Here is a 55928-nt window from a genome sequence, read left to right on the forward strand (position 1 = left end):
CGGGGGAGCGGCTGGCCGTGTCGATCGTGCTGGAACGCGAAGGCCAGCGGCCCTTCGTGGCCACCATGGACGGACGGCGGCGTCCCGCCACCGCACGGAACATCGTTGCTGCCGCCATCCAGGTACCGGCCGCGCCGCTGCTGGTATCCGCCCTGATCAGGGTGCAGGGCATTAAACTCTGGGCAAGACGCCTGCCCGTCGTCACCAAGCCACACCACACCTCACAGGAGGCAGTTCAATGACAATGACGGACGACAACGGCACCGCCGCAGCCCACCCCAAGGCAAGCAGCCCGGCCGGGGGCAACGGCCCCGCCGCCTGGACGCCCACCGGAGTGCCGGCATCGCCCGCCACCATCAATCCGGAGATCTGGCCGGGAGTTGCCCAGCCGCCGTCGGGAGCCAAAGCTGCCGTGGCAGGCAAAGCCGCGGGCCTGCTCTTTAAAGGGGCCGCCAGGCGGCTGCCCCTCCGCGTGGCGTACCCGGACGGAACGGTCCTGGGCATGGGCGGTCCCGAGGCGCCGGTGATGACGATGGTCCGGCCGGAGGCTTTCGAGGTCCGGATCGGTGACAACGGCCTGATCGGACTCGGCGAATCCTTCATGGCCGGCGACTGGGAAGCCAGCGACCTCGCAGCCGTCCTGGAAGTCTTCGCGGCATCCGTGGACAGCCTTATCCCCATGCCGCTGCAGAAGCTCCGCTCCCTGTACCTGCCGCGTACACCCCGGCAGGAACGGAACGCCGAGCAGAACACGCGAAGCAACATCTCACGGCACTACGACCTGTCCAACGAGCTGTTCGCCAATTTCCTTGACACCACCATGAGCTACTCGTCAGCCCTGTTCCCATCGTCTGCGGGACCGCTGGACTCCGTGGACTTCGGCGTCCTGGCGGACGCGCAGCAGGCGAAGATCGACAGGTTGCTGGACAAGGCAGGCGTGGGCGAGGGAACCAGGCTCCTGGAAATCGGCACCGGCTGGGGCGAGCTTGCCCTGCGGGCCGCAGCCCGCGGCGCCAGCGTTTACAGCGTGACGCTCTCCAGCGAGCAGCAGGCGCTGGCCCAGGCGCGCATTGCCGAGGCCGGGTACGCGGACAAGGTGACGGTGGCACTGCAGGACTACCGGGCCGTGGAAGGCGAGTACGACGCCGTGGTGTCCGTGGAGATGATCGAGGCAGTGGGCTACGAGTACTGGCCCATCTACTTCCAGACCATCGACCGCGTCCTGGCTCCGGGCGGGAAGGTGGCCATCCAGGCGATCACCATGCCCCACGGCCGGATGCTGGCCACGCGCAACGCCTACACCTGGGTGCACAAGTACATCTTCCCGGGCGGGTTCCTGCCGTCCGTGCGGGCCATCGAAGGGGTCACGCAGCAGCACACCACCCTCCGCGTGCGGGAGCGCATGGGGATGGGGGACCACTACGCCGCCACCCTCCGCCTGTGGGAGGAGCGCTTCCTGGCCAGGTCCGCCGAGGTGGACGCGCTGGGCTTTGATGCGGTGTTCCAGCGGATGTGGCTGTTCTACCTCTGCTACTCACGTGCCGGGTTCCAGTCCGGTTACCTGGATGTCCAGCAGATCGTGCTGGACCGGCGGGAGGCGCAGCTCTAGCGCCACCCTCCCCGGATGAAAGCTGGGGGGCGCACGACGCCGGCCTGCCGCCGTCGTGCGTTTGCTCACCCAAGGGGGTTCCGAAGGTCACTTCGGGACCCCCTTTTGGTTGCCCGGGGCCGTCCCGCGGACGGCCGCGACACGCCGTCTTTTCCCCGACACGCTGGGCTTTAAATGTGGCTAAGTACTCCACAGGGTGTGGACGGTGTTCACGAAATTGCCGGGATTCCGGACATTTTGAGGGGGCCCGCCTGTGGATTAAAGGTGCATTAAATGACATACTTGTAATACATCATCTAGGGGTTCCTGAGCGGCGTCTGCACTACATGTAGTATCGACATACAGCTTGGACGGGGACACCGGACCAGCGAAGATTTCGACTAAGGGGACAGGGACAATGACCGTAACGGTTTACACGAAGCCTGCTTGTGTTCAGTGCAACGCCACCTACCGCGCTCTTGATAAAAAGGGCATCACCTACCAGAGCGTTGACATCTCCCAGGACGCCGAGGCACTCGACCGCCTGAAGGCGCTGGGCTACATGCAGGCTCCCGTTGTGGTCACTGACCAGGACCACTGGTCCGGCTTCCGCCCGGACAAGATCGAGGAACTCGCGCTCTCCGCAGTCTCCTCTGTGGCCTAGGGATTCCGCTTTTCCTTCAAACCAGCCAGCTGAGGTGACTTCCATCGCAGCACCAGCAGCACAGCAGGGACGCAGGGCCCTGCGCAACCACGCGGCTCAGCGCGTGGAGGTGTCCCCGCCCGTCCGGGCATCGGATGAAACCGAAGCAATCCTGACCGGCAGCCAGCTCATCTACTTTTCCTCGACTTCCGAGAACACCAGCCGCTTCGTTGTGAAGCTCGGCCGGGAAGTGGCCCGGATCCCGCTTTATGCGAAGGACGCACCCCTCCTCGCCACCCGGCCATTTGTGCTGGTAGTGCCCACTTATGGCGGCACCGGGGGAGAGGGGTCCGTCCCGAAGCAGGTCATCCGGTTCCTGAACAACCCGCAGAACAGGCAGCTGCTCCGCGGGGTGATCGGCGCCGGAAACACAAACTTCGGGGACAACTACTGCCTGGCGGCGGACATCATCGCCGCCAAATGCCAGGTACCCCACCTTTATCGATTCGAACTTATGGGAACGCCGGAAGACGTCACCCGGGTCAACCAAGGATTGGACACGTTTTGGACACGACTGTCGCAGACACAGAAGTAACCATGGCCCAGAAGCCTGAGATGCCTGCCGCCTACAAGGGTTTGGGCTATCACGAGCTGAACGCGATGCTGAACCTGTACGGCCCGAACGGAGAGATCCAGTTCGGCGCCGACCGTGAGGCTGCGCACCAGTACTTCCTGCAGCACGTTAACAACAACACCGTGTTCTTCCATGACCTGGAAGAGAAGCTCGAGTACCTGGTCAAGAACGATTACTACGAGCGCGAGACGCTCGACCAGTACACGATGAACTTCATCCGCGAGCTCTTCAACCGCGCGTACAAGAAGAAGTTCCGCTTCGAGACCTTCCTGGGCGCGTTCAAGTTCTACACGTCCTACACGCTAAAGACGTTCGACGGCAAGCGCTTCCTGGAGCGCTACGAGGACCGCGTGTGCATGGTGGCCCTGCACCTGGCCCGCGGCGACGAAAAGCTGGCCCTCCAGATGGTGGACGAAATCATCGACGGCCGCTTCCAGCCCGCAACCCCCACGTTCCTGAACGCCGGCAAGAAGCAGCGCGGCGAGCTGGTCTCCTGCTTCCTGCTGCGCATCGAAGACAATATGGAGTCGATCGGCCGCTCCATCAACTCCGCCCTGCAGCTGTCCAAGCGCGGCGGCGGCGTGGCGTTTGCGCTGACCAACATCCGCGAGGTGGGCGCGCCCATCAAGCAGATCGAGAACCAGTCCTCCGGCGTCATCCCCGTGATGAAGCTCCTCGAGGACAGCTTCTCCTACGCCAACCAGCTCGGAGCCCGCCAGGGCGCCGGTGCCGTGTACCTGCACGCCCACCACCCGGACATCTACCGGTTCCTGGACACCAAGCGCGAGAACGCGGATGAGAAGATCCGCATCAAGACCCTCTCACTCGGCGTCGTCATCCCGGACATCACGTTCGAGCTGGCCAAGAAGGACGAGGACATGTACCTGTTCTCGCCCTACGACGTCGAAAAGGTCTACGGCATGCCGTTCTCTGACGTCTCGGTCACCGAGAAGTACTACGAGATGGTGGACGACTCCCGGATCAAGAAGACCAAGATCAAGGCCCGCGAGTTCTTCCAGACCCTCGCCGAGATCCAGTTCGAGTCCGGCTACCCGTACATCATGTTCGAGGACACCGTGAACCGGGCCAACCCGATCGACGGCAAGATCATCATGTCCAACCTGTGCTCGGAGATCCTCCAGGTTTCCCAGCCCACCACGTACAACGATGACCTGTCCTACGATGACACCGGCAAGGACATCTCCTGCAACCTGGGCTCGCTGAACATCGCGAAGACCATGGATTCGCCGGACTTCGGCCTGACCATTGAAACGGCCATCCGGTCCCTCTCGGCCGTGTCCGACATGTCCAACATCACCTCGGTGCCCTCCATCGCCAAGGGCAACGACCAGAGCCACGCCATCGGCCTGGGCCAGATGAACCTGCACGGCTACCTGGCCCGCGAGCGGGTCCACTACGGCTCGGACGAGGGCCTGGACTTCACCAACATCTACTTCTACTCGGTGGTGTACCACGCGGTCCGCGCCTCCAACCTGCTGGCCATCGAAACCGGCCAGACGTTCGGCGGCTTCGAGAAGTCCAAGTACGCCTCGGGTGAGTTCTTCGACAAGTACACGGAGCAGGAATGGGTGCCGCAGACCGAAAAGGTCCGCGAACTCTTCAAGGACGTGCACATCCCCACGCAGGCTGACTGGCTGGCGCTGAAGGCTTCGGTCATGGAGCACGGCATCTACAACCAGAACCTGCAGGCTGTTCCGCCGACGGGCTCGATTTCCTACATCAACAACTCCACCTCCTCGATCCACCCGGTGGCGTCCAAGATCGAGATCCGCAAGGAAGGCAAGCTGGGCCGCGTGTACTACCCCGGCGCCGTACCTCACCAACGACAACCTGGAGTACTACCAGGACGCGTACGAGATCGGCTACGAGAAGGTTATTGACACCTACGCCGCCGCCACCCAGCACGTGGACCAGGGCCTGTCGCTGACGCTGTTCTTCAAGGACACCGCCACCACCCGCGACATCAACAAGGCCCAGATCTACGCCTGGAAGAAGGGCATCAAGACCATCTACTACATCCGTCTCCGCCAGCTCGCGCTGGAAGGGACTGAGGTAGAGGGCTGCGTCTCCTGCATGCTGTAGCCCCGCTGGTCGAGCCTGTCGAGACCAAAGGTTGAGTACGACGGCGGGTGCCCGCCCGCCGTCGTACGCTTTAACTTAGAGAAACCCACCCAACGCTTAGGGGATGACATGACCGAAAAGGTCAAGCTGCTTAGCCACGTCGAGGCCATCAACTGGAACCGCATCCAGGACGATAAGGACGTCGACGTCTGGAACCGCCTGGTGAACAACTTCTGGCTGCCGGAGAAGGTGCCGTTGTCCAACGACGTCCAGTCGTGGAACACGCTGACCCCCGTCGAGCAGCAGCTCACCATGCGAGTGTTCACCGGCCTCACCCTGCTGGACACCATCCAGGGCACCGTGGGCGCTGTCTCCCTGATCCCTGATGCGCTGACCCCGCACGAAGAAGCCGTGTACACGAACATCGCGTTCATGGAATCCGTGCACGCCAAGAGCTACTCCTCCATCTTCTCCACGCTGGCCTCCACCAAGGAGATCGACGAGGCATTCCGCTGGTCCACCGAGAACGAGAACCTTCAGAAGAAGGCCCAGATCGTCATGGACTACTACCAGGGTGACGACCCCCTGAAGCGCAAGGTGGCCTCCACCCTGCTGGAGAGCTTCCTGTTCTACTCGGGCTTCTACCTGCCCATGTACTGGTCCTCGCGTGCCAAGCTCACGAACACGGCCGACCTGATCCGCCTGATCATCCGCGACGAGGCCGTGCACGGCTACTACATCGGCTACAAGTTCCAGCGCGCGCTGGAGACCGTGTCCGAGGAACGCCGCCAGGAAATCAAGGACTACACGTTCGAGCTGCTCTTCGAGCTGTACGAGAACGAGGTCCAGTACACCCACGATCTCTACGACGGTGTTGGCCTGGCAGAGGACGTCAAGAAGTTCCTGCACTACAACGCCAACAAGGCCCTGATGAACCTGGGCTACGAGGCCATGTTCCCGGCGTCCGTCACCGACGTGAACCCGGCCATCCTCTCGGCACTGTCCCCGAACGCGGACGAAAACCACGACTTCTTCTCCGGGTCCGGTTCCTCCTACGTGATCGGCAAGGCCGTGAACACCGAAGACGAGGACTGGGACTTCTAAGTCGTTCCTGTTGCAGAGCAAATGGCCCCCAGCCACATCGGGGGCCATTTGTGTGTGCTGCAGGCTGGGCGCCGTCTGCAGCACTCGTGTCCGGTGGGGCCGGGGAACCAGGACGGTTCCCGCGGTCAGCGGTCAGCGGTCCGCCGTTGCCTTCCTGATGTGCGTTTCGAGGACATCCCGGACTGAGGTCCACGCGTGGGTGCCGTAGCGGTTGTTGTCCACGTGGCGGAGTTCGGCCTCGCCGCTGAACATGCTGACGAAGTACTGCATGCCCTGCCACGCGGGGAAGGCGTGGTCGTTGTCCCTCGAAAAGCGCCGGCCAACTTTGCTCATCATCGACAGGGTTCGGGTGGTACCGGCCCATTGCAGGGAGAAGGGTGTTCCCGTGAGCTCGGACATTGTCCGGGCGATGTCCCGGGCTGTGGCACGGTCGCCGGCGATCTCCACGACCCTGGGCGCGTCGTCATCGAGGGCGACGCGTGCGACGACGTGTGCGACGTCGTCCTTGGTGGTGAAGTCGAGAATCTGATCCGCTGAGGACCAAAACAGGACCCGGCGACGCTCAAAGAGGATCATGGGCGCCTGCCCGGTGAGCATGTCGGCGAAAGCGCCGTTCAGGACCGAAGTCACGCGAACGGGTGCGGCGTCGAGTTCGGCGGCGAACTCGCGGCGGAGCTCAAAGTTGCGGTTGCTGCCGGGAGTGATCCGACGGTAATCCGCAGAATAGTCCGACGGGATGAACCTTGCCACGCCGGCTTCGACAGCGGCCGCGAGGAGGGCCCGCTGCGCATCGACGATGACCGGACGGGCCCCGCTGACCGCCGAAATAACGGTGTCGACGCCGGACAGTGCTGACGCGAGGCCGGCCCGGTCTGCGTAGGAGGCCTCGTGGACCTCCACGCGATCCTCCCCGCCGTACATGGCCGGGGCTGTCCCGCTCCCGGGTCGTGTCAGGACCCGGACCAGGGTGTCGCCGCGGAGGAGGTCCCGAACGATGCGGTGGCCGAGGTCACCTGTAGCTCCGGCAACGAGGACGGTTTTTGCAGTGATGATGTTCTCTTCTCGGTAGGGCTTGTCAGTGCTGCGCCGGCGGGCAGGGGTGAAGGCTCAGAACAGCGGCCATGGGACGGCAGGCATCCCGCCGGCCGGAGCCGGGAACCGGGCCGCCGAGCGCAGCCGTGCACAGCGCACGGCAAGCGATGCGATCTCATCGACGCTGAGCAGGTCAGCGAGGTCCCGGCCCAACTTCCCGTCCAGGCCCTCGCTCACACGCTCAATGCCCTGCAGCTCGTCGCTGCCCAGGTCTTCGCCCAGCCACCCCCACAGCACCGTGCGCAATTTGTGGTCAGTGTGGAAGGTCAGCCCGTGGTCCACGCCGTGCCGGTGCCCGCCGGCCATGGCGAGGATGTGGCCGCCCTTGCGGTCGGCGTTATTCACCACGACGTCGAACACGGCCATGCGCCTCAGCGCCACAGAGTCCTCGTGAAGGAGGGCGACAGTCCGCCCGGTCTCGTCCTCGCCTTCGAGGACGTGGCGCCAACCGGACTCGGGCGCCTCTTCCGGCGAGAAAATGTCCACCGCCTTCTGGCCGGGGTCCGGCTCCTGCCACAGCTGCACCATGCCTTCGCCCAGTGGACCGTCCCGCAGCCAGGTCCGTGGCACGATGTTCCAGCCGAGTGCCTCCGAGACCAGGTAGGCGGCGACCTCCCGGTGGGCGAGGAAACCGTCGGGAAAATCCCATAACGGCTTCTCCCCGGCGATCGGCTTGTAGACAACGGTCGTCTCGCCGACGCTCCCCACGAAGGTGGCATTCGACGCCGTCGTGATTCGCCCGGTGAGGGTCAGGCCGCCGGTCGGCAGGTCGGCGGGCATCAGGCCTCGGGCAGGGTGCAGACGTGCCCCTCGGGATCTACGGGGTAGCCGCACAGCGGGCATGCCGGACGCCCGGCGCCCACGATCTCACGCGTGCGCTTGGCGAAGGCGCGCGCGGTACCCACCGGCATCCGTACCAGCAGCATTTCGGGGACCTCGGCATCGTCGACATCGGGTATTTCGCCGGTATCAGCATCGATTTCGATGATGGGGTAGGCCTCAATGACGATCTGCGCCGTTGCCGGGTCCCACCCCAGGCTCATGGCGCCCGTCCGGAACTGCTCCTCGACCGTCTCGAGCTGGTCATTGTCCACCAGTTCGACGGGTGTGCCTGCGGGAACGCTGAACGGATTTCCCTCGATGGTGCCGAGCTGATCGAGGATGTCGTCGATCTTTTCAGCCAACTCGGCTGACTGCTGCTTCTCCAACGCGATACTGACAATCTGTTTACCCGTGCGGACCTGCAGGTAAAAAGTGCGTGCCCCCGGAACGCCTATGGTGCCGATGACGACCCGGTCAGGCCAGGCAAATTCGTGAACAAGTGTGGGCATATCTGTATTTTAGGCACATGGGCCTAGATGGCAGCCTGTCCCGCGCCGCCGCCCACCGGCGCATCGCCGGATGCGATGCCGTGTGCGAGCCACGAAAGATCCCCTGCGTCAGTGTTGGTGGCGTAGACGCTCGGCCGGGCCCGGCCGTAATGCACTATCGAGATGGAGGCTGGACCCACGTTGATGCGCTGGAAGAGGTCCAGATGCATGCCGAGCGCGTCGGCCAGGATTGACTTGATGACGTCGCCGTGGCTGACTGCCACCCACACTGCTCCCGGACCGTGGCCGGCTTCGAAGGCAGCGTCGTGGCGCCGGATTGCTGCCACTGACCGCGCCTGCATCCCAGCCATTGATTCACCGCCCGGGAAGACAACAGTGGACGGTTGTGACTGCACCGCACCCCACAGGTCTTCGGTGGCGAGGTCACTGAGTTTGCGGCCCTGCCACTGCCCGTAATCACATTCTGTGAGGTCGGCTTCGACGGGGGCGGCAGGACTTCCTGCCTGCCGGTCAATGATGAACCGGGCGGTTTCGCGGCAGCGTTCGAGGGGACTGGAGACCACGCCCGCCAGGGGCAGCACGGCAAGGCGGTCTCCGGCAAAAGCCGCCTGCTCAAGTCCGGTCTGGTCCAAGCCCACGCCGTCAGCCCTGCCAGCCAGGATCCCGGACGCATTGGCTGTGGTGCGGCCGTGCCGCACGAGGATTACTGTTGCCATCCACCCAGCCTAACCAGACCGGCGCGCCCAACCCGGCGGCGCGTGCCTCAGAACTTTTGGGGCAGACTGACGGACGGCGTCCGGGACGGGGCGACGTCGAACCTGCTGAGGACCCTGGTCATGATGTTGTTGAAGACCGGCGCGGTGGAAATTCCGTAGATGTTTCCGGCTGGCCGCTGGACGTTGACCATGACGACGTACTGCGGGTCATCCATCGGTGCCATGCCAACGAACGAAGCGGTGTAGCCGTCCAGGCCCTTGCCTGAATCGGCCACCGCTTCGGCGGTGCCGGTCTTGCCGCCTACCCGGTATCCGGGGACCTTGATGTCTTTGGCGCCGCCGGCGGTGACGACACTCTCAAGGATGTCGCGTGTTTGCCTTGCCGTGGACTCGCTGACGGCCCTGCTGCCGGGGTCCGCTTCTACCGGGTGTTCGGTGCCGTCCGGGTCGAGGTAGGACTCGATCAGCTGCGGTTTGAGCAGGACGCCGTCGTTGGCGAGCGCCTGGAACGCCATGGTGGTCTGCAGGGGAGTCTGCGATACGCCCTGGCCGAAGAGCACGGCGAATTCCTGCCTGCCGTCCCATTGGTCCGGCTTGGCCAGCAGCCCCGCGGATTCGCCCGGGAGGGGGATTCCGGTGCTGGAGCCGACGCCGAACTTTCGAAGGTAGTCATAACGCTGTTCCCGGCTCAGGTCCTGGCCCACCATGACGGTGCCCGTATTCATGGAGGAACCGATGACGCCCGCGAAAGTCCGCTGCTCGGTGCCGTGCTCGAACGAGTCCTTGAAGAACTGCCCGTTCACCGTGTACCCGGACGGGATGACCAGGCGCGAGCCGGGACTGACGAGCCCTTCCTCGATGGCTGCCGCTGCGGTGATGGCCTTCTCCGTTGACCCGGGCTCAATGGCAGCCTGCACGGAACGCGCCCCGCGGTCCTCCGGTGCCGTGGCGCCGGGGTCGTTCGGGTCCACGGAATTGGTTTCCGCCATGGCCCGTATCTTGCCGGTCTTGGCTTCGACGACGATCAGGTTCGCCCAGTCGGCGTTGAGTTTGCCGGCCTGGGCTTCCAGCGCTTCTTGCGCCGCGTACTGCAGATCGGTGTCGATGGTGAGCTTGACCGACTGGCCGTTCGTGGCCGGGACCACCTCCAGCGGAGCGGTGGGGATGATGATCCCGTCCGCACCGGTCTGGTAGGTCCGTTCCCCGTCACGGCCCGTCAGTTGTTCGTCCAGGGTCAGTTCGAGGCCCGCGGCGCCGCCTTGGTCATTGGTGAATCCAACAATGCTGCCGGCCACCGCCCCTTGCGGGTACGCGCGCTTTTTGACCGGTCTCGACTCCACTCCCGGAACGCCCAGGTCCACGACTGCACGCTCGACGCCGGGGTCCACGGCTTTGGCCAGGAAGGTGAACAGGGCGTCGCCGGTCATGAGCTCACGGACTTCGGGCTCAGGTATCTCCAAGAGGTTGGCGAGTTCCTGGAGGCCCTGGTCGCGGCTAACCGTCCGGACGGTTCCGGAATCGTCTACCTGGCGGAAAGTGTCCGTCGTGCTGTTCACCTTCGGTGTGCCCACGATGTCGTAGCGGACGGTGCTCTGGGCCAGGACGGTGCCGTTCATGTCCAGGATTGCGCCGCGTTCGGAGGCGAGCGCGGATACCTGGGTCCGCCGGTCTGCGGCCTTGGACGCATAACTCTCTGGATCAAATCCCTGGACCACGAACACCCGGCCGGCCACCACCAGGAGCAGCGCCACCATGAAGCAGAATCCCAGGCGGACGCGGGCGGTGGATCGCGGGCTGGACACGTCATGGATTCGCACCCGTCCACGTTAGCCGCGGCCCCCGTACGGGGGTGCCCGGCGGCCCGGCGTGGCCGTGAATGTGAGATTTGGCACGCCGGGCGTGTGCGGAACCGTCCCCTTAGGGGAGCGGTGCGACGTCGATGAGCACCTTTCCGGTGGTCCCTTGTTCGACGGCGTCGTGCGCCGCTGCGGTTTCCGTTAGCGGGAAACGGGTCAGCGGCAGCCCATGGTTCTCACCGACGCGAAGCGCGCCATCCGCGAGCGCCTCGGCTACCGACTCCACCGCGTGTTCCTTCTGCCCGTCAGTGACGGTATAGGTCAGGATGAACTGGTACCGGATGTTCTTGCCCATGCTTTCCCGGACGGGGACGGTTACCGATTCCCCTGGGTTCGCTGCATAGATGGCGATGGTTCCGCCGGGCTTGAGGATCTGGACGTCGGACTCCAGGTTGGCGGGTGCGTTGACGTCCACGATGGTGTCCACGCCCTCCGGGACTGCGGCTTTGACGGCGGCAACAACATCTTCGGTGCGGTAGTTGAGGACCTGGTGCGCCCCTGCGAGGCGGGCGAGGCCGGCCTTCCGGTCGTCGCTGACGGTGGTGATGACGGTGGCTCCGGCCCAACGGGCCAGCTGGATTGCGGCGTGGCTGACGGCTCCTGCGCCGCCAGTGACGAGGACGGTCTGCCCGGTCAACGAACCGGGGGAGAGCCGGTCAGGCCCGTGTTCACTGGAGGTCAAGGCCCTGTGTGCGGTCAGGGCGGGTATGCCCAGGGAGGCCCCGGTATCAAAGGACTCATCATCGGGAAGGGCAACCGCTTTCATCGACGGGACAACGGCATACTCCTGGGCCGTACCTTCGTCGCCGCCCCAGGCCACGTCCCACAGCCAGACGCGGTCGCCGGCGCTGAACCCCGAAACCCCGGGGCCGATGGCATCGACAATGCCCGCGCCGTCCTGGTTCGGCACCTTTGGCGCCTTGAGCTTCGTGCTGCCCTGCCCGCTGCCGGCGCGGGACTTCCAGTCCGTGGGATTGACCCCGGAAACAGCCAGCCGGACGCGGACCTCGCCGGGACCCGGATCGCTCGTTGCTTTGTCCTGCAGTTGCAATACCGACGACGCACCGGTCTCTTCGTACACGATCGCTTTCACTTGTTCTCCCATGCCTCGACGAAGACTGGCCCTGACGTACAGCACCAACCTACCGAACGGCGGCACCTGCTGGTCCTGGTACGTCCGCTGGTTCTCCTCCTTAGTCCCCCTCCGTTGCGTACCCAGCCAGCCGGCGTCGTACGTCCTGGCCGCCAACCGTGACGCGCAGGCTCAACCGGCCGCCACACCGGCAGGATTCCCGCCCCAGGCTTTGGCACGTAAAGTGACTGGAGAAATTCAACATGTAAATAAGGGGAGAAATGATTATTGGGGGAACCATGGTGATCGTTTTGATCGCCGGAGCAGCAGTGGTGCTGCTGCTCATCGCGGGATTCATTTTCTACACCAAGAGCATCCGGTTCGCGAAGCCCAACGAGGCGATGCTGATTACCGGCAAGAGCGATCCGAACACAACGAACGAAACTTCCGACGACCAGTCCAGGGTCATCATCAACAACAGGGCGTTCGTCAATCCCATCACCGAGCGGGTCAGCCACATCTCGCTGTCATCACGCCAGGTTGAGGTCACCATCGAGGCGATTTCCAACAACGGCATCCAGCTCAAGCTGACAGGTGTTGCGCAGGTCAAGGTCGGGGGCGATAAGGTCTCGGTCCGCAAGGCCGCCCAGCGGTTCCTGGACCAGCAGGACGCCATTGACCACTACACGCAGGAGACGCTGTCCGGCTCACTGCGCTCCATTGTGGGCACACTGAGCGTTGACGCGATCATCAAGGACCGCGCGCAGTTCGCGGCCTCGGTCAAGGAGGAGGCCGAGCACTCCATGACCAACCAGGGCCTGGTGATCGACACGTTCCAGATCAAGTCCGTGGACGATACCGGCGGTTACCTGAAGAACCTGGGGCGCCCCGAAGCTGCGCTGGTGGCCCGTAACGCGAGCATCGCCGAGGCCAATTCGCAGCGCGAGGCCGCCGAGGCGAAAGCCCTTGCGGACCAGAAGACGGCTGAGGCGGAGCAGAAGCTGGCGCTCCGCCGCGCTGAACTCAAGCAGGAAACCGATGCCCGCCAGGCTGAGGCCGATGCTGCCGGCCCGCTGGCCCAGGCTGACCAGCAGGAAGCGATCATCCTGAAGAACCAGCAGGTGGTGGCACGCCAGGCGGAACTCCGTGAGAAGGAACTCGACATCGAGGTCCGCAAGCCCGCCGACGCCGCCAAGTACAAGGTGGAAACCGAAGCTGCAGCGGATCTGTCCCGCCGTACCCGGATCTCCGAAGCCACCAAGGTAGAGGCAGCCGCCGAGCTGGAGACCCGGAAACTGCGGGCCGCCGGCAACGAGGTGGAAGCCCAGGCGCTGGCTGCCGCCAACACCGCCAAGGGCAACGCGGAAACGGAGATCAACAAGATCCGCGGCCTGGCCGAGGCGGAAGTCACCAAGTCACAGGGTATCGCCGAAGCAGATGTCATTGGGCTGCGGGGCAAGGCCGAGGCCGAGGCCATCGAAGCGCAGGCCAAGGCGTACAGCGAGTTCAACGAGGCAGCCATCCTGAACAAGCTGCTGGAAGTCCTGCCGTCCATCGCCAAGGAAATCGCGGCCCCGATGGGTGCCATCAGCAACATGACAGTCATTTCGAACGACGGCGCCGGGCAGGTGAGCAGGAACGTCTCCTCAGGTGTCCACGAAACGGCGCAGCTCCTCAAGGACACCACCGGATTTGACGTCATCCAGATGCTGAAGGGCTTTGGCCAGCCGGCGGCAACCGCCGGGACGCCCACTCCGGCCACAACACCCGTTGGTACAGCCGGCAACGGCAAGTCGCCGGGCCAGGCCACCCCGCAGGGACCCGGGCAGGATTAAGCACCGCCATCCAGGAAACGCCGCGGACCGGTCCCACGGTCCGCGGCGTTTCCTGCGTGTCCTATCCGGCGGCCTTCAACGCGTGATGACCACCTTCAGGGCCTGTGTCTCGGCCGCCCGGCTGAACGTGTCGTATGCGTCCATGAACTGGTCGAAGCCGAAGTGGTGGGTGGCGAATTTCTCCGCAGGCAGCTTCTTCTGGGCCACCAGGCGCAGGAGCATGGGGGTGGTGTTGGCATTGACGAGGCCCATGCTGACATTGATGTTCTGGATCCACAGCCGTTCCAGGTGCAGCTCCACCGGCTTGCCGTGCACGCCCACGTTGGCCACGTTGCCGCCCGGGCGGACAATCTCGGTGCACATGTCGAACGTGGCGGGAATGCCAACGGCCTCGATGGCCACGTCCACGCCCAGGCCGTCCGTGTGCGAGAGCACCTGGCTCTTCCAATCAGCGTCGGAGGACACCACCACCTGCGTTGCACCAAAGCCGCGGGATAGCTCCAGCCGGTTCCGGTCCAGGTCCACAGCGATGATGCCGGCGGCCCCGTAGAGCCCGGCGGTGGCAATCGCGGCCAAACCTACAGGCCCTGCCCCCACCACTGCCACAGTATCGCCAGGCTTCACCCGGCCGTACTGGACACCAATTTCGAAGCCCGTAGGAAAAATGTCCGAGAGCATGACCGCCTGCTCATCGCTGACGCCATCCGGCAGCAGGTGCAGCGAATTCTCCGCATACGGCACCCGGACGTACTCCGCCTGCGTCCCGTCAATCAGGTGGCCGAAAATCCAGCCGATGCCCGGGGCGCCCTCATCACCGAGGCAGTGCGAATACAGGCCGGTCTTGCAGTTGGCGCAGTGGCCGCAGGATTTGATGCAGGAGATGATCACCCGGTCCCCGGGCTTGAGGCTGGTGACGGATGATCCAACTTCCGTGATGGTGCCGACGCCTTCGTGCCCAAGGATCCGCCCCTCCTGCACGGCGGGCACGTCACCTTTGAGGATGTGGAGGTCCGTCCCGCAGATCGTGGTGGTGTCCACCCTGACAATCGCGTCGCCGGGGTTCCGGATGGCAGGATCCGGTACATCCGTCCAGGACTTCTTCCCGGGGCCGCCGTAAACAAGCGCTTTCATCTCTGGTCCTTGCTGTTGGGGTGCGTCCCCGGATCGGGTGTTGGTGCGCCGATACGCGACCGCTCCGCGCCGCGCCCTTCCTTGTCTGCGGAACGGGACGCGTCACCGGCCTTAAGCATGGAAGACCGGTTCTTCCGCGGAAAGGGTCTTAGGACCCGGGCTTCCGGACCGTATCCCGGCCCTGTGACGCTGCGGGACCAAGGACCCTGGACGCGGAGGATGGATCCGGGCGACGCTTGAACCCAGCGCCCGGAAGTTCTGTTCCCGCTGGTCAGGAGTGTTGCCCGCTGATACGAATGGACCAGGACAACTTCGATGGGGGTCACGGATGCCGCTGACAGTAAACGACACTTCCCGGCGCCGGGAAACGGTGCCCAGGTTGGCAGGGCTGCTGCTGTTCCTGGCCGCGCTGATGCTTGGCACTGGAGCCCCGGCGCTCGCGGTTCCGCCGTCATCCGTGGTGGTTGAGGACACCGCCGGAGTGCTTGACCGGAACACCCTGGTCCCGGCTGTTGAAGCGATGGACTTCCACGAGCCCACTACGGTTGCGGTCTACACCTACAACGGGCGGGCCGAAGACAACCTCAACGAGGAAGTGCTGCGGTTCGCCCGCGCCGAGCGTCCAGAATGGATCAGCGCAGACGGGCAGAAGTGGGCGGACGGGCTGTTAATTTTTGCCCTGGACCCCGTGGGCCGCCACGTGGGGACGTACATGGGTGAAGACCGCAAGGTCTCGCTCGAGCAGCGAAGCGACATCCAGGACGCCACCAAGGAACTGTTCCGTGATGCCCAGTGGACGGATGGCACCATCGCCGGGGTACGGCGTGCCGCGCAGCTGATCAACCAGCCGTGGTACCAGTCGGCTGCCTTCCTGGTCACGGCCTGGGTCAGCGGCGGGATCGCCGCCCTCGGCGCCGGCGCCTGGCTGATTGTCCGCACCGTGACCAGGTCCGCCAGCCGGAAGGAGATTGAGCGCGGCGACCGGAGCTACGCCAGCGTCAGCATGGACCTGGACGTCACGGAGCTCAACGCCGGCACCATCCCGGAATCCTCCCGCTACGGCAGCCAGGTCCTGGAAAAGCACCGCACCTTCCTGAACCGGTACACCGCCGCCACCGATCTTTCCAACAGGGTGCACGCGCTCAGCCAACGCTCGCTGGGCCGCCGCGGGAACCTGAAAATCACCCGCGAATACGCCGATGCGGCCACCGAACTCGATGCACTCGATGACGTCATCGCGGACACTAACGCCTTCCTCAACCGGGCCGCCACCTGGCCCGCCGCCTGGGACCGCCAGCTCGCGCCCTTCCGCGAAGACCTGTCCGGGCTGGAACGGCTGCTGACCAAACACCATGGCCAGGGGGACTCGGCCACCGCCGCGGCGCTGCGATCCTTCCGGGACCACAGCCTGCGCGACATAGAGCGGTGGACCGCGGAACTGGCCGAGGAACGGATCACCCCCGAAACTGCGCTGGACCGCCTCAACGAAGCACGCAGCAGGCTGGCCGGGCTCCTGGAGGATCATGCCGCAACGGTGATAGCCGGCTTCGCGAAGAACGAACGCGAAGCCAAACTCATGCGCCAACAGATGGAGACGGCCCAGGACGGCCTGGGGCGCAGCCGCCGCCGGACGTATGAGCCCAGCATCCTGGGGACCGTCTACCCGTCCTACCACTTCTTCAACGTCGCGGCCTTCAGTTCGGGGCTCAACACCGGCGTCAACAGTGTCAGCTCCGCGCGGGGCGGCGGCGGAAGCACCACCGGGTACGGAAGCAGCGGCGGCAGCTTCTCCGGTTCCGGAAGTTCTTCCAGTTTCTGAGGCCCGGCAGGCGCCGCCAGGGGAGATGCGTTCCGCACGCGATCTGCCGCGGCCCGGCGCAGTACGACGCCGGAGGGCGGGGGCCGCTCCTGGCCCTCCCGCGGGTGTGCGGTGCTGACGAACAATGCTCTCCACTCGCGGCCGGTGCCTGCGGCGCGCTTGTTCACGGAAGCTGACGTGATGCGGGCCATGGGAACTAGCCGGTGCGGGCGGCAACAGGCCAAATGACTCTGGTCTGCCACGTGGCCGGGTCCGGTTCCTTCTCCGGGTTGCTGAGGTAGTACTCCCACATGCTGTCTGCCGGTGTGAGCCCGTCTGCCCGCATCTGCTGCTGGATCGCCCCGTATGTTTGCTGGAGGGTGTCGTAGGGGCCGGTGTGGATCGCTTCCAGGGCATCGGCCTCCGGCAGCGTTCCGGCCTGGACGCCATCGGCGGTGGTGAACGTGCCGGTGATCGGGAAACCGGCCTCCACGTCCACAGTTTCGCCGGGCATGCCGTGGTATCGCGCGAAAGGCGGCCCGGCCGGGGTGGCCCCCTGCCGCTGCGCTGCCGCCATGACGCTGCCGAAGGCCCGGCCGAAGAAGTCCGGGAGCGCATCCATGCGGACGTGTTCACGGACGACGGCGACCGGCTGCTCTGCGAGGTGCACTTTCCGGGGCGGCAGGCCGGCGTCGCCGTTGGTGCTGGAGCTGTTCATGGCACCATGGTGCCGCGCGCCCTGCCGGGCCCGGCAGGGCCTTAGGCCCCTAAAGCGGGGCGCATGGGCCGGACAGGCGCAGGGACCTACGCCGCAAAGTCGTAGGCCTGGCGCATCCACCCGGCTACCGCGGCGTCCACCTGGCTGGCGTCCGTTATTTCAATGTGGTGCATCCAGATCGAGGGTGAGGGATGGGCTATTTCCTTGAACCGCGGGGACGCAGACTCAAAAGGGAGCGCCAGTGAAAGGACCACGGCAACCGCGGACCTCAGGTACATGCCGGGCAGCCACAGGTAGGCAAAACCGCGCCGCCGCCGGAACGCGACCTGGCTTTTGGAGGCACGTACCTCGACGTCGCCGAAGGATGAGGCGATGCGGCTGACTTCCCCGTACACCGCGAGGGCATCAGGCGAGCCGGCGAAGAACCGCTCCACAGTCCACGGACCGCATCCCGGCTCCGGGCGGTGCGCGGCTATTCGAACCCTGCCCGGGTGGCGTCGTCCAGCGTCGTCCGCCAGGTCCCTGTTGCGGACAGGGTGAACTTCCTGCCGGTCACCGACTGGGGAACGATGCGGATCAGGTGCTCCTGGCCCACACCCTGCCAGGGGAACAGCCCGCGGCGGGTGTCATTGAGCGCAGTTCCCGAGGCATCGTCCTGGACTGCTTTGCCCTTGACCACAACACTCCATGCCAGCCCGAACTCGCCGCTCACGCTGTCAGCTTCGAGGGCAACCAGCGAGTTCGCTTCCATGGCGTCGAGTTTGGTTCCGCTGCCGGTGCGGAACAGCAGGCCGCCGCCGTCGGGCCTGAAGCTCACCGGGAAGACGTCCGGCTGGCCATCAACCACCACGGCCAGGCGTCCAACACTCGTGTTTTCCAGCAACCGCCAGCACTCGTCGGTATCGAGGACTTCAGCTTCGGGCACCATGTTCTTATCGGTCATGTGCAGATCCTAGAAGCCCTGCCGGGGTACCAACAGGGCCCAAAGACCGTATGGTGCCGGTGCACCCCGGCAGCACACCGCGCCCGGGCCGTAATGCCCTAGTGCAGCTGCGCCGCGGCCACTACGTTCGGCTGTATGCACAACAGTTCAGCGGCTCCGGAGATGGAGGTGCTCAGCGCCGATGCCTGCTGGGACCTCCTGCGCGAAGTGTCAGTGGGACACCTGGCGGTCCTGGTGGACAGGCATCCTGAAATCTTCCCGGTCAACTACAAAGTGGACAACGGGGCCCTGGTGTTCCGCACCGGCGAAGGAACAAAACTGGCCGCCCTGGCCGGGGACGCCGCCGTCGCCCTCGAAGCTGACGGCACCGGAGGCGAACCGCGGCGGGCATGGAGCGTGGAGGTCAAGGGCCGCGCCGTGGTCCTGGAACCGTCCCCGGACCTGATGAAGGGCGTGGGGCTTGTTTTGTTTCCGTGGCAGGCGGGACCCAAAGACCACTTTGTACGGATCGTCCCCAGGTCCGTGACCGGCAGGCGGTTCGTGGTTACTTCCCCGCTGACGTGGTGGAACCACCTGGACGATGCCCCGCGGGCGGACCTTGCCTAAGGGACAGCCGTCCCCGCCGGGCGTGATCGCAGGGCCCGGGACGGCCGGCGACAGCCCGGCACCGCGCAATGCGCTGCTGACCAGGATGCTGGCCCAGGTCCGCCTGTACCCCTTGGTGTTCCTGACCTGCCTGGTGCTCGCCGCCACCCTGGGGCTGCTGCTCGCCGGGCGGGAAGAGCCGGCGCGGCTGGGTGCGTCCGCCTATGCAGCCCTCGTGGCCGTGTTCCGCGCGGTGGTGATGGTCCGGTCCCTCCGGGAGGGGCGCTGGGGGATCGACGTGCTGGCGCTCATGGCCGTCGCGAGCACGGTGGCCGTGGGCGAGTACCTGGCAGCCCTGGTGGTCATCCTCATGCTTGCCGGCGGCGAGGCGCTGGAAACCTTCGCCCAGGGCCGCGCCGTCCGCGAACTGAGGTCCCTGCTGGACAGGGCTCCCCGCTACGCCCACCGGGAAACCGACGGATCGGTACTGGAGGACACCCCCATCGATGACGTGCTGCCGGGCGACATCCTGGTGGTGCGGCCCTCCGAACTGGTCCCGGTGGACGGCGAGCTCCTGTCCGGGGAGGCCAGCATGGACGAATCGTCCCTGACCGGCGAGAGCCTGCCCGTGGAAAGGGTGCGCGGGGATCTCCTGCTCAGCGGCTCCGTCAACGGCGAGGCAGCTATCAGGGTGCGGGCGGCGGCCACGGCGGCCGACTCGCAGTACAGCCGCATCATCGCCCTGGTGGAGGAGGCTTCCTCCAGCCGGGCGCCGGTGGTGCGCCTCGCGGACCGGTACGCCGTTCCCTTCACCGCGCTCGCGGTGGCCATGGCCGCCACCGCCTGGTTCCTCTCGGCAGACCCCGTCCGGTTTGCCCAGGTCCTGGTGGTGGCCACGCCGTGCCCGCTCCTGATCGCCGCACCCGTGGCATTCCTCGCCGGCACCAGCCAGGCGGCGCACAAGGGCATCATCATCAAGAACACCGGCACCCTGGAACAGCTGGCCCGCGCCCGGACGGCGGTCTTCGACAAGACCGGAACACTGACATCGGGACGTCCCGTCCTGGATACGGTGCAGGCGGCACCTGCCGCGGGATCCGGCGCGGGGCCTCCCTTCGACCCGGCCCGTATCCTGCAGCTGGCTGCCTCCGCCGAACAGTATTCTTCCCACGTCCTGGCTGCCTCCGTCATCGAGGCAGCCGCCCAGCGCAACCTGGAGCTTCTGCCGGTGACGGAGGCCATCGAGCACGCCACCCACGGTGTGCAGGCCGTCTGCGGGGACGACACCGTGGTGGTGGGCAAGGCTGGCCTGGTGAAAGCCGCGGCCGGGTTCCGCGAAGCGTCGCTCCGCAGCGGCCAGCTGGCGGTGCACGTGGCCATCAACGGGACATATGCCGGAGCGCTGATCATGAAAGACCCACTGCGCGCCAACGCGGTGGGAACGCTTGACCAGCTGCAGCGGCTCGGGGTCCAACACACCGTGCTGCTGACCGGCGACGCCGGCGCCACCGCCGCATACATCGCCAGGGAAGCCGGCATCACCAGGGTGCAGGCGGACTGCCTGCCGGAGGACAAGGTCCAGGCCGTGGCGGCCGTCCGGGAGCGGCCCGTGCTCATGGTGGGCGACGGCGTCAACGACGCTCCGGTGCTCGCGGCAGCGGACGTGGGCATCGCCATGGGCGCCAGGGGCGCTACAGCTGCCAGCGAATCCGCGGACGTGGTGGTGATGCTTGATGACCTGTCAAAGGTTGCCCTGGCGGTGGCGATCGGGCAACGCACCATGTCGGTGGCACTTGTCAGCATCTGGACAGGCATCGGGCTAAGCGTGGGGCTGATGGCCGTGGCCATGACCGGCTACATTCCCGCCGTCACCGGTGCCCTCCTCCAGGAGCTCGTGGACCTGGCCACCATCCTGAACGGGCTGCGGGCCCTGCACGGAGCCACCGTACGGCCGGCAACGCCGGCATGACCTTTGGCACTTCCGGGCCGCCCGCCGTCGTGGCGAATGTAGTGGATATGAACGAAGAATCAGCTTCCCGGCCCGTCATCGTGGGTGTTGACGGGTCCGAATTCTCCTCGGCTGCCCTCCGGTACGCCGGAACCCTCGCCGCCCGGCTGGGCGCCCGGCTGGAGGTCATCACCTGCATCGGCATGCCCGACTACCTGGTGATATCCCACCTTGAGAGCAGCGAGCACCCGCTGACGGCCGGGCTGGAGGACACCGCCCGGCGCCTGGTGGAGGACGCCCTCGGCCGGGCGTTCACCGGCGGCCGGACCACGGCCATCGACGTGACGGTCAGGTTCGGAGCGCCCGGAAAAGTCCTCGTGGAAGAGAGCAAACGGGCGCAGCTGCTGGTGGTGGGCAGGCATGGTGAAGGAGGCTTCCCCGGCACGTCCATGGGCTCGGTCAGCAAGGCCTGCGCCGCCCGGTCAGTGTGCCCGGTGGTCCTGGTGGGGCAGGAGCCGGACAGCGTGTGATGGCCGCGGCAGGCCTCACAACTGAGCAGGCAGCGGAACTGCTCAAACGTGCCGGACCCAACGTCCTGCCGGGTGAGAAGCCCGTCCCGCAGTGGCGTAAGCTCTGGGCGGAGCTGACCCACTTCTTCGCCCTCATGCTGTGGGTGGCCGCTGCCCTGGCTTTCGTTGCCGACATGCCGCAACTGGGCGTGGCGATCATCGTCGTCGTCATCGTCAATGGCGTCTTCGCGCACATTCAGCAGGAACGCGCCCAGCACGCCGCCGCAAGGTTGCGGGGCCTGCTGCCCGCCGACGTCCGGGTACGGCGGGACGGACAGGTCCGGACTGTCCACGCCAGCGACCTGGTCACGGATGACGTGGTGCTCCTGACGGCCGGCGACCGGATCCCCGCCGACGTCATCCTGCTTGGGGCCGCGGCCTGTGCCGTTGATGAATCCATGCTGACCGGCGAGAGCGCGCCGGTCCCCAAAACCGGCGGCGACCCCGCCTGGGGCGGCACCTTCCTGGTCAACGGCGACGCCGAAGCCACCGTTACCGCTACCGGCGCCGCAACTCGCCTGGCCGGGATCGCCGCACTGACCAGCGCTGCCCTGCCACCACCCACGCCGTTGTCCCTCGAGCTGCGCAGGATCGTGCGGCTGGTGGTCCTGGTGGCCCTGGGCATCGCCTGCCTGTTTTTCCTGGTCTCCCTAGTGGCGGGAATCGCCTGGCGCGACTCGTTCCTGTTCGCCATCGGGGTGGCTGTCGCGCTCGTCCCGGAAGGCCTCCTGCCCACAGTCACCCTGTCGCTGGCGATGGGCGCCCAGCGGATGGCTGCCAGGAACGCACTGGTGCGCAACCTGGAGGCCGTTGAAACGCTGGGATCAACCACCTTCATCTGCACCGACAAGACGGGGACCCTCACCCAGAACCGGATGAACGCCGTCCAGGTCCACACGCCCGCCGGAACCATCCATGTGGCGGGGGAGGGATACGGACCGGCCGGGTCGGTACAGGGCGGCGGGCAGGAGGCGGCCGCGGAGGCGGCGCTCGCCGCCCGTGCAGCGTCGCAGGGCCGGGCGGTGCTCCGCAATGGCGAGTGGCAGGCTTCGGGCGACCCGATGGAGGCAGCAATCGACGCCTTGGCGCGGCGGCTCTCGGGCAGCCACGGGTCCGAGACACCGCCTGCGCGACGCATGGCGTTTGATCCGGTACGTCGCCGGGAGTCGGCCATCGTGGGCCAGGATCTCTTCTGCAAGGGGGCACCGGAGGCCGTGCTGCCGTTGTGCGCGGACGTCGGCACGCTGGTCGGGGAACAGGTTCTGTTGATGGCGTCCGGGGGCCTGCGGGTGATTGCGGTGGCACGGCGCAACCTTGCGGGGTTGGCGGGGGACAGCATGGCAACGCCTGCGGAGGACCTGGAGAGCGGCATGGAACTGCTGGGCCTGATCGGCCTGCACGATCCGCCCCGGCCCGGTGTGGGCGACGTCATCAGGACAGCCCGGCAGGCCGGGCTCAAGGTGGCCATGATCACGGGCGACCATCCTGCCACCGCGGCGGCGATCGCCCGCGAGATCGGCCTGGCCGGAACACCGGAGATGGTGGTGGAAGGCTCCGGCCTCCCGGAGGACTGGCAGCTGCTTGGAGCGTTGCTGGACCGGGACGGGATTGTGGTCAGCAGGGTGTCGCCTGAACAGAAGCTCCTGGTGGCCAAGGCCCTGCAGTCGCGTGGACATGTGGTGGCCATGACCGGCGACGGCGTGAACGACGGGCCGGCCCTGCAGGAAGCGGACATCGGCGTGGCCATGGGCCTCAGCGGAACCGATGTGGCCCGGGAGGCGGCAGACCTGGTGTTGCTCGATGACCACTTTGCCACCATTGTGGCGGCCATCGAACAGGGCCGGGCAACCTACGCAAACATCCACCGTTTCCTCACGTACCACCTGACCGACAATGTGGCAGAGCTGACGCCCTTCGTTGTCTGGGCGCTCTCGGGCGGCCAATTCCCGCTGGCCCTCGGCGTGCTGCAGATCCTCGCCCTGGACATCGGAACCGACCTGCTGCCGGCGCTCGCCCTGGGAGCTGAAGCTCCCGGCAAGCGCGTACTGTCACGGCCGCCGGAACGGAGGCACCTGATGGACCGGCGACTCATGGTGCGCGTGTTTTGCGTGTTGGGCCCCGTTGAGGCCGCCGTCGAAATGGCCGCCTTCTCCGCTGTGCTCTTCGCCGGCGGCTGGACCCGCGGCGGGCCTCCTGAAGCCGGCCTGCTCCTGGCGGCGTCGGGTACGGCCTTTACGGCGGTGGTCCTCGGACAGCTGGCCAACTCCTTTGCCTGCCGGAGCGCCACGGTACTGCCCTGGCAGCTGGGCTGGGGCACCAACAGGCTGCTGCTGTGGGCCGTGGCTGCCGAACTGGCGGTCTTGGCAGCATGCCTGTTCATTCCACCGGCCGCGGGCCTGCTGGGACAGGCCCCGCCCCCGCCGGCCGGCCTCCTTGCCGCGTCCCTGGCTATACCGGCCGTCCTGGCAGCGGACTGGGTATACAAGGCCGCCTGGCCCCGCCGGCCGCGGCCGTGACCCGTGGGGACCTAAGACCCTGCCCCGGCATGCCAGACCAGCCCAGAATCAAGGCATGACTGCTCCGTCCGTGACCTCCGGAACCCACCTGCACATCAAATGGTTCAGCGACACCGGAATCGGGGACGTCGCCTCGGTGGGCGGCAAGAACGCGTCTCTCGGTGAGCTGAGCAGATCGCTGCAATCGGCCGGGGTCAAGGTACCCGAAGGGTTCGCCACCACCGCTGACGCCTACCGGACCTTCCTTAAAGACAATGGCCTGGAGCCCCGCATCAGGGACTGCATCGCGGAGTACCAGGAGGGCCGGGCCACACTCCGGCAGGCCGGTGCCGCCATCAGGGAGCTGTTCCTGGCCGCCGACTTCCCGGGCGGTATTGCCGCGGAGATCCGTGGACACTACCGGGAGCTTTCACGACGGGCCGGCCATGCGCAGGTGCCGGTGGCGGTCCGCAGCAGTGCCACCGCCGAAGATCTGCCGGATGCCAGTTTCGCCGGCCAGCAGGAGACCTTCCTCAACGTCTCCGGGGAACGGGCCGTCCTCGACGCCTGCCGGCGCTGTTATGCCTCGCTGTTCACCGACCGCGCCATCAGCTACCGCGATATCAAAGGATACGGACACCTCGATGTTGCATTGTCGGTAGGGGTCCAACGCATGGTGCGCTCCGACGTCGGGGCATCAGGGGTCATGTTCTCCATCGATACCGAATCAGGCTTTCCACACGCGGTGCTCATCAGCGCCGCCTGGGGGCTGGGGGAAACAGTGGTGCAGGGAACCATCAACCCGGACAAGTACCAGGTGTTCAAGCCGCTGCTCGCTGACAGCCGCTTCACACCGGTGATCGCCCGGGAAACCGGTGCCAAGGAACGGAAGATGGTTTACAGCCATGGCGGCAGCGCGCTCACCCGGATGGTGGATACCACGGAACGCGAGCGCGCCTCCCTGGTGTTGACGGATGCCGAAGCCGTCCTGCTGGCGCGGTGGGCGTCCGCCGTGGAGGAGCACTACGGGCGCCCCATGGACATGGAATGGGCCAAAGACGGACTGACCGGCGAACTGTTCATGGTCCAGGCCCGGCCCGAAACGGTCCAGGCCCGCCGAAGCAGCTCAATGTTCCGCACCTACCACCTGCAGCAGCAGGGGCACGTCCTCGCTGCGGGGGCGGCCGTGGGGGACAGCATCGCCAAGGGCAATGTTTGCGTCATCCGGGACGCGAAGGACATCGAATCATTCACCGAAGGATCCGTCCTGGTCACCCGGATGACCGACCCGGACTGGGTACCTGTCATGAAGCGTGCCGCCGGCATCGTCACGGACCACGGCGGACCCACCAGCCACGCAGCCATTGTCAGCCGTGAACTGGGCGTTCCGGCCGTCGTCGGAACCGGCAACGCAACGGACACCCTGCCCCAGGACGCCCCCATCACCCTGTCCTGCGCGGAAGGGGAAGAGGGCCGCGTCTACGAGGGACTGCTGGACTACACGGTGGAGGACGTCGATATGGACCAGCTGCCCGCCACCCGGACGGACGTGATGGTCAATATCGGCAGCCCTGCCGCGGCTTTCAAATGGTGGCGGCTTCCCGCAGCCGGTGTTGGCCTTGCCCGGATGGAGTTCATCATCAGCAACCTCATCCGCATCCACCCCATGGCCCTGGTCCATCCCGAGCGGGTGGCCGACCAGGACGAGGCCGCACTCATCCGCCAACTCACCAGTGGGTACAGCGACCCCCAGGAATACTTCGTTGACGCGCTGGCCACCGGCATCGCCAAGATTGCCGCGCCGTTCCACCCCAAGCCCGTCATCGTCAGGCTCAGCGATTTCAAGTCCAACGAGTACAGCCACCTGATCGGCGGCAGCGCCTTCGAACGCTCCGAGGAAAACCCCATGCTCGGGTTCCGCGGTGCCTCCCGCTACTACAGCGAGGACTACCGCGAAGGGTTCGCCCTCGAATGCCGGGCCCTCAAAAGGGTGCGGGAACAGATCGGCTTCGCCAACGTCGTCGTGATGGTCCCCTTCTGCCGCACCGTCCACGAAGCCGACCAAGTGATCCAGGCCCTGGCCAGCCACGGTCTGGTCCGCGGGGAAGCGGGCCTGCAGCTGTACATGATGTGCGAAATCCCCTCGAACGTGGTGCTGGCCGGGCAGTTCGCCCAGCGGTTTGACGGTTTTTCCATTGGCTCAAACGACCTGACACAGCTGGTCCTGGGGGTGGACCGGGACTCGGAACAGCTGGCGGGACTTTTCGATGAACGTGATCCGGCCGTCTGCGCCATGATCGCCGAGGCAATTTCCAAGGCCCATGCTGCCGGTATCAAAATCGGCATCTGCGGACAGGGGCCCAGCAACCACCCGGAGCTCGCCGAATTCCTGGTCGGCCAGGGCATCGATTCATTGTCCCTCAACCCGGACACCTACCTTCGAACCCTGCCCGTCATTGCCGCAGCCGAGCAGCGCCTGCCCCCGCGGGCCTAACGGCACTGGCTGCCCCGGACACCCTGCTGATAGCACTGTGCTATGACCGGTTCTCCCACCGCAGCTGCCGCGAGGCCGCCGTTCGACGCGGTCATTTTCGACCTCGACGGAGTCATCACCAACACCGCACTGCTCCACCAGGCCGCCTGGAAGGAAGCATTCGACCGCATCTTCCAGGACCCGCGGATCCCGGCCGCGGCCAGCCGCACGCCGATGTCCAAAGCCGATTACCGGACGTTCATCGACGGATTGCCCCGGGAGGAGGGCGTCATGAAGTTCCTGGCCGCCAGGGGAGTGGCAGTGGACCGGGGAACGGACCACGATCAGCCCGGCGCCTGGACGGCATTTGGATTGGGTGCCCTGAAGAACCGGTTGTTCCTCGAACACCTGCGCAGGGACGGCGTCCAAAGCTATCCGGGCACCATGCAGCTGCTGCACCGGCTGGCCGACGCCGGGGTGCCCACGGGCGTGGTGACCTCCAGCCGCAACGCGTCCTTCGTCCTGGATGCAGCCGGCATCGCTGACCTCTTCAGCGTCATCCTCGACGGAGCGGCCGCGGCCAAGCTCGGGCTGCGGGGCAAACCCGCGCCCGATGTCTTCCTGGCCGCCGCGTTCCGGCTGGGTGTTCCACCATCCCATGCCGTGGTCATCGAGGACTCGGTGGCCGGCGTCCAGGCGGCGCGGCGGGGCGGCTTCGGCCTGGTGGTGGGTATTGACCGGAGCGGCACCCGGCGGGGCCTTGAAGCTGCAGGTGCCGGTGCGGTCCTGAACGACGTCGGGGAACTGGACCTGGGACTGGTGCTGGGCGATCCCTGGCACCTGGTTTTCGAAGGATTCGACGCCGACCACGAAGGGCACCGCGAAGCGCTCACCACCCTGGGCAACGGCTACCTGGCCGTCCGGGGAGCAGCTTCGGAAGGCGGCCCGGCCAGCTACGCCGGCATGTACCTCGCCGGAGTGTACAACAGGGCGGAAGCCGAAGCTGGTGGCGAGACGGTCATGGAGGAACACCTGGTCAACGCTCCGGACTGCCTTCCCCTTGACCTGAAGATGGACGGCGGGCGTTGGTGGTCCGCCGGCGGCATGACCCTCCTGCACGAGCGGCGCTCGCTGGATCTGCGCAGGGCCGTACTTGAGCGGCGAATGCTGCTCGAAGCCGCCGACGGTAAACGGTTGGAGGTGGTCCAGACCCGCTTCGCGTCCATGGCCGAGCCGCATCTGCTGGTGCTGGACATGCAGGTGACGCCGCTGGGCTGGAGCGGCACGGTGGAGGTGCGCAGCGGAGTGAACGCCGGGGTCCGGAATGCCAACATTCCCGGCCCGGAGGCCGGTCCCGGGATCCACCTGGCGGATCGCACCGGCGAGCGCACCGCCGTCGGGGACGCACCCGGTGACGTCCCGGATGACGGCATCTCCGTCGTCGAGGCCGAAACGACGCAAAGCCTGGTGCGGATCGCCGTGGCTTTCCGCACCCGGGGAGCCGGCATCCCAGCGGGGGCAGCAGAGGGCCGGGACGGGGCGCTCCACTACCGGTCCTTCCGGATGGCGCTCGCCGACGGGAATCCGTCAACAATCACGAAGGCTGTCGCCGTGGTGACCTCCCGGGACCGCGCCATCTCATCCCCGGCATCCGCAGCGCGGTTGGAGCTCCACCGCGCCGGCGATGACCCCGGCGTGCTCCTGGCTGCCCACCTCGACGCCTGGCACCGGGAGTTGGCGCCCTACCTGGTGGAGATGGACGCGCCAGGGCAGGTGCGGCTGGTCCTGAACCTCCATATCTTCCATGTCCTGCAAACCCTGACCCGCCATACGGCTGAACTGGATGCCGGTGTCACTGCCCGCGGGCTCCACGGTGAGGGGTATCGCGGCCACGTTTTCTGGGATGAGCTGTTCGTGCTGCCACTGGTGACGCTGCGCACGCCCGACGTGGCACGCGCCCTGATCGACTACCGGTGGCGCCGGCTGCCGGCCGCACGCCAGGCCGCTGCACTGGCGGGCTGCACGGGGGCGAAGTTTCCCTGGCAGAGCGGAAGCGACGGGACCGAGGAGACGCCCACCTGGCTCTACAACGACCGCTCTGGCCGGTGGGTCCGTGACTATTCGCACCTGCAGCTGCACGCCGGCCTGGCGGTGGCGTTCAACGCGTGGCAGTACTACCAGGCCACAAATGACAAACCCTGGCTGCTCAGGCGGGGCGCCGAACTGGTCATCGAGGTTGCCCGGTTCTTCGCCTCCCGTGCCGAGTTCAGCCAGGACACTTCGCGCTATCACCTCAAGGGCGTGGTGGGGCCGGATGAATACCACACCGGGTATCCGGGAAACCCTGAGCCGGGACTGGACGACAACGCTTACACCAATGTGATGGCTGCCTGGGCCTGCCTGCGGGCCGCGGACATCGTCGCCATGTTCCAGGGTGAAGAGCGGGCTGAGCTGGCGGCACGGCTGGGCATCAGCGCCGATGAGGCCGCCGGCTGGGAGCGCGTGGGCCGGGCGTTCTTCGTCCCCTTCCACCCCGACGGCGTCATCAGCCAGTTTGCCGGCTACGGGCAGCTCAACGAACTGGACTGGGACCGCTACCGGGAAACCTATGACAGCATCGAGCGGTTGGACCTGATCCTGGAAGCAGAGGGCGATGACACCAACCGGTACAAGCTCGCCAAGCAGGCCGATGTCCTGATGCTTCCCTATCTCCTGGGCCAGGAAGGACTGACCGGACTCCTGGCCGAACTGGGATACACGTTCACCGCGGAGCAGCTGAACCTGACCATTGAGTACTACCTCGGCCGCACGGCCCACGGCTCCACCCTGAGCCGCGTTGCGCATGCCTCAGTCCTCGCCGCCCTCGACGCCGACAGGGCCTGGGACAGCTTCCGTGAAGCGCTCGACGCCGACCTGGACGACACCCAGCACGGCACCACCCGGTCTGGAATCCATCTCGGCGCCATGGCCGGGACCGTGGATGTCATCCAGCGCAGCTTCGCCGGGCTGCGGCTAAGCGGGGAGACCATCATGTTCGCCCCTAACATGCCCACAGGACTGCGGAGCGTCGCCTTCCACATCCGGTACCGGGGGCACCATCTGAACGTCAGGCTCAAGGGCGGGCACCTTCATATCGTGTCTTCACCCGGGGACGCCGCGCCCATCAGTGTGCGGGTCAACGGCAGGGATACAACCCTGATGCCGGGCGAGTCCGGCAACTTCCGGCTCGCGGCCGCAGCGGATCCGGCCCTGCCGTGAGGCGCCTCGGCATCCTGACCAGTGGAGGCGACTGTCCCGGCGTGAATGCCGTGATCCGCGGCGCCGTCCTCGCCGGAGACATCGTCCACGGCTACGGGTTCGTCGGGTTCAGGGACGGCTGGCGCGGAGTCCTGGAACAGGAGGTTGTTCCCCTGCCGCGGCACAGCGTACGTGGCATCTCGCGGCTGGGCGGAACGGTCCTGGGCACGTCCCGGACCAATCCGCTGCGGAACGGCGGAGCCGGGGCCGTCCGCGAATGCTTCCGGCGCAACGGCCTGGACGGGCTCATTGCCATCGGCGGCGAGGGGACCCTGGCGGCGGCCAGCGAGCTGTGCCGGCAGGGCCTGCACATCATCGGAGTGCCCAAGACGATCGACAACGACCTGGGTGCAACGGATTACACGTTCGGTTTCGACTCGGCCGTCCAGACGGCAACCGAGGCCATGGACCGGCTGCGGACCACCGGTGAGTCCCACCACCGGTGCATGGTGGCGGAAGTCATGGGACGAAACGCAGGCTGGATTGCGCTGCACGCGGGCATGGCTGCCGGTGCGCACGCCATCCTGGTCCCGGAGCACCCGGTCTCCCTGGAGCAGGTTGCCGCCTGGGTGCTGTCGGCCCGTGACCGCGGCCGGGCGCCCCTCGTGGTGGTGGCCGAGGCATTTGCCCCCATGGGCCAGATTGCACCGTATGCGCCGCGCGGGCTGGATACGTTCGGCCGGCCCCGTCTCGGTGGCATCGGCCGCCTCCTGGAAGAGGAACTCCAGGCCAGGACAGGCATCGAAACCCGGGCCACCATTCTGGGCCACATCCAGCGGGGAGGTGAACCCACCGCCTTCGACCGTGTACTCGCCACCCGACTCGGCATCGCCGCCGTCCAGTTGGCAGCCGACGGGAGGTGGGGGACGATGGTTGCGTTGCGGGGCACAGACATCATCCCGGTTGACCTGGAACAGGCCCTCGGAGCCCTGAAAGTGGTACCCGAAGCGCGGTACCGGGAAGCGGCTGTCCTGTTTGGATGACTCCCGTGAGGCAAGGGCCGCTGCCCCGTAGCGGCCCTTGGTGCAGGGGCCTGGAGGAGTCAGGCCGGCTTTCTGAGCCTCGTGATGACTGTGGGACAAGGCGGCTGGGCCAGGACGGCGTGCGCAGTAGAGCCCAAAAGGAGCCTGCTGAAGCTGCCACGCCCGCGGCTTCCCAGCACCAGCAGCCGGGCCTGGGCGGCGGCACGGACAAGGGCGGCGGCGGGCTCCATGACGGTCTCAAGCACATCATGCACCACAAGGCCAGGGAAATCCTGCCGCAGGCCGGACACAGTTTCGGAAAGGACTATCCGCTCCTCCTCGAGAACGTGCCGGGAAAAGCTACTGGACGGAAGGCCGGCCCCGACCCACCTTTTGGGTCCGGTGAAGGCGTAAAGAACCGTGAGCTCGTCACCCAGCGCGTCAGCCTCCGACGCTGCGAAGGCTACTGCCTGCGTCGATTGGGAGGACCCGTCGACGCCGACGACGACGCCCCTGCCGTCGGATTGCCCGGGGCCAACCACGGCCACCGGTGATGCCGCCACGGCCGCGGCCTGCAGCGCCCGGTCTGTTAAGGCTCCCCGTGTCTGCCCGCTGCTGCCCAGAACCAGCATCGATGCCTTTTCGGAGTAGCGGCCCAGCGATGCCCCAATGCTTCCCTCCAGCTGTTCCTGCGAGACCTGAAGTCCGGGTTCCTCGGTGCGGAGCCGGTCTGCGGACATCTTCAGGAGGTCTTCCCCGGACGTTCGCAGCACATCGATGTAGGGCAGGGCTTCCAGTGCTTCGCCAGCCATCCAGTGGTCGTCCAGGACGTTCAGGAGCACCAGGGGCAGTTTGAGCCGGGCGGCCCGCGCAGCCGCCCATGCCAGGGCGGCCCGGGATGCTTCGGAGTCGGTGACGCCGACCGCGATGGGCCTGGTGGTGTCCATGGGTGACCTTCCTCTGGTACGGCTGCCCGGCCGTCATGCCGGACAGCATCAACCTTGGCCGGCAGGCTCCTGCGATGCCCAGCGGGTTGGGGGAGCAATAACAAAACGCCGGCCGGAAATCTCGCCGGGAGTGACCCGGACCAGCCGGTTCTTGGTTCCGGCCTGCCAGGGTGACAGGCCGGCGGACTCGGCTTCCCGGTAACCTTCCGGATCTTCCACGGTCACCGCGCGTCCCTTGACCACGACGCTCCACGCGATGGTGCCGTACTGGTTCAACCCGTCCGCCTCCAGGGAGACCTGTTGTGCGTTCGCCACGGTGTCCAGAGTCTTACCGGCGCCGGTGCGGATCAGCACCGTTCCGTTGCTGGCAGCGAAGTTGACGGGGAATATTTCGACGTCGGTGCCATGCGTGAATGCAATCCTGCAGACCGGCGTCGACTGCAGGTATTTCCAGCAGTCGTGAACGCCCAAAATTTCGGCTTCCACTTCCAACGCACCTGTATCCATGGCCGTAGCCTAGGGCCGGGAGACCCGGCGGACTAGGGAAGAAGGTCCCGGTATCCGGATATTCAATGCAACGGCGTTCCAAGGCCCGCCGTCGTCTCCTAGGATGGTGCCAAGCCATCACTGCGTGCTCAGGCGCGGGCGGGGGCCGCGGCGCGCACCGGGGCACTGCGTGCCGCCGGGTTCCTGAAATGGCACGGGCCGCTTCGGCAGGAGGTCAGTTGTGAGCACTGAGCCATGGCGTTCGCCCATGAGGGAGCGGGCCGAAGACCTCCTTCGCGACTTCGTCTCCAGGGCGGACGAGCTGCTGCAGACACAGGACAGGATGAACGGCCTCCTGTCCGCCGTGATGGCTATCGCCGAGGACCTCAGCCTCGAAACCGTGCTGGACAGGCTGGTGCGCTCGGCCTGTGACCTGGTGGGTGCACGCTACGGCGCGCTCGGCGTTATAGGCGAAGACCTCCGGCTCAGCCACTTCATCACAGTGGGGATCGACAAGGACGGCATCAAAGCCATTGGCCAGTTGCCCACCGGGCACGGTGTTCTCGGTCTGCTGATCCGCGAGCCCAGGCCCCTTCGGCTCCACGAACTTGGCCAACACCCGATCGCTTCGGGCTTTCCTCCAAACCATCCCCCCATGAAATCGTTCCTCGGTGTACCAGTACGGGTGCGCGACGAAGTGTTCGGGAACCTCTACCTGACGGAGAAGAACGGCGGGCTGGACTTCACTCCGGAGGATGAAGACCTCGCTGTGGCCCTGGCCGCCGCGGCAGGCGTGGCGATCCAGAACGCCCGCCATTTTGACGACAGCAAACGCCGCCAGAAGTGGCTTGAAGCAGGGATGGAACTGAGCAGCCGGCTCATCGTCACACCCCGGCCCAAGGATGCGGAAAACCTGGATCTGGTGGCGGAAACAGCGTTGCGGGTCTCGGAAGCCGTGCTTGCCGTTATCGCCGTGCCTGATGGTGACGGTACGCTCCGCTGCCGTTCGTCGCTTGGTGTGCAGGGACTCCAAGCCGGACAGGAGGTCAAGGCTTCCGACGCCGTCGATGTGGTCATTGAGACCGGGAAATCGGTGGTCGTCCGGGATCCGCAAGAGGTTTTTGGTGGTGGTATCGGCGAAAAGCTGGGGGCCGTGCTCGTGTGCCCCCTGGGCCACAGCGGCAGCGATAACGGGGTGCTGCTGCTGGCCCGGCCCTCCGGGGGCGGACCCTTCAGCCAAGCCGAGCTGGAATCCAGTGCGCTGTTCGGCAGCAGGGTGGGGCTGGCGCTGGGACTGGGACGGGTGCATGCACTGCGCGAACAGAACCTCCTGTTCACCGACAGGGAGCGGATCGCCCGGGATCTGCACGACCTGGTGATCCAGAGGCTGTTCGCTGCGGGCCTGAGCATCCAAAGCCTGCGGCGCTATACCCCGGACCCTGTGGCCCATGAACGGATCGCTGCGGTAACAGCTGAACTGGACGACACCATCCGGAAGCTCCGCGACACCATCTACTCGCTGCGGACCGGCGGGAACCATGAACCGCTGACCAGCCGAATCCTCAAGGTGTCCGAGGAAACGTCCCGGGGCTACTCAGTGGCGCCAGATGTAGTGTTCAGCGGCCCCGTTGACGAGGTCGTCGATGATGACGTCGCGGGACACCTGCTCTCCGTGCTGTCCGAGGGCCTGAGCAACGCCGCACGCCACTCGGGAGCTGCGGACGTGCACGTGGCGGTGACCGCCTCAGCTGACGGTGTGGAGCTTGTCATCAAGGATGATGGCTGCGGATTCGAGGAGCCCGGGCAGACCAGCGGCCTGGCCAACATGAGGCACAGGGCGGAGATGCTGGGCGGCAGCTGCAGCATCGACAGTGCACCAGGAGAGGGCACCCGGATCAGATGGTGTGCAGGCCTGCAGTGACAGGGGGCCAACACATCAGGAGGCCTCCGGGCTGTTCCGGGTGACGAACACGGCCGCCTGCGTCCGGCGCTCGAATCCCAGTTTTGCAAGGATGGATGATACGTAGTTCTTCACGGTCTTCTCGGCCAGGAAGAGTTCCTCGCCGATCTGGCGGTTCGTCAGTCCCTGCCCCACCAGCACGAGCACCTTTTTTTCCTGTGCGCTGAGTCCTTCCATCCTCGGGTCCGTCGGGGTCCGGGTCAGTCCCGAGACGATCCGTTCCCGCACCCCGGGCTCGAACAGGGACGCGCCGGTGGCCGCCTTGCGGATACCGGCCAGGAGGTCGTCGCTCCTGATCTGTTTGAGGATGTACCCCGCCGCTCCGGCCAGGACAGCTCCGCGGATCGCCTGTTCGTCGTCGTAGCTGGTCAGGATCAGGCAGTTCAACCGCGGATCGAGCGAACGGACATCGCGGCAGACCTCGATGCCGGTACCGTCCGGCAGGCGGCCGTCCAGTATGGAGATGTCCGGCCGAAGCGCCGGGATCCGGCGAGTGGCCTCGGCAGCCGATCCGCTTTCGCCCACCACCACGAACCCTTCACCTTCCAACAGGTCCTTCAAGCCCTGCCGGACAAGTTCGTGGTCGTCGAGGATGAAGACGCGGAGCGGTTCCTGCGGAATTGCAGCTTCCCCCGAGTCAGTCTCAAGCCTTTGCACGTTACGCTCCCATTTTCATAAGGACCACACCTGCACCCGCTGCGCTGTGCGGGCAGCCCCTGGGCGGGGCAAGTACCATTCTTGCGCCCGTTGTCCGTGGATGTAAGGGACCAAAGTACGCAAAGTACCTGATCCCGCTGCCGCCGCCCGGTGACCAACGGCCCTACCCGGCCGGCTGCTCCTTCAGCAGGGTTGGATCAGACGTCAATCAGCAAAGGGAAAGGAGCCCACCATGGAAGCCGGCGGAGGCCAGCCCAGGATCATTGTGGGCGTGGATGGGTCAGCCGCCTCGGTCCAGGCCCTGCGGACTGCCCGCGCCTTGGCAGGGCCGCTGGATGCCGCTGTGGAGGCATGGGCGTGCTGGGATGTTCCTGCCGGTTTCGGGATTTACCTGGCCGTGGGCATTGAGGGATTCGAAGTCGCGGCGAAGCAGGCACTCCGGCAGGCGCTCGCTGATGCCTTCGGGTCGCCGGTGCCGCCGGAAGTCCGCGGGCGGCTCCTGCGGGGCAGCGCTGCGCAACTCCTGATCGGCGGCAGCAGGGAAGCTGCGCTTCTGATTGTTGGCCGGCATGGGCACGCTGGCTTCGTGCCGGGCTCGGTGAGTTCCGCTTGCGTGAGCCATGCCCACTGTCCGGTTTTGGTGGTTCCGGCCCAGGCAGACGCGTCCGACGGCGGGCGCTGACCTGTCCTGTTCCGAACCTTCGTCACGGGGTTTCCGGGGGCGCCTCCGGCGTGTGCACTACCAGCACCGGGCAGTGGGCGTGGGCCACCAGGGCCGAGCTGACAGAGCCCAGGAGCAGGCCGCTGAAGCCGCCGTGCCCGCGCCGGCCCACTACCAGCAGGTCAGCGTCGCGGCTCGCTTCGATCAGTGAATCCCGGGGGTGTCCGCGGACGAGGCTGGCCATGACGTTCGACGGCGTTTCGTCACCGTAGGCGGTGCTGACCGCCTCATCGAGGATCTGGCCGGCACGCTCTTCGAACCCTTCGATGCCCATCAGCATGTAGCCGGAGTAGGCCTGCGGGTAATCCCAATAGGCGTGGGCCTCGACCTTGGCGCCGAGCGGCACCGCGAGGCGCTGGGCCTGCCGCAACGCCTCGATGGAGGCCTCCGAGCCGTCGACTCCTACGACGATCCGGCCGAACGGTGCTCCGGCTGAACCCATCTCAACTCCTTCTGGTGCGGTCATGACCGTTGTTGCCCAACCCCCGGCGGCTAGGGCTTGGGTGTTGGGCCCGTTCCGGGCATGTGTATTTCCTGCCGGACCGGTTGGCCTGCCGGCGGCGGTGCTTCACCGGGTCCCTGGTCGAGCCGGAAAGGCGGATATTCGTCCCGCATCAGCGCCGTGTAGGCCATGACGCGGTAGATCCAGCGGTTGATGCCCAGGATCAGGTCGAACAGCGGGCGCAGGTAGCGGCCGGTGAAAAGGAGTGCCACCACGGCCACCAGGACCAGGATCCCCAGCAGCGAAATCCCGGTGCTGCGCTCATACGTGGTTCCCAGATCCGTGGTTTCGGCCCGCCAGGTCCATGCCGTGCCGGCGAGGGCAGCCACGATCAGCAGGTGTGGAATGGCCAGCAGCCACCACTTGACCAGCACCAGTCCCCGGGAAAGCCGCTCCGGATAGTCCACATCGAAGTCGGCCGGGTAGTCGGCGTGCGCCAGGGTGAAAGGCGGATAGAGGTCCGTTCCGGCGGCGGCATAGGCGTAGAACGCTACCCTCCAGTTCCAGCGCATCACCCCAACATTGAAGTTGAAGAGTGCCCTCGGGTAGCGGCCGGTGAAGAGGATCGCGAACCCGGCCACGATGGTGGTCACTGCGAAGGCAAACCATAGGAAGACCAGCACAACGAAGTGGGGAATCGCCAGGAACCACTTGACCAGCCACAGGCCCCTGGACAGCCGGGGATCCAGCTCACCGGAAAGCCGCGCCGGGTAGGGGGCCCGGTCCGCCAGTTCTGCCATGTGCTGCGGGGGCTGCTGTGCCTGCACCGGAAGTCCCGGGGCGCCACCGGCAGCCGGGTATCCGGGGTACGGCGCTCCCGGTCCCCGGGCCGGCGGGCCGGTATGGCGGCCGAGGCCCATTGCCCCGAAAGCCAGCAGCGGAACACCGATCACCAGGGCAATGGCGCCGCCCACCAGCAGGCCCGAGGCGGCCGGCCGGATCAGTTCAGACCGCGCCCCGGCCTGCAGTGTTGCTGCCACGCCCTGGCTGGCATCGGCGTTCATCAGGACAATCGACCAGTTGCCGGCCGCCAGGTCCCACGTGAGTTCCTGTTCGCCGGGGCCGGTTGCGGAGGCAGCCCAGAACGTCTGCTGGGCGGGCGCTGCAGGGACGGCGGTTCCCGGTATGTCACGGTAGTCGGCCCGGAACGGCTGCATTTCGACGTCGAGCAGTTCCGAGTGGTAGACGCCGGACAGGTACTTCTCGACGTCGGCGCTGGACGCGATCCCGATGAAGATGTCCTTGGCCGGGTCCACCGGGGCCGCCCGCAGCCGCAGGGTCCCCAGATCGAAGGGGAGGCGGGGCGGAACACCTTCGCCGACGGCGTCGAGCCGGGGCGATGTCAGCGCGTGGGATGCGACGGACAGCCGCGCCGAGCCGGAGGTGAGGAAGCCATCACCCTGCGCGGACCCGACCGCCATGGCTACGGCGCCCCCGGCGAGCGCTGTGAGGCCCACCAGAGAAAGGAGGATCCCCAGGATGAGCATGATGATTGCTGCGGTTTTTCTCATGGTGTCGCCCCTGGAACGGATGGTGCGGACAATGTGGATGGCGGAATCCGGCGGCCTGCCTGGCCGGCTTCCGTTCTTGGTCAGGCCTTGTTCTTGCCGGCCTGGATCCGGGTGATGACAGTGGGGCAGGGAAGATGCTTAAGCACCCCGTGCGCAGTGGACCCCAGCAGCAGCCGCTTGATGCCGCCGCGGCCGCGGATTCCCACCACCAGCATCCTTGCTCCGCCTGCCGCGTGGACCAGCGCGTCAACGGGGTCCCGTTCTGTTTCCAGCACCCGGTGCACCTTCAGGTCGGGGTAGTCCTCCTCGAGGCCCGCCACGGTCTCAGAGAGGACCACCCGTTCTTCTTCGGAGACCATCTCGGCCAGGCTGGCCGGGGCCAGCCCTGCGTCCGTTACGGGGTCGGGCATCCTGACGGCATAGACAACTGTGAGTTCATCGCCCTCCCGGTCGGCCTCCGCAGCCGCAAAAGCGACAGCCTGCGTTGCCTCCCGGGAGCCGTCGACCCCCACCACCACGCCGGACCGTCCGGCAAGGTCCTGCGTCCCGACGACGGCCACCGGTACCTTGGCGGAGGCCGCGACCTGCAGGGCCCGGTCTGCCAGTGTCCCGCCCAGGTGCCCGGAGCCGGAACCTATCACGAGCATCGATGCCTTGCCCGAGTACTTGGCCAGCGAACCGCCCACGCTCCCGGTCAGGAGCCGTGTGGTGACAGTGGCCGGTGTTGCTCCCCGGACGCGCCCTGCCGCAGTTTTCAGCAGTTGGTCGCCAGCCTCCTCCAGTACGCCGAACCAGGGATAGGGTTCGGCCACCCAGCGGTCGTCCACCACGTGGAGGACGGCCAGCGGTACCCCGGATTTTTCGGCCCGGTGCGCGGCCCACAGCACCGCCGCCTGGCTCTGCGCCGAGTCGTTGGTGGCTACGGCAATCGGTTTACGTGATGTCATGGCCGGCTTCCTGGTCTTTCGTGCGGAGTTATGGGCGGACTTAGGAGGCGGTGGCCGCCCCCAGCGTTGCGCGCCGACAGCACGTCTCCTTGCCTACAAGAGTGGCCGCCGGACTGCCGCCATCTGTAGGGCCGAAAGTCACGGCTGTCGGGGGACGGTTCCCACCCGCAGGGGTGCTCAGTATGCTTACTATTGTCTGGCGGTACCGTTCTGCGCTGCACCAGACCGGGTGCAGCCCCAAGGAAAGGCGTGAACATGAGTGAACAGAACCTCCCGGAGGATGGCCTGGAAGTCGTTGACGAAAATGACGTGCTGCTTGATGAAACCCCGGGAAGCACAGCGTCGCAGGAGCTTGACCCCGTACACGGCGAACCGGACAGCTATCCGGGTGCAGCCGAGAACAATCCGGACCGCTGGCAGGAAGACCCGCTGCTCCAGGACGAAGCTGCCCCGGGCGGGGAACAGGACTTCCTGAGCGACCAGGCCCTGCGTGACGAATCCGCCGAGGCGCGCTACGAATCGGGCGATGAACAGGTGCCTCCGGATTCACCCACCCTCGGGCAGGCAGCAGCGGACGTTGACTTCGGCGAGGATCCCACTGGCTTGGAGGCCGATGCCAGTGACGACGCTGAGAACTTCGGTGGGTCGCCGCTGAGCGAATTCGACCCCAATGATCTTGAGCGTTAGGCACGGCCAACGGCGCTGGTGCTGAAAGGCGGGGATATGAAAACCAATGAACTCCTGCAGGATGCCTTCGTGCGCATCAGCGATGCCGTGACGGAGACGCTCGATGGCCTGGATGAAGAAGCCCTGCATCATCGCCCGGCCGGCACCGGCAACCCTATCGCCTGGCTTATCTGGCACCTGGCACGGGTGGAGGACGCACAGGTTGCCGCCGCTGCCGGCCTGGAGCAGGTCTGGACACACGCGGGCTTTGCTGACCGCTTCGGCCTTCCGCTGACGGACCGCGACACCGGCTACGGGCACACCAGCAAGCAGGTGGACTCGGTCCGCGCCACGGCAAGCCTGCTGGGGGACTACTACGGCGCCGTCCACCGGCAGACCATGCGGGTCCTCGGGGAACTGGCAGACCAGGACCTTGACCGGACCGTTGACACCAACTGGGACCCTCCGGTCACCCTCGGCGTCCGGCTGGTCAGTACCCTCGCCGACTGCCTGCAGCACGCGGGCCAGGCGGCCTATGCGAAAGGTCTGGCGGCCGCCGGCCATGGCAGCGGCCGTGCGTGAACTGGTGGTCCTGGGCACCGCATCGCAGGTGCCCACCCGTACCCGAAACCACAATGGGTACCTGCTTCGCTGGGACGGGGAGGGGCTGCTCTTCGATCCGGGTGAGGGGACGCAGCGCCAGATGATCCACGCCGGAGTTTCGGCAACGCAGATCACCAGGATCTGCCTCACCCACGTCCACGGCGACCACTGCTTCGGACTCCCCGGCGTGCTGTCGCGGATGGTGCTGGACGGCGTCAACCATCCGGTCCACCTGCACTACCCGGCCTCGGGGGAGGGTGTGGTGCGGGCGCTGGTATCCGTCAGCACTCCCGGCCTTGACCTGAGGCTCCATCCCCACGGCGCCGCCGGTGAGGTGGCGGACGGCCTCCACGTCCGGCCGCTCAAGCACCGGATCGAAACATACGGGTATCGCCTCACCGAGCCCGAGGGCCGCACGTTCCTGCCCGACCGCCTTGCGGCAGCGGGCATCGCCGGGCCGGACGTCGGCCGCCTCCGGCGCGAAGGTACCATTGCCGGCGTCGGCCTGGCCGACGTCAGCGTTCCGCGCCCCGGGCAGCGCTTCGCGTTCGTCATGGACACCGCCCCGTGCGACGGTGCCGAAGACCTTGCAGACGGCGCCGACCTCCTGGTCGCCGAGTCCACCTTCAGCGACGACGACGGCGGGCTGGCGGAGGAATACCGCCACCTCACCGCCGGGCAGGCGGGCGATTTGGCGGGGCATGGGAGCGCCCGGACGCTGGTCCTCACGCATTTCTCATCCCGGTACGGCAACGACGTCACCCTCATGGCCCGGCAGGCGTCCGCCCGCGCCAAGGGCGCCACCGTGACCGCCGCCGACGACCTCCAGCGCATCCGCCTTCCGAACCGCCGCGGGGAGCCTGTAACGGCCGCTGCGGAGATAGGGTTAAAACCATGACCGCTGCAGCACAATCAACTGTTGCCCTGGGTGGCCGCTTCGCCCGCGAACTCAACGAACTGGCGGTGCCCTGGGAGGCGGAGGAAGCTCCGGACCCCAAACTCCTGGTGCTCAACGAACCGCTTGCCGGAGAACTGGGGCTCGACCCTGGGTACCTGGGCTCGGAAGAGGGAGTGCGGTTCCTGCTGGGCAACCACGTGCCGGAAGGGGCCACGCCCGTGGCCCAGGCCTACGCCGGGCACCAGTTCGGCGGCTATTCGCCCCTCCTCGGTGACGGCCGTGCGCTGCTGCTGGGTGAGCTGCAGGATGCCCGCGGACGGTTGAGGGACCTGCACCTGAAAGGCTCCGGCCGCACGCCGTTCGCGCGCGCCGGTGACGGCCGTGCCGTCGTCGGGCCCATGCTGCGCGAATACGTGGTCAGCGAGGCCATGCACGCCCTCGGCATCCCCACCACCCGTTCCCTTGCCGTCGTGGCTACCGGACGGCATGTACGCCGGGATGACATGCTGCCCGGCGCCGTGCTGGCCCGGGTGGCCGGTAGCCACCTTCGGGTGGGTAGTTTCCAGTATGCGCGGGCCACCGAAAACACGGAGCTCCTGCGCCGGCTGGCGGACCACGCCATCAGCCGTCACTACCCGGATGCTGCTGCGGCGGACAACCCCTACCTCGCCCTCTATGGGGCGGTGGTGGCGGCACAGGCCTCGCTTGTGGCGCAGTGGATGCTGGTGGGGTTCGTCCACGGTGTGATGAATACAGACAACATGACCATCTCCGGGGAAACCATCGATTATGGCCCCTGTGCCTTCATCGACGCGTTCAACCCGGCCGCCGTGTACAGCTCCATCGACGTCGGCGGCCGGTATGCGTACGCCAACCAGCCGGTCATGGCCGAATGGAACCTTGCCCGCCTCGCCGAAGCCATGCTGCCGCTAATTGACGAAGACCAGGAGGCAGCGGTTCCGGTGGCCGTGGAGGCGCTGGGTGGATTCCGGCGGCAGTACAGTGCGGCGTGGTTCGGCGGCATGGCCACCAAGCTGGGCCTTGCGGCGGGGAAGCCGGGGACCGCAGCAGGCGAGGAGGTCTCGGACCTGGTGGACGGGGTCACCGGCATCCTCAAGGACGGCCCCGTGGACTACACGCTCTTCTTCAGGAACCTGGCCAAGGCAGCCCGGGGTGACAGCCGGCCTGTCCGCGGCATGGTCATGGACTTGGCCGCGTACGACGCATGGGCCGAACGCTGGCAGGAGCTGGGGCCGGACGCCGGGCTGATGGACCGCACCAATCCCGCGTACATTCCGCGGAACCACCTCGTCGAAGAGGCGCTGGCCGCGGCTACCGGCGGGGACCTGGAACCACTGCACCGGCTGCTGGAAGCGGTAGCGGCGCCGTACAGCGAACGCCCCGGCCTGGAGCGGTACGCCGAAGGCGCCCCGGAGGACTTCGGGACGTACATGACCTTCTGCGGCACCTGAACAAGGAAAGGCAGCAAAAAGGGCGGTAGCCGGGGTCTCCCGGCTACCGCCCTTTTGCAGCTCTATGCGCTGAAAGCTACGTGCTCAGCAGGCTATGCGACCCGTACGTACGAGGCTGCACCAACCCAGCTGACGGAGTGCACCTGGGTCTGGCTGCCGTTGACGCCGCCGCTGACCATCTGGCCGTCACCGGCGTACACGCCGACGTGGCCTGCCGAGATGACGAGGTCACCCGGGGCGGGTGCGCCCACTACGGTGCCGTACTGGTAGAACTGGCCGGGAGCCAGGTCACCAACGGACTTGCCGACGGCGCGCAGGGCCTTCTCCACCATGGCGGTGCAGTCCTGGGTGACGCCCACCTGGCCGTACGCGTTGGCCAGGATGGCGGCGCCGGTGCCCGAGCCGGTGGCCGCAGGCGTTGCAGAGGCGTAACCGAGGTTCATGCCGGTGTTGGCGGGAGCGGCGCTTGCGGTCTGGACAGGTGCCGCGGCCGGAGCAACGGCCGGAGCGGCCGGTGCTGCGTAGCCGGCGCCCGGGATCGCAATCTGGTCGCCCGGGTAGATGATCGAGGAAACGTCGAGGCCGTTGGCTGCCAGGACGTCGTTGAGGCCAACCCCGTAAGCGGACGCAATGGCGCCGAGGGTGTCGCCGGAAGCAACCGTGTGGACGTTGCCGGCAGCCGCGGCGGGTGCAGCCGCTACGGGTGCGGCAGGTGCCGAGTATGCCTGGACATTATTGGTTTCGGTGCTGTCCGGGCCGGTCACGCCTGCATGTGCCGGAGCTCCGACGCCGAACGCAATGCCCGATGCTGCGGCTACCGCCAGTGCCGGGCGTCCGAAGGTCCGGGCCTGGGCCTTGGCCGTCACGGCCAGGCCCTGCAGCGCGATGGAGCCGGCCGGAGTAGCGCGGTGACGGGCGGTGATGAAATTTTTTGACACGGTTGATCGCCTCTCCCATGCCTGCGGGGTGAGCTGTCGGGTTCGGGCTGGAGATGCCCGGCCGGTAGCGCACTTCGTCAGGGACGGAAGGCGATATCGACTTAACCCCAAGGCTTCGGTGAAGCCGCGGAAACTTGGTTCCCCCGTCCCTGCCAGCTGGAAAGCGATTGAATCCCGGTTCAGCGGCAGGGCTCGGCAAGCTGAGGGGAATGTCCCGCTTGGGAGGGACACGTGTATGACCATAACCCGACGTTCACCGGATTGTCACATTTGAATAACATGCGAGGCAGTCCTCTCGGATGAAGGCCTCCTCCGCAGGGCCTTCCGGAACGCCGCGGTGACCTCGGATGATGCGCGGGTCCTAGCCGTTTTGGCATGCCAACGTAACAAAGTCATAAAGTTGCGCACGCAACAGCCCGCCGGCTGCCACTTTCAGGACACCTTCCCGCGCTCCGGCGGTAACGGTGAGGGGCAGCAGGGTTCCCACTTTGTCGTCCGCGACGGCGTGCGGATCGCACCGGGCGGGACGCACCCGCAGGGCCAGGACCGTTTCGGGTTCCCCCGGCCGGACCGCCACGTCCCGCGGCCACGGCTCAACCCCGTCCTCCGCCAGCAGGGGCGTGCCGCCCACGCTGTGCAGCGTGAGGGACGGCGTCCCGGCGGGGGCCATCTGCCGTGGGCTGATGCGGAGGCGGACGACGGCGGTGCGGCCGTCCGCCGCCACCTCAAGGTGCTGGTCCAGGGCCAGCCCGGCCACCTTCGCGGCGTCCGCGGCCAGGCAGAGCTCGGAATTGTTGCGCGGCAGCACGCCGAAGGGATCCGGGGCCGGGAGGGTCAGTGCTGCCGGTTGCCGTCCGGCCGTAGCGACGGAAACCGTGGCGCTGGCCTGCGACGATGCCGTTGCCGGCTCGGCACAGGCCGGAGGTGGGAGCTGTGCGGGCACGCTCTTGGGTTGGTGCGGCGGAAGCTCCAGGCCGCCCGCCGGTGGCGTCCACTCGATGTCCCCGTCGAACAGCGGGGAACTGACGCGCGCCGCGTCCACAGTCACGGGACTGTCCGTGGTGTTGGTGAGCTGGAGCAGGATGGCGTGCTGCCCGTACTGGTCGCGGGACTGGTTTAGCTCGATGGTGACCGGTCCGGGCGCCGCGGAAGCGGGGGACGCCGCCGGGGCGGGCTGCTGTGGGGTGCGGGCCGAAACCGCCAGCACTGCTGCGGTCAGCAACGGCAGCAAGCAGCGCACGGTTACCGGTTTTGCTGTCCGTCCGGGGGCAGGGGGCCGGCGGGCTGGTGTGGCGCTTGGTGTGCTGGCGCCGGCCATGGGCACAGTCTAGGGCTGCGGCGTGCCTTCCGTCTCTGCTGGATAACGATCCGCAGCAGCAAGCCCTCAACCTGTGGTTGAGGCCGGTAGGCTACGGGACTATGCCCCTGTTCGTTACCAAACTGAAGTCGCCGGTGCTCGGGGGACTCCTGGTGTTTGCACTGCTGGGACCGGCAGCCCTTGCGCCGGCGTCGGCCTCGGGGCGCGCGCCGGAGGGGTACCCCTCCTGGGAGGACGTCCGGAAGGCCAGGAAATCTGAAGCGGGCGCAGCGGCGGAAATCACCCGGATCGGCAGCCTCCTCGCCGGTTTGCAGGCGGATTCAGAAGCGCTCGGTGGGGCGGCCGTTGCCGCTGCGGCGGATTACGCCGCTGCCGAGGCGGCACTCACTGCAGCCAACAGCCGGGTCGATGCGTTGGCTGCGCAGTCAGCAGCAGCCAACGGGGAACTCCGGCAGCACCGCAGGGAAATCGGCGCCCTTGCCGTGCAGTCGTACAAGACGGGTGCAACCACGGCCGGATTCTTCATCGCCCTGGACGCCCTTGAGTCCGGCAGCGTCCACGGACTCAACATGGTGGAGCTGGTGGGCGCGAAGACAGCCGGCCTGGTGGACCGGGCGGCATCCGCCGCAAGAGTGGCATCGTCCCTGGGTGAGCAGGAGAAAGCCGCGCGGTCCGAGCGGGAAAACCTGTCCAGGGAGGCCGGAGCCAGGCTTGCCGGGGCCAGGTCGGCGCAGGATGCGGTGGCCCGCCACATCGCTGAAGAGCAGCAGCACGGTGGCCAGCTCACGGCCCAGCTGGCCTCGCTCAAGGGAACAACCGCGGCCGTGGAGGGGGAGTTCCGGCAGGGACAGGCCGCCCTCGCCGCATATGAGGCCTCGCAGTCAGCAAAGCGGGCCGCTGCACAGGAACAGGCGCAACGGGAGTCGGACCGGGCAGCGAAGGCCGCAGCAGACGCCCGCGTGGAGGGACCACGGCCCGCGCCCGCGGGCCCGGTCGACCCCGCTCCGGCGGACCCGATCCCGGCGGGCCCAGTCCCGGTGAACCCCGCACCGGCGGCCCCGGCCCCGGCCCCCGGACCGCCGGTCCGGCCGGTGCCGCCGCCCGTCGTCGTACCTTCTGTTCCCGGTGGTGCTGTCAACGATCCTGCCGGAGCGAAGAGCTACGCCGCCGGACGCCTGGGCGCCTACGGCTGGGGCCAGGACCAGTTCCTGTGCCTGGCGCAGCTATGGACCAAGGAGTCGAACTGGCAGACCACGGCCACCAACCCCTACTCGGGCGCCTATGGGATCCCCCAGGCATTGCCGCCGGGGAAGTATGCAAGCGCCGGCAGTGACTGGCTGACCAGTTACCGGACCCAGGTTGAGTGGGGGCTGGGTTACATCCGCGACAGGTACGGCTCGCCCTGCGGCGCCTGGAGCCACTCAATGGCGAACAACTGGTACTGACGCAGGACTAGGCTTTTCCCATGGCTGACTACGAACGCTTCCGGCTGCTGCTCGAAGAGGAACGGCAGCTGAAACTGGCCCTGCTGCCGGCGTTGCGGGCGGACATCGCCGCAGCCAACTCCGCCCGCCAGGGAGCCAACGCGGACGACGAACACGATCCCGAGGGTGCCACCATCGCCTTCGAGCTGTCCCAGGCCTCGGCGCTGCTGAACCAGAGCTCAGCCGGCCTGGACCAGGTGGAAGCAGCCCTCGACCGGATCGCCGCCGGAACCTATGGCAGCTGCGCCGTATGCGGCCGGCCCATCGCCGAAGGCAGGCTCGAAGCCCGGCCCTGGACGCCATACTGCATCGACCACGCAGCCGCGGGGCACTTGTGACCACCGGTTCGGACGCCGTCGCCGAGGCGGCCGGTTTCATCGACCGCACGCTGCAGAACGAGGGCGCGTGGTACCGCGCGGACGACGTCGGCAGCAGGTTTGGCGGCGCCCTGGGCTCCTACGGTTCATCAGTGGGCGCGGTCCGCGGAACCATCCGCGACGCCCTCCGCAAGTTCAAGGACCTGGACCCACGATGCCGTGGTCCAGCTTGCCTCGGCACTGTGGGGCCAGCCGAAACCGGGCGCCCGTCCGGTCTTCGAACGCCGCCAGGCGGCGGTGGTGCTGCTACAGTCGCGGGTGGCCCTGCTGCGGCACTCGGATCTGACCCGCGTTGAGGGTTTCCTCCGGTCCGCGCACGCAACGGAACTGGCCGATCCGCTCGTCACCGACGTCCTGCGCCCGCTCCTGGACAGGCTGGAGCACCGCAACCGGCAGCGCGCAGAAACCGTCCTGGCCCGATGGGGTGCCGACCCGGACACCCACCTGCGGGCGGCAGCAGCAACACTGTCCCACCAAATAGGAGAATGACGATGGACGATCCCTTTAACCTCGAGCGTTTCGTTGCAGCCCAGGACGGCGGAACATACGACCAGGCGCTGGCCGAGCTCCAGCTCGGAAACAAGACAGGCCACTGGATGTGGTTCATCTTTCCCCAGATCGCAGGCCTGGGGCAGAGCGCAACATCCCGCAAATACGCCATTGACTCCCTGGCGGAGGCGCGTGCCTATCTGGAACATGACGTGCTGGGCCCGCGCCTGCTCGAGTCTGCGCAGGCACTGACCCACCACGCCGGGCGCTCCGCAGAGGACATCCTGGGTGGCATTGACGCCCGCAAGCTGCAGTCGTCCATGACCCTGTTCCTTCGCGCCGCGCCCGGCGAAACGGTGTTCAAAACGGTTCTCGCCCAGTTCTTCGACGGCCAGCCGGACGGGTCCACCGATTCACTGCTGGCCGACCGGGACGGGGAATAACCGCTATGGCGTGGGGCTGCCGCCGTTGACGTTCAGTGTCTCGCCCACCACGTAGCTGGATTCCGGCGACGCGAGGAACACGTACGCCGGTGCCAGTTCGGCCGGCTGCCCGGCACGGCCCAGGGGAGTGGACTGGCCGAACTCCGGCAGTTCCTCCTTGGGCTGTCCGCTGCTCACCTGCAGCGGCGTCCAGATGGGGCCCGGCGCCACGGCGTTGACCCTGATGCCCTTGGGCGCCAGCTGCTGGGCCAGGCCCTTGGTGAAGTTGTTGATGCTGGCCTTGGTGGTGGCGTAGTCCACCAGCGTGGGCGAGGGGTTGTACGCCTGGATGGACGTGGTGTTGATAATGGTTGAACCGGCCGGCATGTGCGGCAGGGCCGCTTTGGTCAGCCAGAACATGGCGTAAACGTTGGTTTTGACCGTGTGGTCGAACTGTTCGTCGGTGATGTCCGCCAGGTCTTCCTGGGCCACCTGCTTGCCGGCGTTGTTCACCAGGATGTCCACACTGCCCAGGACGGCCACGGCAGTATCCACCACTTCGCGGCAGACCTCAGGATCCTTGAGGTCGCCCGGCACCTTGATGGCCTTGCGCCCGGCTGCCTCGATGATGCCCGCGATCCTGGCCGCGTCCTCTTCCTCCTGCGGCAGGTAGGACAAAACAACATCGGCTCCCTCGCGGGCGAAGGCGATAGCTGTTGCCGCCCCGATACCGGAATCGGCGCCGGTCACAATCGCCTTGCGGCCTTCGAGCCGCCCCGTGCCGCGGTACGTTTCCTCGCCGAGGTCGGCCTTGGGAGTCAGTTCGGCGTCCAGCCCGGGCTCCGGCTGGTGCTGCTTGGGAGGGGAGATGTGCTCGTAGGCGGTGACCGGATCGCGGAATGTGTACTGGTCTGTCATGGTTTCCTCCTGCTGGTACGGCTGGATTCTTCGAAGCTAAGCATGCTTACGTTTCCAGCCTAGGCATGCGGAGGCCGGCTGCCAAGCCGGGCTACCCGCGCTGTACCTCCACCAGTTGCAACCCGGTGAGCCGGCTGCCGTCAACCACGGCCGTCATGTAGGTGCACGCGGGCTGCCGCCGGCGGTCCGTGGGCGAGCCCGGGTTCAGCAGCCGCAGGCCCCGTGGCGACGTGGTGTCCCACGGGATGTGGCTGTGCCCGAAGACCAGGACATCCGCGTCCGGATAGAGCGCCTCGCAGCGCAGTTCACGGCCCTTGGCCTGGCCTGTCTCGTGCACCATCGCAAAGCGGATGCCGTCCAGGGTGACGGCTGCCGTTTCGGGCAGCCGGGCGCGGAGGTCGGGGCCGTCGTTATTGCCGTAGACGCCCACCATCCGCCGCGAGCGCTGCTCAAATTCGTCAAGCAGGAAGGTGTCCACCCAGTCTCCGGCGTGGAAGACCACGTCAGCCCGTTCGACGGCGGACCACACCTGGGTGGGCAGTTCCCGGGCGCGTTTGGGGACGTGGGTATCGGCGATCAGGAGGATGTTCAGCGGCATGGGGAAATCCTGCCACGGGGACCTGTTCGGTCCCGCCCGGGAGTCGTAATCTGGGGGCTTGGAGGTGAGTGCCATGGAGGCTGCGCAGGGTGACCGCATCATTGTGCACGGAAGGACTGTGGGTGCCACGGACCGTCACGGAGTGATCCTGGAAGTCCGGGGCGAAGGCGGGGCGCCGCCTTATGTGGTCCGCTTCGATGACGGCCATGAAACCGTCATGTACCCCGGCGGCGATTTCGCCGTCGACCACGGACACGCCAACTGACCCGTCCGCCGGCCGCCCTCCGGCGCAGCGGACCTGTCAGACTGGGACGATGGACCACGCATCCGTCGCCGCATCGTCGATTCCGCCTGTCCGCACCGGCCCCCGCAACCCGGGCGACGCCTGGGTGGAAGGGGACCACGGCCGCTTCTGGGGCCGGTTCGGCGCTGCCGGCGTCCTGGCCTGGGACCCGGCCAAGGGTGTGCTGCTGCAGCACCGCGCCGTATGGAGCCACAACGGGGGAACCTGGGGGTTGCCTGGCGGCGCCCTGCACGAGGGCGAGGACGCGGTGTCCGGGGCGCTCCGCGAAGCCCATGAGGAGGCTGCCGTCCCGGCCGAACACGTGGACGTGCTGTTTACATCGGTCCTGGACCTCGGCTACTGGTCCTACACCACGGTGGTGGTCAAGGTCCTCGAGCCTTTCGAGCCTGTGATCAGCGACCCCGAAAGCATCGAACTGCTGTGGGTGCCGCTGCCCGGGGTGGCTGACAAGGAGCTGCATCCCGGCTTTGGCGCGGCCTGGCCCGGCCTCCGGGAGCGGCTGGCCTAGAAGTCCTTGCCGTATTCGGCGTGGACCAGGATGGGCAGATGGTCCGACTTGCCCCGGGGCAGCGTCTCGACGCTGGTGATGTCCAGTCCCAGGGACGTGGCGAAATCGAAGTGCCCCTTGAAGACCTTGTAGCGGGTGTATGTGCGCCGGTTGCTGAGGGACAGGGCGTAGCCGGAGTTCTTCATGTGCAGATGCAGGTTCTTGGTGAAGAACGGGTAGTTGAAGTCTCCCACCATCAGCGTCATCAGGCCCTTGCCCATGCTCAGCAATTCGGCGTGGGCGGCGTGGATCTGCTTGCGGCGCAACGAATTCGACGCGGTGAGCGGGGCGGCGTGGAAAGACCCGATGACCAGTTCGTGCTGCGTTTCGTTGTCCATCACACGCGTTCCGATCAGCCGTTCATGGGCCGGCGCCAGGACCCTGTCATGCATCGATTTCTGCAGCGCGAAGGACTGCGTATCCAGGGCCGTGAAGCGGCTGGTCCGGTAATAGATTGCCAGCCCCAGCCGGTTCCCCTTGGTGGCGTCCGCCAGATGGAGCGGGCCCAGGGTTTCCGGCAGGTCCGCCGCATCAACTTCCTGCAGGCACAGCGCATCGATGTCATGATTCCGGGCGAGGGCGAGCAGTTCGCCGCTCGCTGCGTGCTTGCGGAGGTTGTAGCTGATGACGCGCATGAAACACCTCTTCCGAGGGTTGCTGACAGGACCAGTTCCTGAGTCTAGTCCGCGGCCGGACCCTGCGCTCAAACATTTCGACGCGACCCGCTGGCCACGATGCTGCGGGGGCCGGATAGAGTTAGTGGCAATTCACTGGGATTTCCTGAAAGGCCACAGTTGACTGACGAGCTCCCCGAACTGGCCGAAGGCACCGCCTATTACCAGGCGCTTGGCGGCGGTCATTTCCGCTCCACCATCCACGCCCAAGGCGCCTGGAACACGCACGAGCAGCACATGGCCCCGGCCTCCGGCCTGCTGGCGGACGCCCTGGAGCGGCTCCAGCCGCGGCCCGGGATGAGGATGGCGCGGCTGAGCTACGAGATCCTGGGCCTGATTCCCGGCGGGGAATTCCACATCGAGGCCACGGTGCTGCGGCCCGGCAAGACCATCGAGCTGCTCCAGGCCGAACTCGTGGCCCAGGGCAGGACTGCCATCCGGGCCACTGCCTGGCGGATGATCACCAGCGACACCTCAGCGGTTGCCGCCGTTGAAGACGCCGCCATCCCCGGCCCGGATGACTGCAAGCCCTACGACGGGTCCGCCATCTGGCCCGGCGGCTACATCCGGTCCCTGGAGATGCGGGTGGCGGAAGGACACCGTCCCGGCGCGGGGAAGGTCTGGCTTCGCACAGCGCATCCGCTGACCGACCGCGAAGACAGCGGAGATCTTGCCCGCCTCATGGGACTGGTGGACACTGCCAACGGCATTGCCGCACGGGTCCCGCCGGGACCGGACAGCTACGCTTTCCCCAACCTGGACCTGCAGGTCCACATGTACCGCCGCCCCGAGGGGGAGTGGCTGGGCCTTGACAACGCCGTATCGTTCGGCCGGGACGGCATCGGCCTGACCTCAACGGTCCTGCATGACCTGCAGGGCCCGTTCGGCAGGGCTGAACAGATTCTCACCCTGCGCCAAACCTGAACGTCAGCCCCATGGCTGCCACGGACTTCCAGACGTATCGTTAACTGTGTCGTTGTATATCGTTCACGATCTCCAGAGGAGACCCCCATGCGTGGCTCATACCCGGGATATGGATTCGGCAGCAACAACATCGATGGCCTCTGGCAGGCCATCGAGGACTTCCGTTCCCGCTTCGAAAAGCCGGAAGGCACCAGGGCCGGCAAAGGCGAGGTGCGGGCGGCGGTGCTTGCCCTGCTGGCCGAGCGGCCCATGCACGGCTACCAGATCATCCGCGAGATTGAGGAGCGCAGCGGCGGCAGTTGGAAGCCCAGCGCCGGCTCTGTCTACCCCACCCTGCAGTTGCTCGCTGATGAGGGTGTGATCAGGGCCGAGGAATCCAACGGCCGGAAGATCTACTCCCTGACCGAATCCGGCCGGGACGAGGCGGCCGGCAGTGCCGCATCGAATCCCTGGGCAGGGGGCGGGGCCGCAATCCACAACCGGATTCGCTGCCCTTCCCAAGGCAGGCGTTGAACTGGCCCAGGCAGCGGCGCAAGTGGGACGGACCGGCACCCCGGAGCAGGTGAAGCAAGCCGTGTCAGTGCTGGACGAGGCACGCCGGCGGATGTACTCGATCCTCGCCCAGGACTGACGGGGGTGGCTTCCGGCCCTCGCCGGCAGGTGGGCCCGGCTGTACTCCCGGGCCATGTCCGTTCCCGCTACCGCCGCATCCTGCGCTTTGCCGCACGGCACCTGGCCGCCGTGTGGTGGTACGAGCTGCTGCTGCCCCGGATAGGGCTGGCCCGCGTTGCTGAGCGGACCCGTCCGGCCAGGATGCAGCGCTTCGCCCGCCGTTTCCATGCACTGGCTGTGGAGCTCGGCGGCCTCATGATCAAGGTGGGCCAGTTCCTGTCGTCCCGGCTTGATGTCCTCCCGCCGGAAATCACCGAGGAACTCCAAGGCCTGCAGGATGAGGTGCCACCTGTCGCGTTCCCGGCCATCCGGGCCCTTGCCTCCTCGGAGCTGGGCTTCCCCCTTGACGAGGTGTTCGCCATGTTCGAGGAGGAGCCCCTGGCCGCAGCCTCCCTCGGCCAGGCGCACCGGGCGCGGCTGCTGCCTGCCGACGCAGAGGTGGCCGGGGTCAAGGACGTGGTGGTCAAAGTGCAGCGTCCGGGCATTGAAGCGATCGTCGCCGGCGACCTCGCGGCCCTGCGGAAGGTGGGCGGCTGGCTCAGCCACTTCCGGATCGTGGCCGACCGCGCCGACATGCCGGCCCTGGTGGAGGAATTTGCGCAGACCAGCCTCGAGGAGATCGACTACCTTCACGAGGCTGCCAGTGCCGAGCGGTTCGCAGCGGACTTCGCAGGCGACGTTCGGGTCCACGTGCCACATCCCGCCTGGGAGCGGTGCACCCGCCGCGTGCTCACCCTGGAGGATGTCACAGCCATCAAGATCACGGACACGGACGCGCTCCGGGCGGCAGGCATCGATCCCGCAGAGGTGGCGCCGGTGTTCGCCTCGGTCATGTTTGACCAGCTGTTCACCAACGGCTTCTTCCACGCCGATCCGCACCCGGGCAACATTTTCGTCACGCCCGTCCAACCCGGTTCCGGCGGCCATCCCTGGAAACTGACTTTCATCGACTTCGGCATGATGGGCGAGGTAACCCCCTCCACGCGCAGCGGCCTGCGCAAGCTTTTGATCGCGGCCGCAGCCCGCGACGGCAAGGGACTGGTTGCTGCCATCCGCGGCGTCGGCGTGCTGGTGCCGTCGGCGGACACCGTGGAGCTGGAACGGGCCATGACGCACCTGTTTGCCCGGTTTGGCGGGATGGGCTTCGCAGAGCTCCGCGAGGTGGACCCCCGCGAATTCCGCGACTTCGCGGAGGAATTCGGCGAAGTTGTCCGCTCCCTGCCGTTCCAGCTTCCCGAGAACTTCCTGCTGATCATCCGGGCCATGTCCCTCACTTCGGGGGTGTGCAGCTCGCTGGATGAGCGCTTCAACCTGTGGGACTCGGTAGAGCCTTATGCTGCCCGCCTGCTGCGGGAAGAGGGCGGAAACATCGTTCAGGACGCCGCCCGGCAGGTGGCCGGGGCTGCGGGACTTGCGTTGCGGCTGCCGGAGAGGGTGGACGACCTGATCACCCGCATCGGTGAAGGGAACGTGTCTGTTGCCAACCCCCGGCTGGAGCGGCAGGTGGCAAGGCTGGACCGCACGGCCCGCCGGACGGCGTCGGCAGTGGTCTTCTCGGCGCTGCTCATCGCCGGGGCCGTGGTCCGGGCCGACGATTCCGTCCTCGGCACCGTCATGATGGCAGCGTCAGCGGTTCCGCTGCTCCACGGCGCCTGGGTGGGGCGGAGGGGGCGGTAGCCGGGCGCCTGGCCGGTGGGTCGGGCACCTGGCAGGGCGCACGACGGCGTACCCTAGGTTGGGCCCGTCCGGCACCGCCGCGGAAGGGTCAAGGAACAGCATCATGACGACCAAGGGAGCCCAGTGCCATGGCCCACCACCCTGACTCCGGAACCTTGACCGTGGTCCGGCAGGACGTCTCGCTCGGTGCCGCCCGTGACCTTGAGTTCGGCCTTGAGCTGCTCGCCAGGGCGCGCAACGGAAGTATTGGCCCCACCCTTCGGCTGTACCGCCCGGCGCCCACGGTGGCCTTCGGCCAGCGTGACACCCGGCTGCCCGGGTTTGGGGCCGCCGCCCGGGCATGCCGCGACAACGGCTTCGAACCCCTGGTCCGCCGGGCCGGCGGCCGCGCGGCCGCCTACCACCAGGGCACCCTGGTGGTAGACCACATCGAGCCCGATGGCGATGCCATCGCTGGTTCCAAAAGCCGCTTCGGCTACTTCGGAGAGCTCTTCGCAGACGCCCTGCGAATGGTGGGCGTGAACGCAGCCGTTGGGGAAATCCCGGGGGAATACTGCCCCGGCGAGTTCAGCGTGCACGGCACGGCCGCCACTGACGGGTCCCGCATCAAACTGGTAGGCACGGCGCAGCGGGTGGTGGCCGGCGGCTGGCTCTTCAGCTCGGTCATCGTGGTGGAGGACTCCGCACCAATCCGGAAGGTCCTGACCGACAGCTACGCTGCGCTCGGCCTCGACTGGGACCCCGCCACGGCCGGCGCGGCGGATGACCTTGTCCCCGGGCTGACGGTGAAAGCAGTCACCGATGCCCTGCTCGAAACGTACGCGGGCCATGCCACCCTGGCTTCGGCGCCGTTCGGCGGCCTGGGGGCATGACCCGCGTCTCCTGGATCGCCAGCCTTCAGGTGCGGCGGCGGGGGAGGAATGTCCCGGTTGGCTGCACCGTCCTGGACTAGGCCGCCAGGCGGTTCTTGACCTCTGCAGCGGACGGATTGGTGGCCGCCGTACCGTCCGGGAACAGGACAGTGGGCACGGTGCGGTTGCCGCCGTTGATCTGCTCCACGAGCTCGGCGGTACCTTCCACTTCCTCGATGTTGATTTCGGTGTAACCGATGCCTTGCGCGTCGAGCTGCTTCTTCAGCCGGTTGCAGTAGCCGCACCAGGTGGTGGAAAACATGGTGATGGTGCCGGTTTCGGGAGTGAAATCCACAGGGTTCTCCTCTGGGTTGGGTGAAGGTTTCGTTCGGGACAACGGTAGCGTGCCCACCGGTATTCCCCGGCGTCCGGCCGCGGAGCGGCTGCCCGGATGACAGTATGTGGCGCCGATGGCATGCTGGAGCCATGTGTGGACGCTACGTAATGGCACGCGCCGTGGGGGACCTCCTGGCAGAGTTCGACGCCGAACTGGAGGACGAGGTGAGCATTCCGCCGTCGTGGAATGTAGCCCCCACCGATGCCGTCCCCATCGTCCTGGAGCGGCTGATAGAGGACGGCACGGACGCCCGGCAGGTCCGCCAGCTGCACGTCGCCCGCTGGGGCCTGGTTCCCTCCTGGGCCAAGGACCCGGGCATCGGGTCCAAAATGATCAACGCCCGCAGTGAATCAGTGCTGGAAAAAGCCCGCATTCCGGAAGGCGGTCAGGGCACGGCGCTGCGCCGTACCCGCCGACGGCTACTACGAGTGGAAGCAGGGCCCTGGAAAGTCCAAGCAGCCGTATTATGTGCACCCCGGCGCAGGCAGGGGACTGGCCTTCGCCGGCCTTTACGAATGGTGGCGCGATCCGTCGGTACCGGCTGGCGAGCCCGGCCAGTGGGTGCTTTCCACGTCCATCCTTACGGCGGACACCCCGCCGCCGGGCTCCGAATCAACCGTGTTCGGGAAACTGACCGCCCTTCACGACCGGGTGCCGCTGCCCATGGACAGGGACACCATGCAGGCCTGGCTGGATCCCCAGGCTGACGACGCCGCCGCCCTGGTGGATATGGTGCGGTCCGCGGTCAAGGATGTGGCCGCCGACTGGCACGTGGAGTCCGTGGGCAAAGAGGTGGGCAACGTCCGCAACAACGGGCCGGAACTCATCCGGCCCGTGGAGGCCCTCTTTTAGCAGCCCTGACCGTCCTGGCGGAATTTAGACGGTGACCGTCCCGTCGTCGTCCACGGCCCAAGTGGGGTTGTACGCAACTTCCCAGCGGAACCCGTCCGGATCAGAGAAATACCCTGTGTAGCCGCCCCACGGCTGGGTGACCGGGTCGCCGGTGACTGTCGCGCCGGCGGCCTTCGCCTCGTCCAGGACCCGGTCCACCTCATCGGCGCCGTGCACATTATGGCTCAGGGTGATGCAGGGGACC

General features: G+C 66.8%; 51 protein-coding genes, 4 pseudogenes and 1 riboswitch (2 of these 56 only partly in view). Of the genes and pseudogenes, 32 read left to right on the plus strand and 23 right to left on the minus strand.

All coding sequences use genetic code 11. The features are described from left to right. The 6 genes and pseudogenes from OVA06_RS07605 to nrdF all read left to right on the plus strand — a co-directional run. Positions 1 to 242, plus strand: partial view of a DUF1365 domain-containing protein gene (locus OVA06_RS07605; RefSeq protein WP_268160683.1) — the 3' end only. Its footprint begins 523 nt before the window's first position; only the last 242 of its 765 coding nucleotides appear in the window; its start codon lies off the left edge, out of view; it ends in the stop codon at positions 240 to 242. Next, positions 239 to 1609 (plus strand): class I SAM-dependent methyltransferase, encoded by a 1371-nt coding sequence (locus OVA06_RS07610; RefSeq protein ID WP_268157391.1) that lies wholly within the window; start codon positions 239 to 241, stop codon positions 1607 to 1609. Before OVA06_RS07605 ends, OVA06_RS07610 begins: the two co-directional genes overlap by 4 nt. A 397-nt stretch (positions 1610 to 2006) precedes the next feature. Further along, positions 2007 to 2252 (plus strand): glutaredoxin-like protein NrdH, encoded by a 246-nt coding sequence (nrdH, locus tag OVA06_RS07615; protein WP_015937305.1) that lies wholly within the window; start codon positions 2007 to 2009, stop codon positions 2250 to 2252. A gap of 103 nt (positions 2253 to 2355) precedes the next feature. Next, positions 2356 to 2826, plus strand: a complete 471-nt coding sequence (nrdI, locus tag OVA06_RS07620) for a class Ib ribonucleoside-diphosphate reductase assembly flavoprotein NrdI (RefSeq protein WP_268160686.1) — start codon at positions 2356 to 2358, stop codon at positions 2824 to 2826. A gap of 20 nt (positions 2827 to 2846) precedes the next feature. Continuing rightward, positions 2847 to 4968 (plus strand): annotated as a pseudogene (nrdE, locus tag OVA06_RS07625) (class 1b ribonucleoside-diphosphate reductase subunit alpha). A gap of 108 nt (positions 4969 to 5076) precedes the next feature. Further along, positions 5077 to 6051 (plus strand): class 1b ribonucleoside-diphosphate reductase subunit beta, encoded by a 975-nt coding sequence (nrdF, locus tag OVA06_RS07630; RefSeq protein ID WP_015937302.1) that lies wholly within the window; start codon positions 5077 to 5079, stop codon positions 6049 to 6051. 132 nt (positions 6052 to 6183) lie between these two features. Here the strand turns inward: nrdF and OVA06_RS07635 are convergent, their stop codons facing one another. From OVA06_RS07635 to OVA06_RS07660, 6 genes are all read right to left on the minus strand, one after another. Continuing rightward, positions 6184 to 7104: an NmrA family NAD(P)-binding protein gene (locus OVA06_RS07635; RefSeq protein WP_268160689.1), complete on the minus strand. Its 921-nt coding sequence runs from the start codon at positions 7102 to 7104 to the stop codon at positions 6184 to 6186. Between the two features lie 54 nt (positions 7105 to 7158). Continuing rightward, on the minus strand, positions 7159 to 7923 hold the full coding sequence (locus tag OVA06_RS07640; protein WP_268157393.1) for an SCO1664 family protein: 765 nt from the start codon (positions 7921 to 7923) through the stop codon (positions 7159 to 7161). Beyond that, entirely contained in the window at positions 7923 to 8474 is a 552-nt protein-coding gene (locus tag OVA06_RS07645) for a DUF3090 domain-containing protein (protein WP_268157395.1), read from the minus strand. The genes OVA06_RS07640 and OVA06_RS07645 overlap by 1 nt, the downstream gene beginning before the upstream one ends. 23 nt (positions 8475 to 8497) lie before the next feature. Next, complete coding sequence (locus OVA06_RS07650; RefSeq protein ID WP_268157397.1) at positions 8498 to 9190, minus strand: histidine phosphatase family protein; 693 nt, start codon at positions 9188 to 9190, stop codon at positions 8498 to 8500. Between the two features lie 47 nt (positions 9191 to 9237). Continuing rightward, entirely contained in the window at positions 9238 to 10944 is a 1707-nt protein-coding gene (locus OVA06_RS07655; protein WP_268160693.1) for a peptidoglycan D,D-transpeptidase FtsI family protein, read from the minus strand. A gap of 163 nt (positions 10945 to 11107) precedes the next feature. After that, complete coding sequence (locus OVA06_RS07660; RefSeq protein WP_268157399.1) at positions 11108 to 12139, minus strand: NADPH:quinone reductase; 1032 nt, start codon at positions 12137 to 12139, stop codon at positions 11108 to 11110. 260 nt (positions 12140 to 12399) lie between these two features. Here OVA06_RS07660 and OVA06_RS07665 point away from each other — a divergent pair, with 260 nt between their 5' ends. Beyond that, complete coding sequence (locus tag OVA06_RS07665; protein WP_268157401.1) at positions 12400 to 13953, plus strand: flotillin family protein; 1554 nt, start codon at positions 12400 to 12402, stop codon at positions 13951 to 13953. 75 nt (positions 13954 to 14028) lie between these two features. Here OVA06_RS07665 and OVA06_RS07670 read toward each other — a convergent pair whose 3' ends face one another. Continuing rightward, positions 14029 to 15084, minus strand: coding sequence for a zinc-dependent alcohol dehydrogenase family protein (locus tag OVA06_RS07670; RefSeq protein WP_268157403.1), 1056 nt, complete (start codon positions 15082 to 15084; stop codon positions 14029 to 14031). Between the two features lie 328 nt (positions 15085 to 15412). Here OVA06_RS07670 and OVA06_RS07675 point away from each other — a divergent pair, with 328 nt between their 5' ends. Continuing rightward, positions 15413 to 16903, plus strand: coding sequence for a DUF5129 domain-containing protein (locus tag OVA06_RS07675; protein WP_268157405.1), 1491 nt, complete (start codon positions 15413 to 15415; stop codon positions 16901 to 16903). A gap of 196 nt (positions 16904 to 17099) precedes the next feature. On the opposite strand, the gene OVA06_RS07680 is transcribed toward OVA06_RS07675, so the two are convergent. The 3 genes from OVA06_RS07680 to OVA06_RS07690 form a co-directional block, all read right to left on the minus strand. Continuing rightward, on the minus strand, positions 17100 to 17600 hold the full coding sequence (locus OVA06_RS07680; RefSeq protein WP_268157408.1) for a GyrI-like domain-containing protein: 501 nt from the start codon (positions 17598 to 17600) through the stop codon (positions 17100 to 17102). Positions 17601 to 17686: 86 nt separating this feature from the next. After that, positions 17687 to 18034 carry a DUF5655 domain-containing protein gene (locus OVA06_RS07685; RefSeq protein WP_268157410.1) on the minus strand — a complete coding sequence of 116 codons (348 nt, stop codon included), beginning with the start codon at positions 18032 to 18034 and terminating at the stop codon, positions 17687 to 17689. Between the two features lie 38 nt (positions 18035 to 18072). Beyond that, a complete protein-coding gene (locus tag OVA06_RS07690; protein WP_261619136.1) occupies positions 18073 to 18543 on the minus strand; it encodes a pyridoxamine 5'-phosphate oxidase family protein in 471 nt (156 codons plus the stop codon). A 135-nt stretch (positions 18544 to 18678) separates the two neighbouring features. Between OVA06_RS07690 and OVA06_RS07695 the strand changes: the two genes are divergently transcribed. The 7 genes from OVA06_RS07695 to OVA06_RS07725 all read left to right on the plus strand — a co-directional run bounded on the left by OVA06_RS07695 (position 18679) and on the right by OVA06_RS07725 (position 30893). Continuing rightward, entirely contained in the window at positions 18679 to 19149 is a 471-nt protein-coding gene (locus tag OVA06_RS07695; RefSeq protein ID WP_268157412.1) for a pyridoxamine 5'-phosphate oxidase family protein, read from the plus strand. Between the two features lie 85 nt (positions 19150 to 19234). Further along, the gene (locus OVA06_RS07700) at positions 19235 to 21097 is read left to right on the plus strand and encodes a heavy metal translocating P-type ATPase (protein ID WP_268160696.1); all 1863 of its coding nucleotides are present in this window, start codon (positions 19235 to 19237) and stop codon (positions 21095 to 21097) included. Next, on the plus strand, positions 21094 to 21606 hold the full coding sequence (locus OVA06_RS07705) for a universal stress protein (RefSeq protein ID WP_082497382.1): 513 nt from the start codon (positions 21094 to 21096) through the stop codon (positions 21604 to 21606). The genes OVA06_RS07700 and OVA06_RS07705 overlap by 4 nt, the downstream gene beginning before the upstream one ends. After that, on the plus strand, positions 21606 to 24161 hold the full coding sequence (locus OVA06_RS07710; protein WP_268160698.1) for a cation-translocating P-type ATPase: 2556 nt from the start codon (positions 21606 to 21608) through the stop codon (positions 24159 to 24161). Before OVA06_RS07705 ends, OVA06_RS07710 begins: the two co-directional genes overlap by 1 nt. Before the next feature lie 55 nt (positions 24162 to 24216). After that, the gene (gene ppsA, locus OVA06_RS07715; RefSeq protein ID WP_268157417.1) at positions 24217 to 26634 is read left to right on the plus strand and encodes a phosphoenolpyruvate synthase; all 2418 of its coding nucleotides are present in this window, start codon (positions 24217 to 24219) and stop codon (positions 26632 to 26634) included. A 42-nt stretch (positions 26635 to 26676) separates the two neighbouring features. After that, positions 26677 to 29871 (plus strand): HAD-IA family hydrolase, encoded by a 3195-nt coding sequence (locus tag OVA06_RS07720; RefSeq protein WP_268157419.1) that lies wholly within the window; start codon positions 26677 to 26679, stop codon positions 29869 to 29871. After that, entirely contained in the window at positions 29868 to 30893 is a 1026-nt protein-coding gene (locus OVA06_RS07725) for an ATP-dependent 6-phosphofructokinase (RefSeq protein WP_268157421.1), read from the plus strand. The genes OVA06_RS07720 and OVA06_RS07725 overlap by 4 nt, the downstream gene beginning before the upstream one ends. A 59-nt stretch (positions 30894 to 30952) precedes the next feature. Here the strand turns inward: OVA06_RS07725 and OVA06_RS07730 are convergent, their stop codons facing one another. Together OVA06_RS07730 and OVA06_RS07735 are read right to left on the minus strand one after the other, a co-directional pair. Continuing rightward, positions 30953 to 31819, minus strand: a complete 867-nt coding sequence (locus OVA06_RS07730; RefSeq protein ID WP_268157423.1) for a universal stress protein — start codon at positions 31817 to 31819, stop codon at positions 30953 to 30955. 48 nt (positions 31820 to 31867) lie between these two features. Continuing rightward, a complete protein-coding gene (locus OVA06_RS07735) occupies positions 31868 to 32326 on the minus strand; it encodes a pyridoxamine 5'-phosphate oxidase family protein (protein ID WP_056079590.1) in 459 nt (152 codons plus the stop codon). A 247-nt stretch (positions 32327 to 32573) separates the two neighbouring features. Here OVA06_RS07735 and OVA06_RS07740 point away from each other — a divergent pair, with 247 nt between their 5' ends. Continuing rightward, positions 32574 to 34226, plus strand: a complete 1653-nt coding sequence (locus tag OVA06_RS07740; protein ID WP_268160701.1) for a sensor histidine kinase — start codon at positions 32574 to 32576, stop codon at positions 34224 to 34226. Positions 34227 to 34241: 15 nt separating this feature from the next. Here OVA06_RS07740 and OVA06_RS07745 read toward each other — a convergent pair whose 3' ends face one another. Further along, positions 34242 to 34922: a response regulator gene (locus OVA06_RS07745; protein WP_056079584.1), complete on the minus strand. Its 681-nt coding sequence runs from the start codon at positions 34920 to 34922 to the stop codon at positions 34242 to 34244. Between the two features lie 232 nt (positions 34923 to 35154). Between OVA06_RS07745 and OVA06_RS07750 the strand changes: the two genes are divergently transcribed. Further along, positions 35155 to 35604: a universal stress protein gene (locus OVA06_RS07750; RefSeq protein ID WP_268157426.1), complete on the plus strand. Its 450-nt coding sequence runs from the start codon at positions 35155 to 35157 to the stop codon at positions 35602 to 35604. A gap of 22 nt (positions 35605 to 35626) precedes the next feature. On the opposite strand, the gene OVA06_RS07755 is transcribed toward OVA06_RS07750, so the two are convergent. The 3 genes from OVA06_RS07755 to OVA06_RS07765 all read right to left on the minus strand — a co-directional run bounded on the left by OVA06_RS07755 (position 35627) and on the right by OVA06_RS07765 (position 38603). Beyond that, entirely contained in the window at positions 35627 to 36085 is a 459-nt protein-coding gene (locus OVA06_RS07755) for a universal stress protein (RefSeq protein ID WP_268157429.1), read from the minus strand. Between the two features lie 50 nt (positions 36086 to 36135). Then, positions 36136 to 37656 (minus strand): DUF4389 domain-containing protein, encoded by a 1521-nt coding sequence (locus OVA06_RS07760; RefSeq protein ID WP_268157431.1) that lies wholly within the window; start codon positions 37654 to 37656, stop codon positions 36136 to 36138. An 80-nt stretch (positions 37657 to 37736) separates the two neighbouring features. Continuing rightward, a complete protein-coding gene (locus tag OVA06_RS07765) occupies positions 37737 to 38603 on the minus strand; it encodes a universal stress protein (protein ID WP_268157433.1) in 867 nt (288 codons plus the stop codon). 255 nt (positions 38604 to 38858) lie between these two features. Here OVA06_RS07765 and OVA06_RS07770 point away from each other — a divergent pair, with 255 nt between their 5' ends. From OVA06_RS07770 to OVA06_RS07785, 4 genes are read left to right on the plus strand one after another with little or no spacing between them, the layout of a single operon-like run. Continuing rightward, positions 38859 to 39290: a hypothetical protein gene (locus tag OVA06_RS07770; protein ID WP_268157435.1), complete on the plus strand. Its 432-nt coding sequence runs from the start codon at positions 38859 to 38861 to the stop codon at positions 39288 to 39290. 36 nt (positions 39291 to 39326) lie between these two features. Then, positions 39327 to 39851, plus strand: a complete 525-nt coding sequence (locus OVA06_RS07775) for a mycothiol transferase (RefSeq protein WP_268157437.1) — start codon at positions 39327 to 39329, stop codon at positions 39849 to 39851. Beyond that, positions 39844 to 40770, plus strand: coding sequence for a ribonuclease Z (locus OVA06_RS07780; RefSeq protein ID WP_268160703.1), 927 nt, complete (start codon positions 39844 to 39846; stop codon positions 40768 to 40770). Before OVA06_RS07775 ends, OVA06_RS07780 begins: the two co-directional genes overlap by 8 nt. Beyond that, positions 40767 to 42242 (plus strand): protein adenylyltransferase SelO, encoded by a 1476-nt coding sequence (locus tag OVA06_RS07785; RefSeq protein ID WP_268157439.1) that lies wholly within the window; start codon positions 40767 to 40769, stop codon positions 42240 to 42242. The genes OVA06_RS07780 and OVA06_RS07785 overlap by 4 nt, the downstream gene beginning before the upstream one ends. A gap of 92 nt (positions 42243 to 42334) precedes the next feature. Here OVA06_RS07785 and OVA06_RS07790 read toward each other — a convergent pair whose 3' ends face one another. Then, positions 42335 to 43180: a C40 family peptidase gene (locus tag OVA06_RS07790; protein WP_268157442.1), complete on the minus strand. Its 846-nt coding sequence runs from the start codon at positions 43178 to 43180 to the stop codon at positions 42335 to 42337. Positions 43181 to 43183: 3 nt separating this feature from the next. Beyond that, positions 43184 to 43356: riboswitch (cyclic di-AMP (ydaO/yuaA leader) on the minus strand. Between the two features lie 185 nt (positions 43357 to 43541). Beyond that, positions 43542 to 44420 carry a hypothetical protein gene (locus OVA06_RS07795; RefSeq protein ID WP_268157444.1) on the minus strand — a complete coding sequence of 293 codons (879 nt, stop codon included), beginning with the start codon at positions 44418 to 44420 and terminating at the stop codon, positions 43542 to 43544. Positions 44421 to 44599: 179 nt separating this feature from the next. On the opposite strand from OVA06_RS07795, the gene OVA06_RS07800 reads away from it, so the two are divergent. From OVA06_RS07800 to OVA06_RS07815, 4 genes and pseudogenes are all read left to right on the plus strand, one after another. Beyond that, on the plus strand, positions 44600 to 45943 hold the full coding sequence (locus OVA06_RS07800; RefSeq protein ID WP_268157446.1) for a lytic transglycosylase domain-containing protein: 1344 nt from the start codon (positions 44600 to 44602) through the stop codon (positions 45941 to 45943). A 20-nt stretch (positions 45944 to 45963) separates the two neighbouring features. Further along, entirely contained in the window at positions 45964 to 46320 is a 357-nt protein-coding gene (locus OVA06_RS07805; protein WP_268157448.1) for a TraR/DksA family transcriptional regulator, read from the plus strand. After that, a pseudogene (locus tag OVA06_RS07810) lies at positions 46317 to 46848 on the plus strand (DNA alkylation repair protein). The gene OVA06_RS07805 and the pseudogene OVA06_RS07810 overlap by 4 nt, the downstream one beginning before the upstream one ends. Positions 46849 to 46850: 2 nt before the next feature. Further along, positions 46851 to 47291 (plus strand): DUF1810 domain-containing protein, encoded by a 441-nt coding sequence (locus tag OVA06_RS07815; protein WP_268157449.1) that lies wholly within the window; start codon positions 46851 to 46853, stop codon positions 47289 to 47291. A 3-nt stretch (positions 47292 to 47294) separates the two neighbouring features. On the opposite strand, the gene OVA06_RS07820 is transcribed toward OVA06_RS07815, so the two are convergent. After that, the gene (locus OVA06_RS07820) at positions 47295 to 48188 is read right to left on the minus strand and encodes a glucose 1-dehydrogenase (protein WP_268157451.1); all 894 of its coding nucleotides are present in this window, start codon (positions 48186 to 48188) and stop codon (positions 47295 to 47297) included. Between the two features lie 91 nt (positions 48189 to 48279). Continuing rightward, positions 48280 to 48786 (minus strand): metallophosphoesterase family protein, encoded by a 507-nt coding sequence (locus OVA06_RS07825; protein WP_156368386.1) that lies wholly within the window; start codon positions 48784 to 48786, stop codon positions 48280 to 48282. Positions 48787 to 48859: 73 nt separating this feature from the next. Here OVA06_RS07825 and OVA06_RS07830 point away from each other — a divergent pair, with 73 nt between their 5' ends. Continuing rightward, positions 48860 to 49051, plus strand: coding sequence for a DUF1918 domain-containing protein (locus tag OVA06_RS07830; RefSeq protein WP_015937249.1), 192 nt, complete (start codon positions 48860 to 48862; stop codon positions 49049 to 49051). Positions 49052 to 49100: 49 nt separating this feature from the next. Next, positions 49101 to 49598, plus strand: a complete 498-nt coding sequence (locus OVA06_RS07835) for an NUDIX domain-containing protein (RefSeq protein ID WP_056079532.1) — start codon at positions 49101 to 49103, stop codon at positions 49596 to 49598. Here OVA06_RS07835 and OVA06_RS07840 read toward each other — a convergent pair. Continuing rightward, positions 49595 to 50272 carry an endonuclease/exonuclease/phosphatase family protein gene (locus OVA06_RS07840; protein WP_045732507.1) on the minus strand — a complete coding sequence of 226 codons (678 nt, stop codon included), beginning with the start codon at positions 50270 to 50272 and terminating at the stop codon, positions 49595 to 49597. The two genes, OVA06_RS07835 and OVA06_RS07840, sit on opposite strands and share 4 nt — an antisense overlap. A 159-nt stretch (positions 50273 to 50431) precedes the next feature. On the opposite strand from OVA06_RS07840, the gene OVA06_RS07845 reads away from it, so the two are divergent. From OVA06_RS07845 to OVA06_RS07860, 4 genes and pseudogenes are all read left to right on the plus strand, one after another. After that, positions 50432 to 51235 (plus strand): thioesterase family protein, encoded by an 804-nt coding sequence (locus OVA06_RS07845; RefSeq protein WP_056079530.1) that lies wholly within the window; start codon positions 50432 to 50434, stop codon positions 51233 to 51235. 87 nt (positions 51236 to 51322) lie between these two features. After that, positions 51323 to 51866, plus strand: a pseudogene (locus OVA06_RS07850) (PadR family transcriptional regulator). 5 nt (positions 51867 to 51871) lie between these two features. Continuing rightward, a complete protein-coding gene (locus OVA06_RS07855) occupies positions 51872 to 53584 on the plus strand; it encodes an ABC1 kinase family protein (RefSeq protein WP_268157459.1) in 1713 nt (570 codons plus the stop codon). Between the two features lie 128 nt (positions 53585 to 53712). Continuing rightward, positions 53713 to 54456 carry a lipoate--protein ligase family protein gene (locus OVA06_RS07860; RefSeq protein WP_268157461.1) on the plus strand — a complete coding sequence of 248 codons (744 nt, stop codon included), beginning with the start codon at positions 53713 to 53715 and terminating at the stop codon, positions 54454 to 54456. Positions 54457 to 54532: 76 nt separating this feature from the next. On the opposite strand, the gene OVA06_RS07865 is transcribed toward OVA06_RS07860, so the two are convergent. After that, positions 54533 to 54790 carry a mycoredoxin gene (locus tag OVA06_RS07865; protein WP_015937242.1) on the minus strand — a complete coding sequence of 86 codons (258 nt, stop codon included), beginning with the start codon at positions 54788 to 54790 and terminating at the stop codon, positions 54533 to 54535. Positions 54791 to 54939: 149 nt separating this feature from the next. Here OVA06_RS07865 and OVA06_RS07870 point away from each other — a divergent pair. Further along, positions 54940 to 55684, plus strand: a pseudogene (locus tag OVA06_RS07870) (SOS response-associated peptidase). Between the two features lie 24 nt (positions 55685 to 55708). Here the strand turns inward: OVA06_RS07870 and OVA06_RS07875 are convergent. Then, positions 55709 to 55928, minus strand: the 3' portion of a protein-coding gene (locus tag OVA06_RS07875; protein WP_056079514.1) for a VOC family protein. Its footprint extends 203 nt past the window's final position; the window shows 220 of its 423 coding nt (coding positions 204–423); the start codon falls outside the window, past its right edge; it ends in the stop codon at positions 55709 to 55711.

The organism is Pseudarthrobacter sp. SL88 (assembly GCF_026672455.1).
Taxonomy (GTDB): domain Bacteria; phylum Actinomycetota; class Actinomycetes; order Actinomycetales; family Micrococcaceae; genus Arthrobacter.

Excerpts from the sequence above, each read along its gene's own strand:
- OVA06_RS07730 (WP_268157423.1), bottom strand. The coding sequence starts at position 31,819 with ATGGACACCACCAGGCCCATCGCGGTCGGCGTCACCGACTCCGAAGCA.
- OVA06_RS07740 (WP_268160701.1), top strand. The coding sequence starts at position 32,574 with ATGAGGGAGCGGGCCGAAGACCTCCTTCGCGACTTCGTCTCCAGGGCG.
- OVA06_RS07750 (WP_268157426.1), top strand. The coding sequence starts at position 35,155 with ATGGAAGCCGGCGGAGGCCAGCCCAGGATCATTGTGGGCGTGGATGGG.
- OVA06_RS07690 (WP_261619136.1), bottom strand. The coding sequence starts at position 18,543 with ATGACCGATAAGAACATGGTGCCCGAAGCTGAAGTCCTCGATACCGAC.
- OVA06_RS07645 (WP_268157395.1), bottom strand. The coding sequence starts at position 8,474 with ATGCCCACACTTGTTCACGAATTTGCCTGGCCTGACCGGGTCGTCATC.
- ppsA (WP_268157417.1), top strand. The coding sequence starts at position 24,217 with ATGACTGCTCCGTCCGTGACCTCCGGAACCCACCTGCACATCAAATGG.
- nrdF (WP_015937302.1), top strand. The coding sequence starts at position 5,077 with ATGACCGAAAAGGTCAAGCTGCTTAGCCACGTCGAGGCCATCAACTGG.
- OVA06_RS07705 (WP_082497382.1), top strand. The coding sequence starts at position 21,094 with ATGACCTTTGGCACTTCCGGGCCGCCCGCCGTCGTGGCGAATGTAGTG.
- OVA06_RS07775 (WP_268157437.1), top strand. The coding sequence starts at position 39,327 with ATGAAAACCAATGAACTCCTGCAGGATGCCTTCGTGCGCATCAGCGAT.
- OVA06_RS07695 (WP_268157412.1), top strand. The coding sequence starts at position 18,679 with ATGCACAACAGTTCAGCGGCTCCGGAGATGGAGGTGCTCAGCGCCGAT.
- OVA06_RS07735 (WP_056079590.1), bottom strand. The coding sequence starts at position 32,326 with ATGGATACAGGTGCGTTGGAAGTGGAAGCCGAAATTTTGGGCGTTCAC.
- OVA06_RS07675 (WP_268157405.1), top strand. The coding sequence starts at position 15,413 with ATGCCGCTGACAGTAAACGACACTTCCCGGCGCCGGGAAACGGTGCCC.
- OVA06_RS07700 (WP_268160696.1), top strand. The coding sequence starts at position 19,235 with ATGCTGGCCCAGGTCCGCCTGTACCCCTTGGTGTTCCTGACCTGCCTG.
- OVA06_RS07830 (WP_015937249.1), top strand. The coding sequence starts at position 48,860 with ATGGAGGCTGCGCAGGGTGACCGCATCATTGTGCACGGAAGGACTGTG.
- OVA06_RS07610 (WP_268157391.1), top strand. The coding sequence starts at position 239 with ATGACAATGACGGACGACAACGGCACCGCCGCAGCCCACCCCAAGGCA.
- OVA06_RS07785 (WP_268157439.1), top strand. The coding sequence starts at position 40,767 with ATGACCGCTGCAGCACAATCAACTGTTGCCCTGGGTGGCCGCTTCGCC.
- OVA06_RS07805 (WP_268157448.1), top strand. The coding sequence starts at position 45,964 with ATGGCTGACTACGAACGCTTCCGGCTGCTGCTCGAAGAGGAACGGCAG.
- OVA06_RS07755 (WP_268157429.1), bottom strand. The coding sequence starts at position 36,085 with ATGGGTTCAGCCGGAGCACCGTTCGGCCGGATCGTCGTAGGAGTCGAC.
- OVA06_RS07680 (WP_268157408.1), bottom strand. The coding sequence starts at position 17,600 with ATGAACAGCTCCAGCACCAACGGCGACGCCGGCCTGCCGCCCCGGAAA.
- OVA06_RS07720 (WP_268157419.1), top strand. The coding sequence starts at position 26,677 with ATGACCGGTTCTCCCACCGCAGCTGCCGCGAGGCCGCCGTTCGACGCG.
- OVA06_RS07820 (WP_268157451.1), bottom strand. The coding sequence starts at position 48,188 with ATGACAGACCAGTACACATTCCGCGATCCGGTCACCGCCTACGAGCAC.
- OVA06_RS07835 (WP_056079532.1), top strand. The coding sequence starts at position 49,101 with ATGGACCACGCATCCGTCGCCGCATCGTCGATTCCGCCTGTCCGCACC.
- OVA06_RS07825 (WP_156368386.1), bottom strand. The coding sequence starts at position 48,786 with ATGCCGCTGAACATCCTCCTGATCGCCGATACCCACGTCCCCAAACGC.
- OVA06_RS07765 (WP_268157433.1), bottom strand. The coding sequence starts at position 38,603 with ATGACATCACGTAAACCGATTGCCGTAGCCACCAACGACTCGGCGCAG.
- OVA06_RS07650 (WP_268157397.1), bottom strand. The coding sequence starts at position 9,190 with ATGGCAACAGTAATCCTCGTGCGGCACGGCCGCACCACAGCCAATGCG.
- OVA06_RS07670 (WP_268157403.1), bottom strand. The coding sequence starts at position 15,084 with ATGAAAGCGCTTGTTTACGGCGGCCCCGGGAAGAAGTCCTGGACGGAT.
- OVA06_RS07860 (WP_268157461.1), top strand. The coding sequence starts at position 53,713 with ATGGCCCACCACCCTGACTCCGGAACCTTGACCGTGGTCCGGCAGGAC.
- OVA06_RS07840 (WP_045732507.1), bottom strand. The coding sequence starts at position 50,272 with ATGCGCGTCATCAGCTACAACCTCCGCAAGCACGCAGCGAGCGGCGAA.
- OVA06_RS07640 (WP_268157393.1), bottom strand. The coding sequence starts at position 7,923 with ATGCCCGCCGACCTGCCGACCGGCGGCCTGACCCTCACCGGGCGAATC.
- OVA06_RS07815 (WP_268157449.1), top strand. The coding sequence starts at position 46,851 with ATGGACGATCCCTTTAACCTCGAGCGTTTCGTTGCAGCCCAGGACGGC.
- OVA06_RS07760 (WP_268157431.1), bottom strand. The coding sequence starts at position 37,656 with ATGAGAAAAACCGCAGCAATCATCATGCTCATCCTGGGGATCCTCCTT.
- OVA06_RS07655 (WP_268160693.1), bottom strand. The coding sequence starts at position 10,944 with ATGGTGGCGCTGCTCCTGGTGGTGGCCGGCCGGGTGTTCGTGGTCCAG.
- OVA06_RS07800 (WP_268157446.1), top strand. The coding sequence starts at position 44,600 with ATGCCCCTGTTCGTTACCAAACTGAAGTCGCCGGTGCTCGGGGGACTC.
- OVA06_RS07770 (WP_268157435.1), top strand. The coding sequence starts at position 38,859 with ATGAGTGAACAGAACCTCCCGGAGGATGGCCTGGAAGTCGTTGACGAA.
- OVA06_RS07665 (WP_268157401.1), top strand. The coding sequence starts at position 12,400 with ATGATTATTGGGGGAACCATGGTGATCGTTTTGATCGCCGGAGCAGCA.
- nrdH (WP_015937305.1), top strand. The coding sequence starts at position 2,007 with ATGACCGTAACGGTTTACACGAAGCCTGCTTGTGTTCAGTGCAACGCC.
- OVA06_RS07710 (WP_268160698.1), top strand. The coding sequence starts at position 21,606 with ATGGCCGCGGCAGGCCTCACAACTGAGCAGGCAGCGGAACTGCTCAAA.